Genomic DNA, 57671 nt, shown 5'->3' on the forward strand with positions numbered 1-57671 from the left:
GGGACCGGTGTTCCGTACGACCAGGACCGTGCCGTTGACCTCGATGTCCACCGTCCCCGTCCCGTCCGGCATGTTGTACGTCACCGCGTTCGTCAGCAGATTGCCCACGAGCTGGCCGAGCAGCAGCCGGTTCCCCCGTACCACCCCCGCGTCGATGACCGACACGGACTTGTCCAGGCCGAAGCGGGCCGCCTCCTCCTCCACCGCCTCGCCCAGATCGACCAGCTCCTGGTCCTCCACCTCGCGCTCGCTGCGCGCCAGCACCAGCAGCCCCTCGATGAGCTGCTCGCTGCGCCGGTTGTTGTCGAGCAGGGTCTGTTTCGTACGGGCCAGCTCGTCCGGCGAGCACAGGTCGTCAAGGCCCACCTGGATCGCGGCGCGCTGCGTCGCCAGCGGGGTCCGCAGCTCGTGCGAGGCGTTCGCGATGAACCGGCGCTGGCTGTCGAACGCCTTCTCCAGCCGCGCCAGCAGCGCGTCCAGCGTGTCCCCCAGCTCCTTCAGCTCGTCGTCGGGCCCGCTCGCCCCGATCCGCTCATGGAGATTGTGCTCGGAGAGCCGGCGCGCCTTGGCCGTCATCGCGTGCACCGGCCGCAGCACCCGTCCCGCCGTCCACCAGCCGACCACCACCGCGCAGGCCGCCATCACCAGCAGCGCGGCGACCGACCAGAAGAGCATCTCGTCGGAGGCGGCGTCGGTGACATTGTCGGTGAGCCGGTAGACGGTGACGGGCGCGATCCGCTGCTCGCTGATCAGCCCGCGCACCGGGGAGGCGGGCAGCGCGGGTGCCACCTGCGCGGGCACCACCCGGGCGGCCATCTCCTGGGCCTCGTTCTGCGTACCGGCGGTGGAGAGCAGATTGACCACGGTGAGCAGACAGCCGCCGAGGACGACGAAGACCCCGCCGTAGACAAGCGCTATGCGCGTACGAATCGTCGAGCCGGACCCGATGCCAGAACCGATGCCGGAGCCGGAGCCGGAGCCCTTGCCGGACCCGATACCGGAGCCCGTGCCGGACCCATTGCCAGAACCGGACCCATTGCCGCGGCCTGTGCCGGACCCGATGCCGGAGCCGGAGCCATTGCCGAGGCCCGTGCCGGACCCCGTGTCCGAGCCGGAGCCAGGAGCGTGCCGCGTCGTCTTCACAGCGCGTATCCCACACCCTGCACCGTACGGATCAGCGGCGGTTCGCCCAGTTTGGCGCGGAGCTTGCTGAGACAGACCCGTACCGCCCCGGTGAAGGGGTCCGCGTGCGCGTCCCACGCCCGCTCCAGCAGCTCCTCCGCCGACACCGGCGCCCCGTCCGCCTCCAGCAGGATCTGGAGCACCGAGAACTCCTTCGGCGACAGGTCCAGCACCCGTCCGTCCCGCGACGCGGTCCGCCGTACGGAATCGAGCCGCACGCCGTGCCGTTCCAGCAGCGGCGGTACGGGCCTGGCGCTGCGCCGCCGCAGGGCGCGCACCCGCGAGACCAGCTCGGGGAAGTCGAAGGGCTTGCCCAGATAGTCGTCGGCGCCCAGATCGAGCCCCGCCACCCGGTCCTCCATCGACGCGGACGCGGTCAGCATCAGGATGCGCGTACGGGACGACTCGGCGACCAGCTTGCGCGCGACGTCGTCGCCGTGGACCCGGGGGAGATCGCGGTCGAGCACGACGACGTCGTAGTCGTGCAGTCCGAGATAGGCGAGGGCGGCGTCCCCGCTGTACACCGTGTCGACGGCGAATCCCGCGCGCCGCAGTCCGGTCGCGACCAGCTCGGCGAGAACCTCCTCGTCCTCGGCGACCAGTACCCGCATGCTGTCGTCCCTCGCCTCGTGCCCAGCCGCCTCGTGCCCAGCCACCTCTTGCATGATGCCCGTCTCCTCCCAGGATGGGCCTGTCTACAACACGGGGTGTTTCGCAAAGCTCTCCCTCCCCGGGCGCGACCGGCCCGCCCCCCAAACCCGGGCGACTCGCATGTGGGGGGTCGGATACGATATTGACATTCCGTAGACCAATCGGTCACTCCATGTAGCGACTTGGGAGCAGCCTGCAATGGCTCGACACCTCATCACCAGCGCCCTTCCGTACATCAACGGGATCAAGCACCTGGGCAACATGGTGGGGTCCATGCTCCCGGCGGACGTCTACGCGCGGTATCTGCGCCAGCGCGGCCATGACGTCCTGTACATCTGCGCCACCGACGAGCACGGCACCCCCGCGGAACTCGCCGCGAAGGAGGCGGGCGTGCCCGTCGACACCTTCTGTGCCGAGCAGCACGACGCGCAGAAGGCGATCTACGACGGCTTCCAGCTCCGGTTCGACTACTTCGGCCGGAGTTCCTCGGCGCAGAACCGGGACATCACCCAGGAGATCGCCCGGGAGCTGAAGGCCAACGGCTTCATCGAGGAGCGGTCCATCCGCCAGGTGTACTCGAACACCGACGGCCGTTTCCTCCCCGACCGCTATATCGTCGGCACCTGCCCGCACTGCGGTTACGACAAGGCCCGCGGCGACCAGTGCGAGAACTGCACCCGGGTGCTGGACCCGACGGATCTGATCGAGCCGCGCTCGGCGATCAGCGGCAGCAGCGATCTCGAAGTCCGCGAGACCAAGCACCTCTTCCTCCTCCAGTCCAAGCTGGCCGCCGAGGTGGAGACCTGGCTCGACGAGCGCGCCGACAACTGGCCGGTGCTGGCCTCCTCCATCGCCCGCAAGTGGCTGACGGAGGGGCTGCACGACCGGGCCATCACCCGTGACCTGGACTGGGGCGTCCCGGTCCCGGCCGACGCGTGGCCGGAGCTGGCCGCCGAGGGCAAGGTCTTCTACGTCTGGTTCGACGCCCCGATCGAGTACATCGGCTCGACAAAGGAGTGGGCGGACCAGAACCCGGAGAACCGGGACTGGCGTTCGTGGTGGTGGGAGTCCGAGGGGGACGTCCGCTACACGCAGTTCATGGGCAAGGACAATGTCCCGTTCCACAGCATCATGTTCCCGGCGACGCTGCTGGGGACCCGCTCGCCGTGGAAGCGGGTGGACGTCATCAAGGCGTTCAACTGGCTGAACTACTACGGCGGGAAGTTCTCCACCTCCCAGCGGCGCGGGGTCTTCACCCATGACGCCCTGGAGATCCTGCCCGCCGACTACTGGCGCTACTTCATGATGGCGAACGCGCCGGAGTCCGACGACGCGTCGTTCACCTGGGAGCACTTCACCGCCACCGTCAACAAGGATCTGGCGGACACCCTCGGCAACTTCGTCAACCGCGTGCTGTCCTTCTCGCGCAAGCGCTTCGGCGACACCGTTCCGGCGGGCCGGGCGGCCGGGGACGCGGAGGCGAAGCTCGGCGCGGAGATCGCGCGGCTGCTCGGCGAGTACGAGGGGCACATGGAGTCGCTCCAGTTCCGCAAGGCGGCGGCGGCGCTGCGCGCGCTGTGGTCGGCGGGCAACTCGTATCTGGAGGAGAAGGCCCCCTGGCTGGAGATCAAGACGGACGAGGAGGGCGCGGCGCTGACCCTCCGTACGGCGATGAACCTGATCCATCTGTACGCGGTGGTCTCCGAGCCGTTCATCCCGGCGTCGGCCAGGGCGATGCGCGAGGCGTTCGCGCTGGACGGCGACACGGCGGCCTGGGTCACGGCAGAGGAGGCGAAGGCCCTGGCGTCGGTCCCGGCGGGGACGGCGTTCACCGTTCCGCCGGTGCTGTTCGCGAAGCTCACGGACGATGATCTGGCGGCGTACAAGGAGCGCTTCGGCGGCGACCCGGCGGGCACGGCGGCATAGCGTACGAGCGGAGGGCCCGGGAGCACGACCGGCTCCCGGGCCCTCCGGCGTCCGCCCGTACGGTACGGCCGCACGCCGCACGTACGGTACGAGCAGCACGTACCGTACGAGCAGCAGCTCAAGCGGTGCGTCTTTCCGCGCCGTCACAGGCTCAGCGAGGCCCCGTCGCCCATCACCACCACCGGGCGCTTCGCCGGATCCAGTGTGCGCAGCAGTTCCTTCATCCGCCAGCGCGGCACCGCGACACAGCCCTGGGTGGGCCCGCCGTGGTCGACATGGAGCCAGATGCCGCCGCCCTTCTCCTGGCCCAGCGGCCGGGTCCAGTCCAGCGGGGTGGTACCGGCCACCCGGTTGTAGTTGATCGCGATCACATAGTCGAAGGCCCCGTCGAGCGACTCGCCCTCGAAGCCGGTGCCCTCCGCCTCGAAGGCGGGCCCCCGGTCGTACGGGAGCTTCGAGCCCGGGTCGGGCAGTTTGCCGCCCGCGTCGGTGAGGCCGAACACGCCGATGGGGGAGCGCAGATCGCCCTGGTGGTGATCGTCGGTCCAGCCCTCCCGGGCGTTGTGCGCGGGCCATTCGTCGGAGACACGGCGCCAGCCGGTCACCGGATCGCGCTCGTAGAGCGTGACGACGGACCGGTCGGAGTCCACGTCGGCGCCCGTCACCACCACCGCCTGGTTGCTGGTCTCGGGGATCTCGGAGCGGGTCTCGGGGCCGAGACCGGGGATCACCGCGGGCTCGACGGGCGGCGGCTCGGGCGCGGAGCGGCCGGTGTGCCCGCCGGGGGAGGCGGCCCCGGGGGAGGCGAGGCCCGTACCCTTGCCGCCCGCGGCCGTTCCGCCGAGCGCGTTCCCCGCGTTGTCGGCGGTGTCCGCGGTGCCCGCGCAGCCGGTGAGCAGCAGACCGGCCGTCAGCAGACCGGTGACCAGCGGCAGGGCGGCCGGCCGTGGTCCTCTGCGAGCGGGACGGCGGGGGCGGACGGACATGGGCGGCCTTCTTTCATTGCTCGTTCGGGGGATGCCCGGCGGTCGTCGGCGTGTGCGTCGGGGCTGTCACGGTTCCCTTGCCGAAGTCTGCGCCGGAGACCATCGCGCTCACGTCCTCGACGGTCCCCGGCGCGTCGCCGTGGACACAGAGCGTGAGCGAGACGGCGGTGTAGGGGGCGGGAGTGCCGCCGAGGAGGCCGCTGTACTCGCGGGTGCCCTGGATGGCGCGGCAGCCCGGGGACGGATTGTCCGAGGCGTACAGCACGGGCGGCTGCTCGATCTTCTTCTCCAGGCCGTCCAGGGCCAGCGGTACGAGCGTGAGCAGGGCGTCGTCGGGCCCGAGCGCCGCCACCGGGAGGCAGCTCTTCGGCGACTTCACCGGGCAGGGCAGGCCGTACGGGGTGAGCCGCTGGGACGAGACGAAGCCGCGGGCCGCCACCTTGAGCCGCCCGTCGTCCGGCACCTCCAGCGCCTGCCAGCGCTCGGGCAGCCGCAGGGTCACCCCGGCCACACGCTCGAACCGCACCCCGGAGCCGGCGTGCGGGGCCTGCCAGGCGGTCCCGGCCGGCGCGGGCACCGGCTCGGACGGCCCGGGGACGGCGGAGGCGGAGGCGGAGGGGGGCACCGGTGCGGGGACCTCGCGCAGCAGGCCGGGCAGAACCGTTCCGGCCACCGCGAGCCCGGTCACGGCGGCCGCCGTGGCCGCTGCCGTACGGCGCCGCCGACGGGTCCGCCGGGCCCTCTCCCGTACCCGGCCGAGCAGCCCTTCGGGCGGGGGCAGCCGGGGCACGGCCCGTTCCAGCAGGATCCGCAGCTCCCGCTCGTCCTCCGCGCTCGGCTCACCCATGCCGCTCACCGCCCGCCACCGAGGCGGGCAGCGCGGCCCGCAGGGCGCTCAGCGCCCGCGCCGACTGGCTCTTGACCGTGCCCGGGGAACAGCCCAGGGTCGCCGCGGTGTCCTCGACGCTCAGATCCTCGAAGTACCGCAGCACGACCACCGCGCGCTGCCGCACCGGCAGCGCGCGCACGGCCGCCGCCAGCGACTGCTCCAGATCGACATGGGCGTACGGATCCGCCGTCCCGGCCGCGTCCGGCACCTCCCCGTACGGCAGCTCCCCGCGCCAGCGGCGCCGCCACCAGGACGCGTGCAGATGCACCAGGACGGTCCGTACATACGCCTCCGGCCGGTCCCCGGCGATCCGCGGCCACTTCGGCCACACCTTCGCGAGGGCGCTCTGCAGCAGGTCCTCGGCGAGATGGGCGTCCCCGGTCAGCAGCCAGGCGACCCGCAGCAGCCGCGGCCCCCGGGCGGCGACGAATGCCTCGAAGTCGCCCTCGCCCGGATCCATCGCCCCGCCCCTGCCATCGCGTTCGTTCTCCCACGCACCTCAAACGCCCCGGGAGACCGATCCGGTTGCCATGGAACGGAAAGTCGTGGGCGCGTTGTGGGGAACCGCACAGGACGCACAGACGCGAAAAGGCCCGGAACCTGGCGGTCCCGGGCCTCCGAAGCAGGTGCCGTCACACCCCGGTCGTCACTCCGCGGACTTGGTGACCGGCTTGCGCAGCGCGATGTGGAGTTCGCGCAGCCGCGCCTCGTCCAGCGTGGTCGGCGCGCCCATCATCAGGTCCTGCGCGTTGCCGTTGAGCGGGAAGGCGATCGTCTCGCGGATGTTCGGCTCGTCGGCCAGGAGCATGACGATACGGTCGATGCCCGGGGCGATCCCGCCGTGCGGCGGGGCGCCGAGACGGAAGGCGCGGAGCATGCCCGCGAACTCGTGCTCGACGGTCTCCCGGTCGTAGCCCGCGATCTCGAAGGCCCTGAGCATGACCTCGGGCTCGTGGTTCCTGATCGCGCCGGAGGACAGCTCGATGCCGTTGCAGACGATGTCGTACTGCCAGGCCAGAATGTCCAGCGGGTCCTTGGTCTCCAGGTCGGAAAGGCCGCCCTGGGGCATCGAGAACGGGTTGTGCGAGAAGTCGATCTTCCCGGTCTCCTCGTCCTTCTCGTACATCGGGAAGTCGACGATCCAGCAGAACCGGAAGACGCCCTCCTCGAAGTGGCCGGCGCGCTTCGCGGCCTCGACCCGGACCGCGCCCATGATCTTGGAGACCTCGTCGAACTCGCCCGCGCCGAAGAAGACGGCGTGGCCGGGCGCGAGCGAGAGGCGCTCGGTGAGGACCTTGACGTTCTCCTCGGTGAGGAACTTGGCGATCGGGCCGCTCAGCGCGCCGTCCTCGCCGACCCGTACCCACGCCAGGCCCTTCGCGCCGTGCTCGACGGCGAACTCACCGAGGCCGTCGAAGAACTTGCGCGGCCGGTCGGCGGTGTCCGGGACCGGCAGCGCGCGGACGTGCTTGCCCGCGAACGCCTTGAACTCGGAGCCCTCGAAGACATCCGAGATGTCGACCAGTTCCAGGGTGGCCCGCAGGTCCGGCTTGTCGTTGCCGTACTTCAGCATCGACTCGCGGAACGGGATGCGCGGGAACGGCGAGGTGACATGGCGGCCGCCGCCGAACTCCTCGAACAGCTCGGTCATCAGCTTCTCGACCGGCTGGAAGACATCCTCCTGCTCGACGAAGCTCATCTCGACATCGAGCTGGTAGAACTCGCCGGGCGAACGGTCGGCGCGGGCGTCCTCGTCGCGGAAGCAGGGCGCGATCTGGAAGTAGCGGTCGAAGCCCGAGATCATCAGGAGCTGCTTGAACTGCTGCGGGGCCTGCGGCAGCGCGTAGAACTTGCCGGGGTTGAGCCGGGACGGCACGACGAAGTCACGGGCGCCCTCGGGGGAGGTCGCGGTGAGGATCGGGGTGGCCATCTCGTTGAAGCCGAGCGCGGTCATCTTGTGCCGGACAGCAGAGATGACGGCCGTACGCAGCATGATGTTGCGGTGCATGCGCTCACGGCGCAGGTCGAGGAAGCGGTATTCGAGGCGCCGCTCCTCGTTGACACCGTCCTCGGTGTTGATCGTGAACGGCAGCGGTCCCGCCGCGCCCAGCACCTCGACCTCGGAGACCTCGATCTCGATCTCACCGGTCGGCAGGTCCGGGTTGACGTTCTCCTCGCCGCGCGCGGAGACGGTGCCGTCGATCCGGACGACGGTCTCCTTGGTGAGCTTGGACAGCTCCTCGTTGGCGGCGGTGCCGGGGCGGGCGACGAGCTGGACCAGGCCGTAGTGGTCGCGGAGATCGATGAAGAGGATGCCGCCCAGGTCTCGGCGATTGTGCAGCCAGCCGCTCAGCCGGACGCCGGTGCCGACGTCAGAGGCGCGGAGCTCGCCGCAGGTGTGGGACCTGTACCGATGCATCGTCGTTTCATCCAGTCTTAGCAAGTCGGGGTTGGCCGGGTGCCGACCGCGTCGCGGGGTCCGGCCGCGGTTGTTCCGTAAAACAGGCCGTACAGCAGAACAGGTTACCGCCCGGGCACCGGGCCCCTCACTGGCCTTTGCCCCCTCACTGGCTTTTGCTCCACACATATTCATAAAGTGGGGCAATGCGCACCGAGGATGTCCTGGCCGCGATCGCGACCGGCCTGTGGAGCTGGGACAACGCGTCCGGTCGGGTCACCCTCGACGCCGAGGCGGCCCGGCTGCTCGGGCTCGAACCGGAGGCCGTGGTCCTGACCGCCGCGGCGGTCCGGGCCCGCTTCCACCCCGTCGACTGGAACGAGATCGACGGCATCGTGAATCTCGCCATCGCCGAGGGCACGCTCGCCGAGGCCCGGCTGCGGATCATGGACGAGAACGGCCGGGTGGTCCGTACGGTGCGGGCCCGGGCCAAGACGGATACGCGGCCGGAGCCCGGGGGCCGGCCGTACGTCGAGCTGTACGGCACGCTCCAGGAGGTCGCGGAGGTACGGCCGGGCACCACTGTCGAGGGCACCTCGATCACCGGCGACTGGCGCCGCTCCCGTGAGGCCTTCCTGCTGGACGCGGGGCGCGCGCTGGCCGAGGCGCGCTCGACGGCCGAGGTGCTGCGGGTCGCCGCGTCGCTGTCGATGCCGGGGTTCTCGCCGGACGGGCTCGCGGTGTACGGGGTCTCGGGCGAGAGGCTGACGATCGTGGGCCACCACGGGCAGACCGCGGTGGACATGGACCCGTTCCAGGGCATGACGGTGGACACGGACTATCCGGCGGCCGAGGTGGTACGGACCGGCCGGGCCATCTATCTGGCGAGCCCCGAGGCGTACGAGACCCGCTACCCGGCCACCTGGCATCACGTGAAGCACTTCCAGCGGCACTCCTGGGCGTTTCTGCCGCTGGTGGTGGCGGGCCGGACGATGGGCACCTGGATGGCCGCGTTCAAGCACCGCGTCGCGTTCTCGCCCGACGAGCGGTCGGTGCTGACGACCGTGGCGCGGATGCTGGCGCAGGCGCTGGCGCGCGCGGGCATCGCCGAGACGGAGCGGGAGCTGTCGCTCGGGCTCCAGCGCACGATGATGCCGACGCTGGGGCCGGAGATCCCGGGGATGAGGGTGGCGGCGCGGTATGTGCCGACCGGCGGCGGGCTGCAGATCGGCGGCGACTGGTACGACATGATCCCGCTGCCGGGCGGTGGCGGGACACCGGGGGCGGACGGGCACGGCGGCGGTCGGGGCGCGGGCCGGAGCGGGGCGCGGGGTGCGGGTACGGGCGCGGGCCGGGCCGCCGGGGAGTGGAGCGGCGAGGAGTGGACCGGCGGGCGGTTCGCGCTGGTCATCGGGGATGTCCAGGGGCATGACGTGCGGGCGGCCGGGCTGATGGGACAGCTCCGGATCGCGCTGCGCGCGTACGCCTCGGAGGGACACAGGCCCGACGCGGTGCTGTCGCGGGCCTCGCGCTTCCTGGCCGGGCTCCAGCACTACCAGGGGCCGGCGGCGGGCAGCGCGCAGGGGCCGGGGGCGGGCGGCGCGGCCACGGGTTCCGACGAGTACTCCGCCGGCGGTCCGCGCTTCGCGACCTGCCTCTATCTGGAGGTCGACCCGGAGGCCGGCACCCTCGACATCGCCCGCGCCGGCCATCCCGATCCGGTGATCCGCGCGGCCGACGGGACGGCGGTGGTCCGGCCGACCGCGGGCGGGCTGCCGCTCGGGATCGAGGCCGACTCCGACTATCCGACGACCCGGCTGGGCCTGGAGCCCGGCGAGACGCTGATGCTGTGCACGGACGGGCTGATCGAGACCGGCGGGCACGACATGGTGACCGGCTGGGCACGGCTGCGGCCGGTGCTGGAGGAGTACAGCGGCGAATCCCTGGAGAAGCTCGCCGACGCGCTCGTCCAGGCCGTGCACGGGCCCACCTCGCACTACACGACCGGGCCGCTCGCGGACCGGCGCGAGGACGACATAGCGCTGCTGCTGCTCTCCCGGGACCGTACGCCCGTACTCACCGCGGGCGGCACCGCACGGCGCACGGCGCTGACCATCGCGCAGGCGGAGCCGGAGCGCATCGCCGGGGTGCGGCGGCAGGTGCGCGATCTGCTGCACGACTGGGTGGACGGCGAGCAGGTCGACTCGGCGGAGCTGATGGTCTCCGAGATGCTCACCAACGTACTCGTCCACACCGACAACGACGCGCTGCTGCTGGCCGAGGCGAGCGGCGAGCCCGGCCGGCGGCGGCTCCGGGTCGAGGTCGCGGACACCAGCGACGAACTGCCGCACCGCAGGCGCCCGGGGGAGCTGGCGTCCAGCGGGCGCGGGCTGCTGCTGATGGAGATGCTGGCGGACGCGTGGGGGGTGGACCCGCGGGGCGACGGAAAGTCGATCTGGTTCGAGCTGTACGAGCGGGGGGCGGAGGCCACGGGGGACGGCTGAGGGTGCGCGCGGGTCCCGGGCGGGTCCGGGGCGGGCCGCAGGTCCGGCGTACGCGGCGGGGCTGAGCTGTTCGGGCGCCGGGCGTGGTCCGGGCCAGGCGCGGCCGGAGCCGGGCATGGTCGGGACCGGGCGGGCCGGGCGGTCCGGGCGAGGCGCGGTCGGGGCCGGGCGCGGTCGAGGCCGGGCGTGCCCCTGGGGCCTACGCGGCCGGGCCGTACCGGGTGCGCAGCTCGGAGACCACGCCGAACACGGCGGCCGTCAGCGGTACGGCGAGCAGCATGCCCAGGATCCCGGCGACGCTGGCGCCCGCGGTGATGGCCAGTATCACCACGGCCGGGTGCATCTGGACCGTACGGCTCTGGATCATCGGCTGGAGCACATGCCCCTCCAGCACCTGCACGGCGAGCACCACCCCGAGCGCCCAGAGCCCGGTCACCCAGCCACGGTCCGCGAGCGCGACCAGCACGGCGACGGCGCCGGAGAGAAAGGCGCCGAGGTACGGGATGTACGCGCCGACGAAGACCAGCGCGCCCAGCCCGACCGCGCCGGGCACCTGGAGGAACAGCAGGCCCACGGTGATGCAGACGGCGTCGATCAGGGCGATGACGGTGGTGCCGCGCATAAAGCCCTCGACGGCCTCGAACGCGCGGCGCGCCATGGCCTCGACGGTCTCCCCGGTCTCGCTCGGGGCGAACGACCGGAGCGAGTCGGCGACCTTGTGCGAGTCCCGCAGGAAGAAGAACATCAGCAGCAGCGCCAGCACGGCGGTGGCGATCAGCTCGCCGACGACACTGATCCCGGTGAGCACGCCGGTGGCGGCGGTGGCGGCGAACTTGCCGAGCAGGGACTTGGCGTTGGCCGCGACATCGTCGAGCGAGGTGCCCGCGGCGCCGAAGTGCTTGCTGAGGTCCTTGGCGGCCTGCTTGAGCGACGAGACGATCTGGTCGCCGCTGTCGACGAGCGCGCTGACCACGATGTACCCGGCACCGCCGACGACGGCCACGACGGCGACGCAGGTGAGCCCGGCGGCGACCGACCGGTTGAACCGCATGGCGAGGAGCCGCCGGAAGAGCGGGCCGAGCAGGGCGGTGCCGAGGATGGCGAGCAGTACGGGTGTGACGGCGGTCTTGAAGGTGATGGCCAGCCAGATGCCCACGGCTCCGACCCCGGAGACGGCCAGCGCCACCGCACACCACGCGGCCAGCCGCCGGACCCCCTCGGGCAGCAAGGACGTCACAGAACCCCCAGTCACCCTCCCACCCGACCACGCCCGGCCCCGGCTGTCCTCCCCGACTACGCCGGCCGGGGTGGGCAGGGGGCCTGGGGTCAGCCGACGCGCAACTGACGGTCACCGAAATCGGCGACCAGCCGGAGCGTGCCGCCGAGGGCTTCGACGTACGCGGCGATGGTCGCCAGTTCCGAGCGTCCAAGCTCGCCCCGCTCGAAGCGGGATACGTTGGACTGGGTCGTGCCCATGGCCTTGGCGACGTCGGTCTGCGTCAGCGCTTGCTCCTCACGGATCTCGGCGAGACGGTAGGCACGGATCCGGCTCTCCATCCCCTCCCGGATCGCGGCCTTCCGCTCATCGCTGATCTGGGTACCGTTCGTCTCGTGGATGGCAGCGGCTTCGGCCTTGGTGTCCTTCCAGTTGTGCATGATCAGTCCTCTCCAGCTGACGCACGCGTATGCGGTCGTTCTCCGATGGTGCGGGCTCAGGTGCCAGAGCCGCCCGTATTGTTCAGATCGTCGAGGTGCTGGTCGAACCGTTCGTCCGCGATCGGGATGTTGCGGTCGTACCAGCCGTTCCACGTGCCGTTCTTGTCCCCGGCAACCATGATCAGTGCCTGCCGCTTGGGGTCAAAGGCGAACAGCATACGAATCTCCGAACTGCCGACGGAGCCGGGCCGCAATTCCTTCATGTTGTGATGCCGGGACCGGCCGACCCGGTCGACCATGGGCCGACCGAGCGTCGGCCCGCTCTCGGCGAGCAGATCGATCGCCTGTTCCACCAGATGCGCGGACTCGGGATCCTTCTCAGCGAGGTCCAGATACCAGTCGTGGACTTCTTTACACAGGATGATTTCCCAGCTCACGCGGAAATTATTCCTTGCATGAGCTATATCCCGCAAGTTATATCGGCACGTCCCCGACGCGCGGCGGGGAGGTCGGCATGGCGGTGAGTGTGGGGGGGGACGCCGTCCCCCCACACCTGGAAGAGGCTTGGCCCGACTCCTGGGAGAGGCTCGGACGGCGGGGGTGTTACGCGTGCGGGACCGGGATCGTGCCCAGGCGGCCGGCCTGGAAGTCGTCGAAGGCCTGCTTCAGCTCCGCCTGGCTGTTCATCACGAACGGCCCGTAGTGCGCCATCGGCTCACGGATCGGCCGCCCGCCCAGCAGCACGACCTCCAGGTCCGGCGTGTGCGAGTCCTGGGACTCGTCCGCCCGTATCGTCAGCGTGCCGCCCGCGCCGAACACCGCCGTCTGCCCGGTGCGGACAGGACGCCGCTCGGCTCCCGTCGTACCGCGCCCGGCCAGCACGTACGCCAGCGCGTTGAAGTCCTCGCGCCACGGCAGCGTCACCTCCGCCCCCGGCCGCAGCGTCGCGTGGATCATCGTGATCGGGGTGTGCGTGATGCCCGGCCCCTCGTGCCCGTCCAGCTCGCCCGCGATCACCCGCAGCAGCGCGCCGCCGTCCGGCGAGGTCAGCAACTGCACCTGGCCGCCGCGGATGTCCTGGTACCGCGGGTCCATCATCTTGTCGGACGCCGGCAGGTTCACCCAGAGCTGGAGCCCGTGGAACAGCCCGCCCGACATCACCAGCGACTCCGGCGGCGCCTCGATGTGCAGCAGGCCCGAGCCCGCCGTCATCCACTGGGTGTCACCGTTCTGGATCGTGCCGCCGCCACCGTTGCTGTCCTGGTGGATGAAGGTGCCGTCGATCAGATACGTGACGGTCTCGAAGCCGCGGTGCGGGTGCCAGGGCGTCCCCTTGGGCTCCCCCGGCGCGTACTCCACCTCGCCCATCTGGTCCATCATGATGAAGGGGTCGAGGTACTTGTAGTCGATCCCCGCGAACGCGCGCCGCACCGGAAAGCCCTCGCCCTCGAATCCACTGGGCGCGGTCGTGACGGCGAGCACGGGACGGGCCACGGCGTCGGCCGGGGCCGCCACCCTGGGCAGGGTCAGCGGGTTTTCGACGGTCACTGCGGGCATGAGAGCCTCCTCGGTTTGTCACGCCTCAATTTAGTTGAACAGTGAACATCCAGCAAGGCCCCCTTCATTCCCGCCCGCGCCCGGACCCGTACGCCCTCGCCCGGATCCGCACACGACTGAGGCCCGTACCGGATCGGTACGGGCCTCGGGCCGCGAAAACTCACATGCTCAACTACCCGGCATCTCTCAGCCGCGCATACGGCTCAGCCGTACATACGCCTCATCGCGAAGTCCACCATCTGCTCGACCGCCTTCGCGTCGAACACCATCCGGTGGTCCCCCTCCATGTCGAGCACGAACCCGTACCCCGTCGGCAGCAGATCGATCACCTCCGCGCCCGTGATCACGAAGTACTTCGACTCCTTGCCCGCGTACCTCCGCAGCTCCTTCAGCGTGCTGAACATCGGGATCACCGGCTGCTGCGTGTTGTGCAGCGCCAGGAACCCCGGGTTGTCCCCCCGCGGGCAGTACACCTTCGACGTCGCGAAGATCTGCTGGAAGTCCTCGGCCGACAGCGACCCCGTCGTGAACGCCCGTACCGCGTCACCGAGCGACGGAGGCGACGGTTCCGGATACAGCGGCTGTTCGCCGTACCCAGGAACACCCGCGCCGACGCCGCCCATCTGCTGATGGTGGTGCTGCTGCGGCGGCTGCTGCGGCGGGTGCGCGTACTGCTGCTGAGCGCCCGGAGTCTGGTCGTAGCCGTACATGACCGCAAGAGTACTGAGGAATACCGCCCCGGGAAGCCCCGTCGCCCTCGTCACACCGGCCGGATCGGGGTTGCATCTTATTACCCATGGGTAGCATCATCGGAGCTACTTACTGGTACCCGCGCCTACTGGTCTTTTCCTCACCTACGGAACCTACGGAGTCGTCGCCATGGGGCACTACAAGTCGAATCTCCGCGACATCGAGTTCAACCTCTTCGAGGTGCTCGGGCGCGACAAGCTGTACGGCACGGGACCGTTCGAGGACATGGACGTCGAGACCGCGAAGAGCATCCTCGAAGAGGTCGTACGCCTCGCGGAGAACGATCTGGCGGAGTCGTTCGCGGAAGCCGACCGCACCCCGCCGGTCTTCGACCCCGAGACCGGCACCGCACCGGTGCCCGCCGCCTTCAAGAAGAGCTACCAGGCGTACATGGACTCCGAGTACTGGCGCCTCGGCCTGCCCGAGGAGATCGGCGGCACCACCTCCCCCCGCTCCCTGATCTGGGCGTACGCGGAGCTGATCCTCGGCGCCAACCCCGCCGTCTGGATGTACGCCTCGGGCCCGGCCTTCGCCGGCATCCTCTTCGAGGAGGGCAACGAGGCGCAGAAGAAGGCCGCCGCGATCGCCGTCGAGAAGCAGTGGGGCTCGACCATGGTCCTCACCGAGCCCGACGCCGGCTCCGATGTGGGCGCGGGCCGCACCAGGGCCGTCGAGCAGGAGGACGGCACCTGGCACATCGAGGGCGTGAAGCGCTTCATCACCTCCGGCGAGCACGACATGTCGGAGAACATCCTCCATTACGTCCTCGCCCGCCCCGAGGGCGCCGGCCCCGGCACCAAGGGCCTGTCGCTCTTCCTCGTACCGAAGTACGAGTTCGACTGGGAGACCGGCGAGCTGGGCGAGCGCAACGGCGTGTACGCCACGAACGTCGAGCACAAGATGGGCCTCAAGGCCTCCAACACCTGCGAGCTGACCTTCGGCGACCGCCACCCCGCCAAGGGCTGGCTGATCGGCGACAAGCACGAGGGCATCCGGCAGATGTTCCGGATCATCGAGTTCGCCCGGATGATGGTCGGCACGAAGGCCATCGCCACCCTGTCCACCGGCTATCTGAACGCGCTGGAGTACGCCAAGGAGCGCGTCCAGGGCCCGGATCTGGCCCAGTTCATGGACAAGGCCGCGCCCAAGGTCACCATCACGCACCACCCCGATGTGCGCCGGGCGCTGATGACGCAGAAGGCGTACGCCGAGGGCATGCGCGCCCTGGTCATGTACACCGCCTCGGTGCAGGACGAGATCGCCGTCAAGGAGGCGGAGGGCGAGAACGCCAAGGAACTGCACGGGCTGAACGACCTGCTGCTGCCGATCGTGAAGGGCTATGGCTCGGAGCGCTCGTACGAACAGCTCGCGCAGGCCCTCCAGACCTTCGGCGGCTCCGGCTACCTCCAGGAGTACCCGGTCGAGCAGTACATCCGGGACGCCAAGATCGACACCCTCTACGAGGGCACCACCGCGATCCAGGGCCAGGACTTCTTCTTCCGGAAGATCGTCCGCGACCAGGGCCAGGCGCTGAACTCGCTGGCCGAGGAGATCAAGAAGTTCCTGGCGGTCGCCACGGGCGGTACGGAGCTGGCGCCGGCCCGGGACGCGCTCGCCAAGGCCGCCGCCGACCTGGAGGCCATCGTCGGCCGGATGCTGGCCGACCTCACCGCCACCGGCGAGGACGTCAGGAACATCTACAAGGTCGGACTCAACACGACACGGCTGCTGATGGCTTCGGGCGATGTGGTCGTGGGCTATCTGCTGCTGCGCGGGGCCGCGGTGGCCGCCGAGAAGCTGGAGACGGCCGCCGCGCGGGACGTGGCGTTCTATCAGGGCAAGATCGCGGCGGCGAAGTTCTTCGCGGCGAACGTCCTGCCGGAGGTCTCGACGCAGCGCGCGCTCGCGGAGTCGGTCGACGGCTCACTGATGGAACTGGACGAAGCCGCGTTCTGAGCCGCGGTGCGGGCCGCGTCGGCGGGCCGCGTTCGGGCCGCGTTGTTGGCGGGCCGTGTTCTGAGCCGCGTCGGCGGGCCGCGTTCCGGGCCGGGCTCCGGGCCGCGTCGGCGGGCCGGGCTCGGCACCGCGACGGCCGCCGCGCGGGCGAGGTACGGCGGCCACCGCCGCCCGGCACTCGGCACGCACGGCACGACGACCCCCGCTGCCGCCACAGCGGGCCGCCGATGGGGCACTTCTCCACGAGAGGTGCCCCATCGGCGCACCGGACCCGCGCGGCGGCGGCGGACCCGCCCGACAGTGGACCCTCCCGGCGGGTGACCCGGCTGGCGGCGGACCCTCGCGGCGGCGAACCCGGCCAGCGGGGCACCCGCCCGTACCCGGACCGGACCGGCGGGGAACCCGCGTGGCGGCGGGCGGACCCAGCCGACGGCGGACCCTCGCGGCGGCGGCCCCCAGCCCGACGGGGGACCATCCGACAAGGGACCCGCGCGTCGGCGGACCCGCCCGGCGGGGGACCCTCGGGGCAGCGGACCCGCCCGGCGGGGAACCCGGCCCGATAAGGGACCCGCCCGTACCCGGACCGGGCCGGCGGGGGATCCTCGCGACGGTCGTCCGGCGGGGACGCATCGGGCGTCCCGCGCCGCCCTGTTCGGCTCTCCCCGCGTGCCCTTGTTCGACTGTCCCTCGACTCCGTTTCAACCGCACCTCGACCCTCGTCCGGCCCTTCACCCGTGCCTGTTCTCCCCATGTGCGGAGCTTGTCCCGCCCCGGTACGAGCCGTAGCAGCCGGTGACGGGCCCGGTGTCCTGGGCCGTCGTTATGGTGAACCCCATGAGCACTCCCGCCCGCTTCGACCGCGGCCACACCGACGACCTCATGTCCTTCCTCGCGGCCAGCCCGTCGCCGTATCACGCGGTGGCCAACGCCGCGGAGCGCCTGGAGAAGGCAGGCTTCCGGCAGGTGCTGGAGACGGACGCCTGGGACGGGTCGGCGGGCGGGCGGTTCGTGCTGCGGGGCGGGGCGATCATCGCCTGGTTCGTGCCGGAGGGCGCCCCGCCGCACACCCCCTTCCGTATCGTCGGCGCGCACACCGACTCCCCCAATCTGCGGGTCAAGCCGCTGCCGGACACCGGTGCGTACGGCTGGCGCCAGATCGCCGTGGAGATCTACGGCGGGACGCTGCTCAACACCTGGCTCGACCGCGATCTCGGGATCGCGGGCCGGATCACCCTGCGGGACGGCTCGCACCGGCTGGTCAATGTCGACCGCGCGCTCCTGCGCGTACCACAGCTCGCCGTCCATCTCGACCGGTCCGTCAACACCGACGGCCTCAAGCTCGACCGGCAGCGGCACATGCAGCCCGTCTGGGGCCTCGGTGAGCCCGAGGAGGGCGATCTGATCCGCTTCGTGGCCGCCGAGACCGGGATCGGCGCCGAGGAGATCACCGGCTGGGACCTGATGGCGCACGCCGTCGAACCGCCCGCCTACCTCGGCCGCGACCGCGAGCTGGTGGCCGGGCCCCGGATGGACAATCTGCTGTCGGTGCACGCCGCCACCGCCGCGCTGGCCGCGGTCGCCACCGGCCCCGGCGGCACGGGCGGCGGCTCCGGCGGCGGTTCGGGGGGATCGAGCAGCTCCGCGGGCCCAGGCGGCTCCGCGGAACCCCACGGCCCCCACGGGCCCCTCCCGTACATCCCCGTCCTCGCCGCCTTCGACCACGAGGAGAACGGCTCGCAGTCGGATACCGGCGCCGACGGCCCGCTGCTCGGCACGGTGCTGGAGCGCTCGGTACTCGCCCGCGGCGGTACGTACGAGGACCGGGCACGGGCCTTCGCCGGCTCGATCTGTCTGTCCTCGGACACCGGCCACGCCGTGCACCCCAACTACAGCGAGCGCCACGACCCGACGCACCAGCCGCGTGCGAACGGCGGCCCGATCCTCAAGGTCAACGTCAATATGCGGTACGCGACGGACGGCAGCGGGCGTGCCATCTTCGCCGCGGCGTGCGAGAAGGCGGGTGTGCCCTGGCAGTCGTTCGTCTCCAACAACTCGATGCCGTGCGGTACGACGATCGGCCCGATCACCGCGGCCCGGCACGGCATCCAGACCCTCGACATCGGGGTCGCCATCCTGTCGATGCACAGCGCACGGGAGCTGTGCGGCGCGGACGACCCGTACCACCTGGCGAACACGCTGGTGGCGTTCCTGGAGGGCTGACGGGACGTCACCGCCCGCCCCACCGTGGCCGAGGACGCCCACGGTACGGGGCAGCGGTCCCGTCGAGCGAATTGTTTACGCTTCGAGCCCGGCGAGCACGAGGGCGAGCCGGGCCGTTCCTGTGTCCGTGACCCGGACCGGCACGCCCCAGTCCTGCTGGTGGACATGGCAGGCCGGGTACTCGTTCGAAGGGTCGTCGTCACACGAGGCCGCCATCGCGGAGACATGGAGCACGCCTTCCGTGACGCCGTCGGCCAGTACCAGTTCCCGGCTGAGATCCGTCCCCGTACCGCTTCCGTCCGCGAGCAGTTCGGGCGGCGTGGCGGAGACGAGCAGCCGGGTCGAGGGACCGTAGCGGGTGTCGAGCTTCTGCCCGCTCGGCGCCGTGAAGACCACCTCCAGCCGGAGCGCCCCCGGGGCGACATCGGTGGTGGCGCGCTGTGTGCGATGGGCGACGGCCTCGACCCGTACGGCCTCGTCGGGCAGCCGCAGCCGGGTCAGCCGGTGCCGCGCGGACTCGACGACGACGATGTCCTCGCCGGCCAGGACCGCGCCGCTGGGCTCGCGCAGATCCGTCGCCAGTGTGGTCACCTCGCCGGTCGCGGGGTCGTAGCGGCGCAGGGCGTGGTTGTACGTGTCGGAGACGGCGACGGAGCCGTCGGGCAGCGCGGTGACGCCCAAGGGATGCTGGAGCAGGGCCTGTCCGGCGGGGCCGTCACGGTGCCCGAAGTCGAAGAGCCCGGTGCCGACGGCGGTACGGACCACAAAACCGTCCCCGCCATTCCCGTCCCCGCCGTCCTCGTCCCCGCCGTTTTCGTCCCCGGCGCGCTCGACGTACCGCAGCGCGCTGGTCTCGGAGTCGGCGACCCACAGCCGGTCCCCGGCCGCCGCGAGCCCCGAGGGCTGGGCGAACCAGGCCTCGCTGGCGGCCCCGTCCACCAGCCCCTCGTTGGTGGTCCCGGCCGCGGCGCCGACGGTCCCGGTGGCCGGGTCGTACGTCCAGAGCTGGTGCACCCCGGCCATCGCGATCCACACCCGCCCGGCCCACCAGGCGACGTCCCACGGCGAGGACAGGTCGACCTCCAGGGCGGGCCCGGAGTCCGGCGAACCCTGCCACCACTGCCTGCCGGTGCCCGCGACGGTCTCGACCGCGCCGGTGACCGGGTCGTAGGCGCGCAGCGCGTGGTTGACGGTGTCGGCGACGATCACCCGGCCGTCGGGGAGCAGGGCGAGCCCCTGCGGTTCGCTGAACGAGTCGGGCCCGAAGCCGCGCACACCGCTGCCGATCCGCCGTACGACCGTCTCGCCGTCCGGCTCCAGCTCCACGAGCTGATGGCGGGTGGAGTCGGAGACCAGGATGTTCCCGCCGGGCAGCACCAGCGCCTTCCCGGGGAAGCGCAGATCGGTCGGGACCGGCTCCGGCGGAACGTACGGCCCGTTGCCGCGCCGCAGCGTCCCCTTCGCGGCATGCTCGGCCTCCAGCTCCGCGACCAGCCGCTCAATGGCGTGCGCATGCCCCTCGCCCGCGTGCTGGGCGACGACATACCCCTCGGGGTCGATGACAACGAGCGTCGGCCAGGCCCGTACGGCGTACTGCTTCCAGGTCGCCAGCTCCGGGTCGTCCAGCACGGGGTGATGGACCTCGTACCGCTCGACGGCGTCGACGACGGCCTGGTGCTCGGCCTCGTGCACGAACTTCGGCGAGTGGACACCGATGATCACCACGGTGTCGCGATGCTTCTCCTCCAGCTCCCGCAGCTCGTCCAGAACATGCAGGCAGTTGATGCAGCAGAAGGTCCAGAAGTCGAGAATGACGATGCGTCCCCGCAGGTCGGCGAGGGTGTAGGAGGTGTCGCCGGTATTGAGCCAGCCGCCTTTGCCGGTCAGTTCGGGGGCACGCACGCGGGCGCGGCGGGCCGGGGCGGGGGGCTGAGCGGGGGCGGGTGTCGCGTCGGTCATGGGGACAAGGGTGCCATCCCCGTATGAAGGCCTCATCACGGCCGTACGAAGCGCGCTGTACGTAAGGGGCTGCACGAAGGGGGCCGTGCAAGGGGGCCGCACGCAGCGGGCTGCACCAGCGGGCCTACGAGTGGACGCCCCGGTAGGTCGGGGTCGGTGGCTTGTCGGTGGTCCGTTGTGTGGCGGTCCGCTTGGTTCAGCGGTGGGGTGGGGGTTCCAGGCCCAGGCGGCGGTCCTTCAGGGCCGGGAACTGCTCGCGGGTTCGCTCGACCCGGGACAGGTCCAGGTCCACCGTGAGGATCTCCTCGTCCGCCCCCGCCTCCGCCAGCACCTCGCCCCACGGGTCCACCACGATGCTGTGCCCCGACTGTTCGACCCCGGCGTGCGTACCGGCGGTCGCGCAGGCCAGCACGTACGACTGGTTCTCCACCGCGCGCGCCTGCGCCAGCAGCGTCCAGTGCGCGCGCCGCCGCTCGGGCCAGCCGGCCGGTACGACGAGGAGCCGGGCGCCCGCGTCGACCAGTCCGCGGAACAGCTCGGGGAAGCGGAGGTCGTAACAGGTGGCGAGGCCCAGTACGGTCTCGCGTCCCTCGCCCGAGAGCGGCACGGTGACCAGTTCCTCGCCCGCGCTCATCAGCGTCGCCTCGCCCCTGTCGAAGCCGAAGCGGTGGATCTTGCGGTACGTACGGACCAGCTCACCGGCGGGGGAGAAGACCAGCGAGGTGTTGTAGAACGCGCCGTCCGCGTCCCGTTCCACGATGGACCCGGCGTGCAGCCAGACCTCCGCGTCGCCCGCCGCCTTCGCCATCGCCTCGAAAGTCGGCCCGTCCACCGCCTCCGCCTCCTCGGCGAAGGCCTCGAACGCGAACGCCCCGACCGGCCACAGCTCCGGCAGCACCACCAGATCGGCGCCCGCCTGCTCCCGCACCAGGGCGGCTGCGCGGCGCCTCCGTGAGTCGACCGATTCGTGCGGGTCTACTGCGATCTGGATGAGCGAAGCGCGCACAGTACCACCGTCCTGGCATTCGACCCGTCAACACGGGCCTACGATCGTCACACGAAAGCACTGCCGGGGTGCCATCGAGCAGCGTAACTTAGCTGCCGAACCTCCCACGCAGCCCGCAGCCAGCCCAGCAAGCCAGCCCGCGTACCGCAGAACCGCCGAGGGGTCCCGTGACCGTCCATCCCAGCCTTCAAAACTACGCCGATGCCTGGACCCATTCCATCGAGGCCATAGCCGAGCTGGTGCAGCCGCTCGTCGAGGGCGAATGGAGTTGGCGCACGCCGTGTCCAGGCTGGTCCGTACGGGACATCGTCTCGCATGTCATCGGCATGGAGTGCGAGATGCTCGGGGACCCGCGGCCCATCCACTCCCTGCCGCGCGATCTCTACCATGTGCAGAGTGAGTTCGCCCGCTACATGGAGATGCAGGTCGATGTGCGGCGGCACCACACCGCTCCGGAGATGACCGCGGAGCTGGAGTACACGATCATCCGCCGCAACCGGCAGCTCAGGAACGAGAACCGGTCGCCCGACACCATGGTCCGGGCGCCCCTGGGCAAGGAACAGACGCTCGAAACGGCCATGCGGGCGCGGGCGTTCGATGTCTGGGTGCATGAACAGGATCTGCGGACGACGCTGAACAAGCCGGGCAATCTCGACTCCCCCGGCGCGCTGGTCACCCGTGACGCGCTGCTGGCCGCGCTGCCGAAGGTGGTCGCCAAGGACGCGGGCGCGCCGCCGAACTCGGCGGTGGTGATCGATGTGAGCGGCCCGGTGGAGTTCCTGCGGACGGTCCGGGTGAGCGCGGACGGCCGCGGTTCGATCGACGGCTCGCCCTCGCTCGGCCCGCTGGTGACGCTGGCGATGGAGTGGGAGACGTACTTCCGGCTGGCGTGCGGCCGGGTGCGGCCCGCGGCGGTCGCGGACCGGATCAAGATCGACGGCGATGACGAGCTGGCGTCGGCGATCCTGCGCGAGTTCGCGGTGACGCGGTAGGCCGGAGGCCGGCAGGCGCACGCCCGGCCGCCGTGTGAGGCGGGGGAGGCGGCACGGCCGTCCGCGACCGTCCGTACGTACGGGCCCGCACGCCGTACGTCCTGGCGCGCCGCACGATCCGGACCCGCCCCCTGCCGCGTCGTACCGTACGGCGCACCGGTGTACCGGCCTCAAGGCCCTCAAGCGCCCTCAAGTGCCCTCAGACGCCCTCAGTGCCCTGAGGCGCCCTTACGCGGGTACGTGCACGGCCTCCACCCGGCTCGCCACCAGGCGTTCCCGCTCCCGGCGTGCCGTGCGCGCCCGCAGCCGCAGGATCTGCGCGATCCCGAGCGCTTCGAGGACGAAGACGGACGAGAACGCGATCCGGTAGTTCCCGTCGGTCAGGTCCAGCAGGACGCCGACCGCGAAGAGCGTCGTCATCGAGGCGGTGAAACCACCCATGTTGACGATTCCGGAGGCCGTGCCCTGACGTTCCGGCGGGTTCGCGGGTCTGGCGAAGTCGAAGCCGATCATCGAGGCGGGTCCGCAGGCTCCGAGGACCACGCAGAGCGTGATCAGCAGGCCCATGGGCGCGTGGTCGCCGGGGTACGCGATCGCCGCGGCCCAGACCAGCGCCGTCGCTCCGACCGTGGCCAGGGCAAGCGGGGCCCTGGCCCGGTGGTGGCGGGCGATGACCTGCCCGTACACCAGCCCGACGCCCATGTTGGAGAGGACGACGAGGGTGAGCAGTTCACCCGCGACGGCCCGGGACAGCCCCTGCGCCTCGACCAGGAAGGGCATGCCCCACAGCAGCAGGAAGATCATCGCCGGGAACTGGGTGGTGAAGTGCACCCACAGCCCCAGCCGGGTGCCCGGCTCGCGCCAGGACTCGGCGATCTGCCGCCGGACATAGGCACCGCCCGCGTGCTCGGCGGGCGGTGGCTCATGGCCTTCCGGGTGGTCCTTGAGGAAGAGCAGCAGCAGTACGAGGACGAGGACACCGGCGAGCGCGCTGCCCGCGAAGGTGGTGGTCCAGCCGAGGCCGTGCAGGGCGCGGGAGATGACGATGGTGGAGACGAGATTGCCCGCCACTCCGAACAGCGCGGCGACCTGGGCGATCAACGGGCCGCGGCGGACCGGGAACCAGCGGCTGCCGAGCCGCAGCACGCTGATGAAGGTCATCGCGTCACCGCAGCCGAGCAGGGCGCGGGCGGCGAGGGCCATGCTGTACGAGGGGGCGAGCGCGAAGCCGAGCTGTCCGGCGGTGAACAGCGCCACGCCGATGGTCAGCACCTTCTTGGTGCCGAGCCGGTCGACCATCAGGCCGACGGGTATCTGCATGCCCGCGTACACCAGCAACTGGAGTATGGAGAAGGTCGACAGCTCGGAGGCGTTGACGCCGAAGCGGTCGGCGGCGTCGAGTCCGGCCACGCCCAGGCTGGTACGGAAGGTGACGGCGACGAAGTAGACCGAGACGCCGATGCCCCAGACCCAGGCGGCGCGCCGGCCGCCGGGCGGGTCACCGGGCAGGGTGGCGGCGGGCGTGCTCACCGGGCCTCACCCCTGACCAGCACCTTGACCCGGCTGATGTGGCGGCGCAGACAGGCGGCGGCGCCGTCGGCGTCCCCGGTCCTGATGGCTTCGAGCAGCTCGGCGTGTTCGGTGATGTTCTTGGCGATACGGTCCGGATGCGCCTCCATGACGGCGACGCCCATACGCAACTGACGGTCCCTGAGCTGGTCGTACAGGCGCGAGAGAATCTGGTTGCCGGCGTGGCGCACGATCTCGGCGTGGAAGGAGCGGTCGGTCGCGGCGACCGCGGCGAGATCGCCGTCCACGGCGCGCCGCCGCTGCTCGTCGACCAGTTCCTCCAGCCGTGCGATCAGCCGCGCGGACGCGGGCACGGCCTTCCGTACGGCGAACTCCTCGACCAGCAGCCGGGTCTCGACGACATCCGCGATCTCCTGCGCCGAGACGGCGAGCACGAGGGCGCCCTTCTTGGGGTAGAGCTTGATCAGCCCCTCGACCTCCAGCTTGAGGAGCGCCTCGCGCACGGGCGTCCGGGACACCCCGACGGCCTCGGCCAACTCCCCTTCTGTGAGCAGCGTGCCGCCTTCGTAGCGGCGGTCGAGCACGGCTTCCTTGATATGGCTGTAGACACGGTCTGCGGCGGGCGGGCGCTTCTCGGGAGCGGCAGCGGCGGATGGCATGCGCACAGCATAGATACAAGAGGGATGCACGGAAACGCACGTCCGGGATACGGACGGCGGCCGTTCCGGGACCACTTGGGGGCGCACTCGCTCACATTTCCGCCACACAATCGCGCGCCCGCGTGCATCCATTCGGGGGGCTCGGACGTCTCACCTGAGGACCCCTTTCACAAGATGGTCCCCTTCTGACGCACTTCAACGCATTTCAACGCATTCGCGGAATCGGAGCGTTTCCTTTGATTTCCAGTCTCCCGGGCGCACGCCGGGGCGCCGTGGTCGCCCTGGTCGCCGGCGCGCTGCTGTCCGTCTCGTCCTTGGGCGCGACTGCGCAGGCCGCCGCCGCGCCGGCCGTCAGCGGCAAGGGCGGGTTCGTGCTCAACAACGCCACAGGCGCGACGGTGTACGGCAAGGCCGCCGACACCCGGCGCCAGATGGCCAGTACGACGAAGATCATGACGGCCGCGGTGGTGCTCAGCGTCAAGGGCGTCGACCTCAACCGCAAGGTGACCGTCAAGCAGGGCTACCGCGACTATGTCGCCAAGCAGGGCGCGAGCACCGCGGATCTGCGGACCGGTGACAAGCTCACCGTCCGCCAGTTGCTGTACGGGACGATGCTGCCCTCCGGCTGCGACGCCGCGTACGCCCTCGCCGACACCTTCGGCAGCGGCTCGACGGCCGCCGCGCGCACCAAGTCGTTCATCGCGAAGATGAACGCGAAGGCCACCGAACTCAAGCTCAAGAACACCAAGTTCGATTCCTTCGACGGCATCTCGCCGAGCGGGAACAACTACACCACCCCGCGCGACCTGGCGAAGATCGCCCAGTACGCGATGAAGAACCCGAACTTCCGGGCGGTCGTCAAGGCCACCTCGTACAAGACCACCGCGCCCACCAGCAACGGCGGCAAGCGCACGTACACCTGGTACAACACCAACAAGCTGCTGGGCTCGTACAAGGGCGCCATCGGCATCAAGACCGGTACGGGCACCGCCGCGGGGCCCTGCCTGGTCTTCGCCGCCACGCGCGGCACCAAGACGCTCGTCGGAGTCGTCCTGAACGGCGCGGACCGCTACAAGGACGCGGCCAAGCTGCTCGACTACGGCTTCGGCTCGTCGACGGCCAAGACCATGAAGCTGCGGACGCTTCCGGCGGACGCGCAGCGCGACTGATCGCACGGCACGATTCACACGGCGCGATTCACACGCCGCGGCTGATCACACCGGTCACACCCGGTCCGGGTTGTCCACAGGCGGCAAAGGGCCTGTCCGAGGGATGACCTAGTCTGCGAACACCTGTCCGGACCAACGGGCGGGTCTCATCTGGGGGGTACGAACCATCGTGCGTACGCGCACTCTTCCGGCCGCGACAGCGCTCGCGGTCCTCTTCAGCTCGGCCGCGCTGGTCGCGGGCACGGCCGGGCCGGCCGCCGCCGACTCCAGCAAGGTCCTGCCGGTGCAGTCGACCGGCGACATCGTCGTGGACGGCGTCCACAAGAAGGTCTTCATCAGCGACCCGACCAGCGGCAAGATCGTCGCCACGGACTACACGGGCACGGTCCTGGGCACCGTCACGGGCCTGCCCGGCGTGGACGGGCTGGCCCTGTCGCCGGACTCGGGACAGCTCTACGCGGCGGTCACGGGCGACGACCGGATCGTGTCGGTGGACACCGGTACGTACAAGGCGGCGAGTTACGCCCTGGACGGCGCCGACGCCCCGGCCGACCTTGAGGTCGTGGACGGGCGTATCTGGTTCGGCTACGGAGCGAACCTCGGATCTCTCGACATCTCCGGCACCGAGCCGGTCGTCAAGCTCCACCAGCGGTCCGACGTCGACAGCGACGGCACGCTGCTCCTCGGCGCCGACCCGGCCGCGCCGGGCGTCCTCGTGGCCGGAGACGGCAGTCAGCTCGCCGTGTTCGACGTGTCGGCCGAGGGCGCCACGCTCCGCACCAAGGGCCGCATGGACAGCTCCGTGAAGCAGCTCGACCTCACGCCGGACGGGACCAAGGTCCTCACGTCCTGGGACAGCAGCGGGAACGGCTACGCGCTGGGCGCGTACTCCGCCACCGACCTCACACAGGCCGCAACCCGGCTCCCGATCGGCGCGTACCCGAACGCCGTGGCCATCGCGGCCGACGGCACCATCGCGGGCGGCAGCGACTCGTCGTACGACCCCGACGTCCACATCTTCAAGCCGGGCTCGACCAAGCCGGTGCGGCAGTACGACTTCCCCAACACCGGTAACACCAGCGGCGCCGACCTCCTCGCCCCTGGCGCGCTGGCCTGGGCGCCGGACGGCAGCCGGGTGTTCGCGGTGTCCAGCAACAGCCTGGGCACCTACTCGCTGCGTGTGCTGACCGACCCGGCCAAGTCGCTCCCCACGCTCACCGTCACCGCGCCCGCCTCGGCGACCCGCGCCAAGGCGCTCACCGTCAAGGGCAAGCTCACGGCGTCCGTACCGCTCCCGGCGGGGACCCCGCTGACCGTCACCCGTACCGACCTGGATTCGCCGAGCGGCAAGTCCCTCGGTACGAAGACGCTCGGCACGGGCGGCGCGTTCTCCTTCACGGACACCCCGCCGGCCGGCGGCAAGGTCACCTACAAGGTGTCGTACGCGGGCAGCGCCACGCATGCCGCCGCCTCCGGGTCGGCCTCGGTCAATGTCTCCCGGGCCACGCCCGCGCTCACGCTGACCCGGAATCTCAACGTCTTCCTGTACGGCCAGGACCCCAAATTCCTGGCGCACCTCGGCACCACGTACAAGAACCGGACCGTCGAGATCTGGGCCGACCCGTACGGCGCCGACAAGCCGAAGAAGCTGCTCAAGCGGGGCACGGTGAACTCGAACGGCGATATCTCGGCGATCTTGGACATGACCCGCGACACCGTGGTCACCGCGGTGTTCACGGGCGACGCCCGGTACGCGCCGAGGACGGTCAAGTCGACCGTCTACACCAAGGTGAACGTCTCCACGACGATCTCCCGCCACTACAAGACGGGCAAGATCGGCTCCACGACGTACTACTACTTCCACAAGAAGACGAACCCGCTCTTCAACTCGGCCATGACGTACTACCCCGGCCGGTCGCAGCGGTTCGCGATGGAGGTCTACTACGCAGGGAAGTGGCACAGGATCGGCGAGGAGTACTTCAGGCTGGGTACGGACGGCCGCTCCCTGGTGGAGCTGGTCGGCGGACGGGAGACCGGGGTCCGTGCCCGGATGGTCTCGTCGTACATCGACACGACGTCCGGCGACAACGTGAACTACACGACGCACGGCGCGTGGAAGTACTTCATCTTCACCGCGTGAGCCCGAGCCCGTGCTTGTAGGGCTTTGAGTGAGCGCTGTCGACTTTGCGGACACGCCCTGGGGCCGTGCCGGAGACCATCTCTCCGGTACGGCCCCTTGTGCGAGGCGCACTTCACGCACCCTGAGGACCAGGGCGGTGCGGCGCTCGGTTAGATTGCTCGCGGCCAAGGCACTGCGGCGGCGGCCGCAGCGAGCGGTCCGTGTACGGGCCGGTCCTGGTGGCTCTCGGGATTGCGCGTGCCATGCGAGAAGAGACGCTCGTCGAAGTGACGGACGGGGTTCACCTGGTCCACGGCAGCAACACCAACTGGGTGGTGCTCAGCGAAGGGGACGCGGTCACGCTGATCGACTGCGGCTACCCGGGCGACCGCGAACTCCTCCTGGAATCGCTGGCGCAGCTCGGTCACGCTCCCGAGGCGATCACCGCCGTTCTCATCACGCACGCGCACAACGACCACATCGGCTCGGCCGAACATCTCAGCAGCGCGTTCGGCACGCCCGTCTATCTGCACGAGGCCGAAGTCCCGCACGCCCGCCGCGAGTTCCTGCACCAGGTCAGCGTCGGCACGGTGCTGCTCAACGGCTGGCGCCCCGGTGTCCTGCCGTGGGCCGTGCACGCGATCCGCTCCGGCGGCACGGCGGACTCGCGCATCACGGACCCGCGGCCGTTCCCGGCCCCGGCGGGCGGTCCGCTCGACCTCCCCGGGCGCCCGGTGCCCGTCCACACGCCCGGCCACACCGCGGGGCACTGCGCGTACGCCCTGCCGCGGGCCGGGATCCTCATCTCCGGGGACGCCCTCGTCAGCGGCCATCCGACCTCGCGCGCGAAGGGTCCGCAACTGCTCCCCGCCATGTTCGACACGGAACGCCGGCGGGCGCTCGCCACGCTCGACATCCTGGAGAAGACCGGCGGCGACACGCTTCTCCCGGGCCACGGCCCGCTCCACCGCGGCTCCGTGGAGGCGGCGGCCCGCCGGGCCCGCGACCTGGCGTCCTGAGCCCCGGGCAGCGCCTGTAGGGGTGTCTTGCCGGGCTCACGGGGCGATCGACAAGACACCGCCTAGGCGCTGCCCGAGCCCGGCCCGGAGGGCAGCGCAACGCGCGTCAGCACGCGGCGCGTCGGCACGGCCCCCTCAGCGGGCGGCCCGTGTCAGCAGGCCCGTGAGCAGGACCTCGAACATCTCGCGCAGCGTCGTGGTGAAGTCGAGCCGCATGGCCGCCAGCGACGGGTCGGCCTCGTACGCGGCCAGCATCGCGGCCGAGGGCTGCGCGTGGATCCAGACCGCGCCGGTCGTCAGCAGGACGGCGCCGCCGAACCGTACCGCGTCGTGCTCGCTCAGCTCGGGCAGACGGGCGCGCGACAGCTTGGCCAGAACGCCGACTTGGGCGATGGCGGCGCGCTTGAACCCCGCGGCGACCTGGGGCGAGACATTGCGTTCGAGCACCGCGGCCTGCGCGCCGACCAGGTCGCACAGGACCGGGCGGTCCGCGAGCGAGGCGGCGAGCGCCGCGGCGAGACGGTCGCCGCGCTCGGGGAGCGGGGCGCCGGCGTCCACCGTGCCGGTGAGCACCTCGTCGAGATCGGCCAGCCACTCGCTCATCGCGGCGTCGAGCAGTTCCAGCAGCACGGCCTCGCGGGACTCGAAGTAGCGCAGCACATTGGACTTGGCGAGGCAGACGCGCCGGCTCAGCTCATTGAGGCTCACCTGCGCCACCGGCATCTCGGTGAGCATCGCGGCGGCCGTGTCGAGGATCGCCTGTCTGCGCGCGGCGCGCTGCTCGTCGCTGCGGGCGCGCTGGAAGGGCATGGTCATGACCCATAGCTTACAGACCCCCGGTCTATTGTTATCGGACCGGCGGTCTGCTAGCTTCTCTCGCAACAGACCGCCGGTCTCCTACCGGTTCCGGCCTCCTGATCCTTCATGTCCTGACCCCCATGTCCAAGGAGCCACCATGTATGTCGTCCCCGACCAGACCGGGAAGTCCGTCGTCGTCACCGGTGCCAACAGCGGCACGGGCAAGGAGGCCGTGCGCCGTCTGGCCGGCGCGGGGGCGCGGGTCGTGATGGCCGTACGTACCGTCGCCAAGGGCGAGCAGGCCCGCGACGAGATCCTGGCCGAGCAGCCGGGCGCGCGGCTTGAGATCCGCCGGATCGATCTGGCCGATCTGGCGTCGGTGAAGGAGTTCGCCGACGGGCTGCTCGCCGAGGGCACCCCGCTCGACCTGCTGGTCAACAACGCCGGGGTGATGGCGCCGCCCACCCGGCTGACCACCGCCGACGGATTCGAACTGCAAATGGGCAGCAACTACCTCGGCCCGTTCGCCCTGACGGTCCGGCTCCTTCCGCTGCTGCTCGCGGCGTCGGCGCCGCGGGTGGCGACCATGAGCAGCGGTACGGCCAACTACGGCCGGATCCACTTCGACGACCTCCAGTGGGAGCGCCGCCGCTACAGCCCCAACCTGTCGTACGCGCAGTCCAAGCTCGCGGATCTGATGCTGACCCGGCAGCTCGCCGCGGTCGCCGCCGAGCGCGGCTGGCCGCTGCTCAGCACGGGCGCGCACCCGGGGTACACCCGGACGAACCTCCAGACCGCGGGCGCGAACCTCGGCAGCGGCAAGCCGCCGTTGAGCGCCAGGATGCTGACGTCGATGGACTTCCTCCCTCGCAGGCGCCCGAGCAGGGAACGGAGCCGCTGCTCCACGCCGCGACCAGCCCGGACGCGGTCGCGGGCGGGTACTACGGACCGGGCGGCCGGTTCGGCCTGGTCGGCCCCACCACCACCGCCCGCATCACCCGCCGGGCCCTGGACCCCGCGGCCAACGCCCGCCTGTGGACCGAGTCGGAACACCTGACGGGCGTGGGCCTGCTGTCAACGGTGGGCTGACGGAACGGCACGCCGGTACGGCCCGGGTGCGCGCCGGCCTCGCAAAAGCCCGGCCCCGGAACCCTGTGAGCGGGTTCCGGGGCCGGGCGGTGGTGCGTACGGAGACCGGGTCGAACAGACCGGGTCGGGACAGACCGGGTCAGGACCAGGTGATCAGGCGTTTGGGGTTTTCCAGGATCGCCGCCGTGTCCGCCAGGACCTTGGAGCCCAGTTCGCCGTCGACCAGACGGTGGTCGAAGGAGAGGGCCAGGGTCGTGACCTGACGGGGCTTCACCTTGTCCTTGTGGACCCAGGGCTGGAGCTTGATCGCGCCGACCGCCAGGATCGCGGACTCGCCCGGGTTGAGGATGGGCGTACCGGTGTCGACGCCGAAGACGCCGACGTTGGTGATGGTGACCGTGCCGCCCTGCATGGCCGCCGGGGTGGTCCTGCCCTCGCGGGCCGTGCTGACCAGGTCGCTGAGGGCGGCGGCCAGTTGGGGCAGGGTCTTGTCGTGGGCGTCCTTGATGTTCGGGACGATCAGACCGCGCGGGGTGGCGGCTGCGATGCCCAGGTTGACGTAGTGCTTGACCACGATCTCCTGGTTCGCCTCGTCCCAGGCCGCGTTGACCCCCGGGTTGCGCTTGATGGCGACCAAGAGGGCCTTGGCGATGAGGAGCAGCGGGTTGACGCGCAGGCCCGCCATGTCCTTGTCGGACTTCAGCTCCTCGACCAGCTTCATCGTGCGCGTCACGTCGACGGTGATGAACTCCGTGACATGCGGCGCGGTGAACGCGCTGCCCACCATGGCCGCCGCCGTGGCCTTCCGTACCCCCTTGATCGGGATACGGGTCTCCCGGCCGGAACCGGCCTGGGCCGCCGCCGGTGCCGCAGCCACAGGGGCCACAGGGGCCACCGACGGCGCGGACACCGGCTCGGGCGAAGCCGCCGGCGCCGAGGTCACCGCCGAGGTGGCTGCCACGGCCGCCGCCGCTGCCGGGGCCGCCGCCGCGTAGACGTCCTCGCGGGTGATGACCCCGCCCGGGCCCGTGGGGGCGATCGCCGCCAGGTCGACGCCGAGGTCCTTGGCGAGCTTGCGCACCGGCGGCTTGGCGAGCGGACGCGCGGGGGAAGGTGCCCCAGGGGCAGGTGCTGCGGCAGGTGGCGCGACAGGAGCCACGGCAGGCGCCGCCACCCCGTTCACCTCCGCCTGGATCGCGGCGGCCGCTCTCCGGGCCACTTCCGCCGCCTCCGCCGCCGTGGCCTGCCCGGGTACGGACGTACCCCGGCGCGGGCGGCGCTTCGTGGACGCCTCGGCCACTCCGTACCCGACGAGCACCGGCTGACGGCCCGTGGGCTCGTCGCCCGCCGTCGGTTCCGGAGTCGGTACGGGAGCGGACGGCGCGGGTTCGCCGACGGACGGCTCAGGCGCCGCCCCGCTCCCCGGCGCCACATCCACGGTGATGATGGACACGCCGACATCGACCGTCGTGCCCTCCCCGAACCGCAGCTCGTGCACCACCCCGTCGTACGGAATCGGCAGCTCGACAGCCGCCTTCGCCGTCTCGACCTCGCACACCACCTGGCCGTCGGTCACCGTGTCGCCCGGCTGTACGTACCACTTGAGGATCTCGGCCTCGGTCAGGCCCTCGCCCACATCGGGCATCCTGAACTCGCGGTAGCGGTCCGGGGAGCCGGCGGCCGATGGGCCGGTGGAAGTGTCAGCAGTCATGGTCACGGCACTCCTCAGTACGCGAGCGAGCGGTCGACGGCGTCGAGCACCCGGTCCAGGCCCGGGAGGTACTCGTCCTCCAGCCGCGCCGGCGGATACGGCGAGTGGTAGCCGCCGACCCGGATCACCGGTGCCTCAAGATGGTAGAAGCACCGCTCCGTGACCCGAGCGGCGATCTCCGCGCCCGAGCCGAAGAAGACCGGTGCCTCGTGCACCACGACCAGCCGGCGCGTCTTCTCCGCCGACGCCTGGATCGTCTCGAAGTCGATCGGGGACATCGAGCGGAGATCGAGGACCTCCAGCGACCTGCCCTCCTCCTCGGCCGCCGCGGCGGCTTCGAGGCAGACCTTCACCATCGGGCCGTACGCCGCGAGCGTGAGGTCCGAGCCCTCCCGCGCCACCCGCGCCCGGTGCAGCGGGCCCGGGATGGCCTCGGTGTTGACCTCGCCCTTGTCCCAGTAGCGCCGCTTCGGCTCGAAGAAGATCACCGGATCGTCGCTCTGGATGGCCTGCTGCATCATCCAGTACGCGTCCGACGCCGTCGACGGCGAGACGATCTTCAGCCCCGCCACATGCGCGAACAGCGCCTCGGGCGACTCGCTGTGGTGCTCGACCGCGCCGATGCCGCCGCCGTACGGAATCCGGATCACGACCGGCATCTTGATCTTGCCCAGCGCGCGGGCGTGCATCTTGGCGAGCTGGGTGACGATCTGGTCGTACGCCGGGAAGACGAAACCGTCGAACTGGATCTCCGCCACCGGCCGGTACCCGCGCAGCGCGAGACCGATGGCCGTGCCGATGATGCCCGACTCGGCGAGCGGGGTGTCGATGACCCGGCCCTCGCCGAAGTCCTTCTGGAGCCCGTCCGTGACGCGGAAGACACCGCCGAGCTTGCCGACGTCCTCGCCCATGATCAGGACCTTGGGGTCGGTGTCGAGAGCCTTGCGGAGCGACTCGTTGATGGCCTTGGCGATCGGCAGCTTCTGTACGGTCATGATCACTTGCTCCCCTCGGCGGCGGAGGCGGTCCCGGTGGTGTCGGCGTCCGCGAAGGACGCCTGGTACGCGGCGAACTGCGCGCGCTCCTCGTCCACAAGCGTGTGCCCGTCCGCGTAGACATGGTCGAAAATCGCCATCGGATCCGGGTCGGGCATCGCTCGCACCACCTCTCTCACCCGCTTGCCCAGCGCCTCGCTCTCCTCGTCCAGCGCCGCGAAGAACGCCTCGTCGGCGTGGCCCTCGCGCTCCAGACAGCGGCGCAGCCGCAGGATCGGGTCCTTGGCCTCCCAGGCCTCGCGCTCCTCGTCCGCGCGGTACTTGGTCGGGTCGTCGGAGGTGGTGTGCGCGCCCATCCGGTACGTGAAGGCCTCCACCAGTGTGGGCCCCTCGCCCCGGCGGGCCCGCTCCAGCGCGGAGCGGGTCACGGCCAGGCAGGCGAGTACGTCGTTGCCGTCGACCCGGATGCCCGGGAAGCCGTACCCCTGCGCGCGCTGGTAGAGCGGCACCCGGGTCTGCTTCTCGGTGGGCTCGGAGATGGCCCACTGGTTGTTCTGGCAGAAGAACACGACCGGCGCGTTGTAGACCGCGGAGAAGGTGAACGACTCGGCGACATCGCCCTGGCTGGAGGCGCCGTCCCCGAAGTACGCGATGACGGCGGAGTCCGCGCCGTCCTTGGCGACGCCCATGGCATAGCCGGTGGCGTGCAGCGTCTGCGAGCCGATCACGATCGTGTAGAGGTGGAAATTGTTGCTGTTGGGGTCCCAGCCGCCGTGGTTCACACCACGGAACATGCCGAGCAGATTGGTCGGGTCGACGCCCCGGCACCAGGCCACGCCGTGCTCGCGGTAGGTCGGGAAGACGTAGTCGTCGTCGCGCAGCGCGCGCCCCGAGCCGATCTGCGCGGCCTCCTGGCCCAGCAGTGATGCCCACAGTCCCAGCTCGCCCTGGCGCTGGAGCGCCGTGGCCTCGGCGTCGAAGCGCCGGGTCAGGACCATGTCCCGGTACAGCCCGCGCAGCTCGTCCGGGCTCGGGTCGATCTCGTACTCCGGGTGCTCGACCCGCTCGCCCTCCGGGCTCAGCAACTGTACGAGCTGGGGGTCGGAACTCTGTGGCTGCGGCGTCCTCTTCGCGCTGGCGCGCTTGGTGCCGCTGCTGCGTCGCGGTTTGCGCGCGGCAGTGCTCTCCACGGTCACGTGCGTGCTCCTCCGTCTGTCCGGCCCCCGGGATCCGCCGGGAACCAGTGCGGCTCGCCTGTTCTCGCCGTGGGCACGGGGTGGGTGCCGCTCGGTCGGAACAGGCGTGACAGGTGCCCCGGCGAGCGCTCTGTCACAGGCACGTTACCCAGTGGGCAGCATTACTGCGAAACCCCATCTGACCTGCAATTTTGCTTGGATTTCCAAGTAAATCGGCAAAGTCTGGAATACCACTGGTCACAGCCTCGCAGGCCGCCGGAACAACGGCACGTTATCCCGCTGATCCGCACCAGGGAAGGGCAGGGATGAGGCGAGTGTGTGAGACTGAATTCTGTGCAGCAAGAAGGAAAAATTACGGTATTTCTGGTCGATGACCATGAAGTCGTACGGCGAGGTGTCTACGAGCTTCTGTCCGTCGAGGACGACATCGAGGTCGTAGGGGAAGCGGGCACGGCCGCCGACGCGATGGCCAGGATTCCGGCGACGCACCCCGATGTGGCCGTGCTGGACGTACGGCTGCCCGACGGCAGCGGCGTGGAGGTCTGCCGCGAGATACGTTCGCAGGACGAGAACGTCAAGTGCCTGATGCTCACCTCCTTCGCCGACGACGAGGCGCTCTTCGACGCGATCATGGCCGGGGCCTCGGGTTATGTGCTGAAGGCGATCCGCGGGAACGAACTGCTCACGGCGGTACGGGATGTCGCCGCCGGCCGTTCGCTGCTCGACCCGGTGGCCACGGCCCGGGTGCTGGAGCGGCTGCGCAGCGGTACGGGACCCAAGGGCGACGACAAGCTGGCCGCGCTGACGGACCAGGAGCGCAAGATCCTGGATCTGATCGGCGAGGGCATGACCAACCGGGCCATCGGTGAGCGGCTGCATCTCGCGGAGAAGACGATCAAGAACTATGTCTCCAGCCTGCTCTCCAAGCTGGGCATGGAGCGGCGGTCGCAGGCGGCGGCGTACGTGGCCCGGCTGAAGGCCGAGAAGGGCTGAGCCGGTCCGGCGCGTTGGGCCGGACGACGCGGGGGGCTGTGCCGCGTGGAGCCGCGCACCGGTCGGGCCGAGCGTGTTCGGCCGTACGGCCCGGGCGCGTCGCGGGACCCTCGTACCGCGGCGGGACCTGTCCCAACCGGGACCAACGTCCCTCGGTTGAAGGGCCGCGTCCTCTGTTGACGGGGCGGGTTCGTGACGGAGAGTGGACAACATGTCCACCGAGGAACTCCGCGCCATAGAGCTGCTCAACCGCGTCTCGTACGGACGGGTCGCGACGAGCATGCGGGCCCTGCCCTTCGTGGCCCCGGCCCGCCATGTGGTGACCGGCGGCTCGGTCCTGCTGCGGATGCACGCCGGCCATGGCTACCACCGGGCGTGCGGCGGCGGAGTGGTGGCGTACGGCGCGGACAACTTCGCCAGCGAAGAGGGCGAAGAGACCGACCGGTGGTCGGTGCAGTTCACCGGTACGGCCGAGATCATCCAGCCGACCGCTCCGGAGCTTGCGCTGTTCGGTAATGGCCCGCGCCGGGTGGACGGAGAACCGTTCGATCCGGTCTATATGCGGCTTGTGCCACAGTTTGTCACCGTACACACGCTCGACTACTCCCGAGAGCGACCAAGCAGATACGCTGCGTGATCTAACATCTGACAAGTGCCGCGCTCATATGAAATCGTTACGCCTGCCGCGCCTGCCGTGATCCCTCAGCCCGTCGTCGCCCGTGCCAGCAAGGCGAAACCTGTTCCGATCCGTACCGATCTCTCCGGGCGCTCCGGCGCCCCCACGAGTCCCGCGATCCCCGCGGCCCGCACCGGCCAGGCCGCTCGGACCCGCCCTGCCGCCGAGACCGGTCATGCCGCTCAGGCCGGTCACGCGGCGCCTCCCGTCCGCGCACTGCTGCGCCGCTACCGGAACGCGGGCGAGCCGCTGTCCTGCGAGCCCGTCGCCCAGGGGCTCCTCAACCGCGGGTACCGGCTCTTCACCACACGCGGCACCTACTTCCTGAAACACCATCTCGACGGCGACCACCAGCTCATCACCCGTCAGCACCGCGCCACCCAGCGCCTCCAGGCGCTCGGCGTGCCCGTCGCGCCGCCCGTGGAGAGCGCCGACGGCGACACCGTCGCGGTGATCGAGGGCCGCTGCTACGCGCTGCACCCCTGGGTCGAGGGGCGCCACCGCGACGGCTCGCAGCTCACGGCCGCCGAGTCCCGGCGCCTCGGCGGACTCCTCGGGCGGGTGCACACCTGTCTGGAGCGGGTGATGCGGCGGGATTCCGTGCCGCCGCTCCACGAGGGCCCGTACAGCCGGTACGACGCGAGCCTCGGCCAGGGCGTTCTCGACCGGGGCATCTACGACAGCCCGGACCCGGCCGACACCTTCGAGCTGATCGACGAACTGCTGGCCCTGGCCCGTGGCCGTACCCCCGGCGACACCTTCGACGCCCTCGCCGAGCACCGGCTCGTGGAGCGCCGCGCCCTGCTGGAACGCCATGCCCACCGCAGACCGGCCCCGGGCGCCGAGCCGGCCACGGGCTGGGTGCACGGCGACTTCCACCCGCTGAACCTGCTCTACCGGGGCGGCGAGCCGGCCGCGATCGTCGACTGGGACCGGCTCGGCGTCCAGCCACGGGCCGAGGAGGCCGTACGGGCCGCGGCGATCTTCTTCGTACGCCCGACGGGCGAGCTGGAGCTGCCGAAGGTACGGGCGTACGCGCGCGCCTACCGCCGCGCGGCCGGGGCCGCCGCCTCCGAACTGGCCGCGGCCGTGCACCGGGTGTGGTGGGAGCGGCTCAACGACTTCTGGGTGCTGCGCTGGCGCTACCAGCTCGACGACCGGCGGGCCGACCCGCTGTTCGCGGCGGTGTCGGCCCTCGCGGTGTGGTGGACGCGGGAGTACGAGGCGGTCTGCGAGGCCTTCTCGGACTGAGCGGGGGGCGGGGTCTCGGGGCGACGGCGTGAGAAGCGCGGGCCCGGCCCGGGACGGCTGGCTCCGCGCAACGGCACGGGACGGCCGCCTCCGGACCCACGGAACGGGATGGCTGCCTTCCGATCCACGGAACGGACCGATTGCCTCCGCACAGCAGCCTCCGCCCAGCAAAAAACCCGGCCGGAGCGCCGCGAAGCGCTCCGGCCGGGTCCGTCCGTCCGCCGGTCAGCCGCCGGTCACCAAGCCGCCGTCGCTGCCGCTCGCCGTACCACCCTGGCCGCTGCTGGTGCCCGGTGGCGTCTCCCCGGTGCCTCCCTCGTCGCCGGTGTCCGGCTCCGACGCGGTCGGATCGCTCGACGGTTCGCCGGTGGTCCCGCCGTCGCTCGTACCACCGCCGCCGTCCGACGTGCCCGTGTCGTCGCTGGTGGTCGGTGACGGCGACGACTTCTCGGTCTCGCTGGGCGTCTCGGACGGCTTCTCGTCGGCCGGCGGCCAGTTGGAGTTGTCACCGCCTCCCGACGAGTCGTCCGTCTGCTCGGTCTCGCTCGGCTCGTCGGACGGCGTCGACTCGTCGCTGCTCGGCGTCTCCTGGCTCGTCGTGGCCGTCGGCTTGTCCGACGTGCCCTTCTGGTCCGTACCGTTCATGCTGTTCACCGCGTACGCGACGCCCGCCACGACGGCGATCACCGCGAGCGCGACGAAGAGCCACATCTTGCTGCCGCCACCGCCGCCACCGCCGCCGTGGTACGCGCCGTCGTGCGGATTTCCCGGCGGCAGGATCGGGCTCTGCGAGGTGTCGCCGTGCGGCGCGTGGCCCATCGCGGTCGTCGCGGCCATGCCCATCGCCGGGGTGCCGCCGCCGTAATGGGCGTCGAACGCGCCGGTGTTCCAGGTGCCCGTGTGGCTGCCCTGCTGCTGGAGCATCTGCAGGCCGTACTGGACCAGTCCGCGCATCTCCTCGGCGCTCTGGAACCGGTCGTCCGGCTCCTTCGCCAGCGAGCGCATCACCAGCCCGTCCAGCTCCGGCGGCGCCACGTCCGAGACCTCGGAGGGCGGCACCGGAATGTCCTGGACATGCTGATAGACCACGGAGAGCGGGGTCTCACCGGTGAACGGAGGCCGCAGCGCGAGGAGTTCGTAGAGCAGACAGCCCGTGGCGTACAGGTCGCTGCGGTGGTCGACGGCCTTGCCGAGCGCCTGCTCGGGGGAGAGGTACTGGGGCGTGCCCATGACCATGCCGGTCTGGGTCATCGTCGACTGCGCGCCGTGCAGGGCACGCGCGATACCGAAGTCCATCACCTTGACCGCGCCGGCGTCGGTGATGATCACATTGGCGGGCTTGATGTCCCGGTGCACGATGCCGTGCTGGTGCGAGTACGCGAGCGCCTCCAGCACACCGGAGACGATGATCAGCGCCTGCTCGGGCGGCGGCGCCTCGGCGTTGACCAGCAGATCACGGATGGTGCGGCCCTCGACCAGCTCCATCACGATGTACGGCACGGTCTGCCCGTTGACCGTGTCCTCGCCGGAGTCGTACACCGCCACCACCGCGTGGTGGTTGAGCCCGGCGACCGACTGTGCCTCGCGGGTGAACCGGGCCTTGGAGACCGGGTCCTCCGCGAGATCGGCGCGGAGCAGCTTGACCGCCACGGTGCGCCCGAGCCGTACGTCCTCCGCCGCGAACACCTCGGCCATGCCGCCACGGCCGAGACGGTGGGTCATCCGGTAGCGGCCGTCGCCGACCAGCCCTCCGACCAGGCCGCCATCGCCCCAGGAGTCCGCGGCGTCCGACACTCCGCCGCCTGCTTCGGGTTCGGGTGCCATCAGTCCTCGCCGTCGTTTCCGTCCGCTTCACGACCGCGTACGCGGTCCGCGGTATGTACGTGTTTCAGGGGTGGGTTTCTCAGAGGTGGCTGTGCCACATCACGCTACAGCCTCCGTATGACACACCGGTCCACGGTGGACCGGCCATGAAACCCGGCGACCCGATACCTACGCAAATTCCCCGCTCGCCCCACGTCCTCCGGGCCTTCGTTCCATGCTTTTCCTGTAACGCTTCCGAGACGCTTGTTGTGCGTACGGTCACGGAACGGGCACCCGGCTTGACGTGTCACTGCCCTCGGGCAGACTTGGCGCGTAATAACGGGATCACCGCGAGCACCATCGCGTCCAGGACCGCAGGAACCGCAGGACCGGACCGCGCCGGCGCGCCGAGGGGGGAAGCACAGTCATGAGCCAGCACGGCGCACGGGGCCGCTACGCGGGCGGTTCGGTCGCGGGCGGCCGGTACCAGCTTCGCGACCTGCTCGGCGAGGGCGGCATGGCGTCCGTGTACCTCGCGTACGACTCGGCGCTGGACCGCCAGGTCGCCATCAAGACCCTGCACACGGAGCTGGGGCGCGAGCAGTCCTTCCGCGAGCGCTTCCGGCGCGAGGCGCAGGCCGTCGCCAAGCTGTCGCACACCAATATCGTCTCGGTCTTCGACACGGGCGAGGACACGCTCCAGGAAAGCGGCTCCGCCGCGGGCTCCGGCGCGCTCATGCCGTACATCGTCATGGAGTACGTCGAGGGGCAGCCGCTCGGCTCCGTGCTCCAGCGGGACATCACCGAGTACGGCGCGATGCCCGCGGACAAGGCGCTCAAGGTGACGGCCGATGTGCTGGCCGCGCTGGAGACCAGCCATGAGATGGGCCTGGTCCACCGGGACATCAAGCCGGGCAATGTGATGATGACCAAGCGCGGCGTCGTCAAGGTGATGGACTTCGGCATCGCGCGGGCCATGCAGTCGGGGGTCACCTCGATGACCCAGACCGGCATGGTCGTCGGCACCCCGCAGTACCTCTCGCCCGAGCAGGCCCTCGGGCGCGCGGTGGACGCCCGCTCAGACCTCTACTCGGTCGGCATCATGCTCTTCCAGCTCCTGACGGGCCGGCTGCCGTTCGACGCGGACTCCCCGCTGGCGATCGCGTACGCGCACGTACAGGAGGAGCCGGTCGCTCCGTCCAGCATCAACCGCTCGGTCACCCCGGCGATGGACGCGCTGGTCGCGCGGGCGCTGAAGAAGAACCCGAACGAGCGTTTCCCGAGTGCGGCGGCGATGCGCGACGAGTGCGCCCGGGTGCTGACTGCGGGTCAGACGGGCACTCCGGTGATCGTGCCGGGCGCTCCGCAGAACAGCGGTTCCGGTGTGGGCTCGGCGGTCTTCCCGCCGGTGGGCCAGTCGGGGCAGGTGCCGTCGGGGCAGGGGGTGCAGACGCCGTACAACCCGGGGTCGTACGGCCCGCCGACCCCGGCGCCGACGCCTCCCGGGGCCGGGTACGGCTATCCGCAGCATCCGCATCCGCAGCAGGCCCCGGCGGCGTACCAGGCACCCCAGCAGCCGATGCCGCCGACGCCGCAGCCGTACGTGATGTCGCCGCAGCCCGCGACGGCGCCCGGTGGCGGGCGTGGGAGCCATGGCGCTCACGGTGGAGGGCATGGCGGTCACGGTGGTGGGCACGGTGGTGGCGGCAGACGGAACATGCCGGTCATCGTGGGGTCGATCGCGGTCGCGATTCTGGCCATCGGCGGTCTGATAGCGGCGCTCTCGTTCAACCAGGACGACCCGGGCGGCGGTGGCACGGCCGACCCGACGAACAGCGACTCCTCGTACTCGTCGGACACGTCGGACTCGTCGGGTGGCCACCGCGACCCGGAGCGCAACCGGACGATCGACGCGACGGAGTGCTCGGACGCCACGGAGGACGGGCTGGATCCGTCCAAGGTGACGGCCCCCGACCTGCGCTACAAGGACATCCTGTCGGTGAAGGACTGTCTGCGTGAGGCGGGCTGGACCTGGGCGGCGGTGAAGTCGGAGGACGACGGCTCGCAGGCGCAGGACATCGTGATCGACCAGTACCCGCGGCCGGGCGCGGCCATCCTGCCCAGGGACCAGGAGTTCGAGCTGACGGTCTCTACGGGGAACGCGGGGTAGTCCGGGGCGCACCCGGCACCGAAGTCTGGCGGTACCGAAGCGTCGCGGCGCCGATGCCTGGTGGTACCGAAGCGTGGCGGTACCCGGATGAACCTCCCGAGATGCCGGTTTTGTCATTACATGTGACGCTGAGTCGGTGACTCCTACGCTCCGCACCCCCTGCGCGCTCGCGGTCGCGTCGCTGCTGATGACCGCACCTGTCGCATACGCCGAGGAGTCAGTCCCACCACCCCCCGCCCGTCCGACGGTGTCCCCCGAGTTCGATCTCACCCTGGCGGGCCGCCCGGCAGGCGAGGGACGCCCGCGACCCGGCAGACCGCAGGAGCCCGACGCCGGAAATCCGCACGCGGACGCCGATACGGACACGGGCGGGGACCCGGAGACGGACCGCGAGCCGGACTGGGGGGACTGGGGCACGGCCGAGGAGCCGGGTCAGGACGCCGGGGCCAATCCGGAGACGGACGCCGGCATCGGTCCTGAGGAGGAAGCGGATCCGGGCCCTTCCGAGCACCCGGCGCACCCCACCCACCGTCCCCCGAAGGCGTCCACCGCACCCTCCACCACCCGCCCCCGCATCTCGCCCGCCGATCCCGAGCCGCCCGCCCATGACAGCGAGGACACGAGCGAAGACACGGCGGAGGAAACGGACAAGGCGGGAGGGATCAGGGGGACGGAGGAGACGGACGAGACGGGCGAGGGTACGGACGGCCAGGCCACGGAGGAGTCCCCACAGGACCTCATGGAGTCGCCCGAGGACTCCGAGGCCCCTCGCCGCCCGCCCGCCGCCGCCCGCGAACCCGGCTCACGGACGCTCACCGGCACCGCCTCGCAGCCCATCCCGGTGCTGACCCTGGGCACCGGAATCACGCTGATCGGCCTGGGGCTCGGGTTCCTCGGGCTGCGGCTCCGGCGCCGCTGACCGGCCCTCCCGGCCCTCCTGGCCTGCCCTCGGCCTCGTACCGGACCCGCCCCCGGCCCCGCCCTCGGACCCGCCGTCATCCTTACGGCGGACTTATGACGTCCGCCTCAGGTCGCTTGCGGGCCACTGCATACTCGGTATACATACTCAGTATGTCGATTCGCCATGGGCTGCTGGCCCTCCTGGAACGTGGCCCGCGCTACGGCTCTCAGCTCCGTACGGAGTTCGAGTCCCGCACCGGCGCCACCTGGCCGCTCAATGTCGGCCAGGTCTATACGACCCTCGGCCGTCTGGAGCGCGACGGCATGGTCGCGCAGGACGGAGAGGACCCCGCGGGCCATGCGCTCTACGTGATCACGGACGCCGGGCGCTCCGAGCTGAAGGCCTGGTTCCGCAGGCCCGTCGACCGCACCAGCCCGCCCCGCGACGAGCTGGCGATCAAGCTCGCCATGGCGGTGGGCGCGCCCGGCGTCGACATCCGGGAGGTCATCCAGTCGCAGCGCCGCCACACCATCAAGGCGATGCAGGACTACACGCGGCTGAAGGCCCAGGCCCTGGAAGCGGTCCCGGCGGACCGGCACGAGGTGGCCTGGCTGCTCGTACTGGAACAGCTCATCTTCCAGACCGAGGCCGAGGCCCGCTGGCTGGACCATTGCGAGGCCCGGCTGATCCGGCTCTCCCTGCTGCCGGAACCGACCGGCCGACCGGCGGCGGACGGTCCCGTACAGAACCCCTCGGAGAGCCCCGCCGAAAGCGACCGGCCAGGCCTCGCCGACGCGCGTTCATCCGACGCGTCTCAGGCCGGCAAGTAGCAGACCGGCATGCGGCAGGCCGACGCATCTCAGGTCGGCCCGCCGGCCCGCCCTCGCTCGCCCTTTCTGATTCAGCACGTACCTCACACCCACCCGTACGTGCCCGCACGCCCACAAGGGATCCCTTATGCCTGAAAACGCACGATCGTCCCAGCAGCCCGTGCTGCAACTCCAAGAGCTGACCCGTGTCCACGGCAGTGGCGCCACCGAGGTCCATGCCCTGCGCGGTATCAACCTCGATGTCTTCCCCGGCGAGCTGGTCGCCGTCATGGGTCCCTCGGGCTCCGGCAAGTCCACGCTGCTGACCATCGCGGGCGGTCTCGACAGCCCCAGCTCGGGCCGGGTGATCGTCGAGGGCACCGACATCACCACCGTCGACCGCAAGCAGCTCGCGGCCCTGCGCCGCCGCAGCATCGGCTATGTGTTCCAGGACTACAACCTCATCCCCGCCCTCACCGCCGCCGAGAACATCGCGCTGCCCCGGGAACTCGACGGCACTTCCGCGCGCAAGGCGCGCACCGAGGCCGTGGCCGCGCTGACCGAGATGGGGCTGGAGCAGCTCGCCGACCGGTTCCCCGACGAGATGTCCGGCGGCCAGCAGCAGCGGGTGGCGATAGCCCGCGCGCTCGTGGGCGACCGGCGGCTCGTACTCGCGGACGAGCCGACCGGGGCACTGGACTCCGAGACGGGCGAGTCCGTGCTCGCCCTGCTGCGCACCCGCTGCGACGCGGGCGCCGCCGGCGTTCTGGTCACCCATGAGCCGCGCTTCGCGGCCTGGGCGGACCGGGTGGTCTTCCTGCGGGACGGCGCGGTCGTCGACCAGACCATCCGCAGCCAGGCGGACTCGCTGCTCACGGGCCAGGCGGCCGAACTGTGAAGACCTGGTACCACTCCTGGCGTGCCGCGCTGCGCATAGCCCGCCGCGACGCCTGGCGCTACAAGGGCCGCAGCTTTCTGGTCCTCGCCATGATCGCGCTGCCCATCCTCGGGGTGAGCGCCTTCGATCTGACCGTGCGCAGCGCGGAACTGTCCACCGAGGAGCAGCTCGACCGTACGCTCGGCCGGGCCGACGCGGAGATCAGAGACCCCGAGCTGGGCGGACACGCCATCTACCAGAGCCCCACCGGCGACACCTACTCGCCGGTGGGCGACTTCGACGACGAGCCCTGGCCCAACGGACCCGGTGATGTCACCAAGGCCATTCCGGCGGGTGCCACCACCCTTCAGGACACCGTGGCCGTCGCGAAGCTCCGTACCACGCACGGGCTCCTCCAGACCGAGATACGCGAGCTGAAGGCCGGGGATCCCATCGTCCGCGGCCTGCTGCGCCTCAATGAGGGCCGTTTCCCCGAGAAGGGCGGCGAGGTCGCGGCGACCAGCCACTTCCTGGAGGTCAGCGGGCTGCGCGTGGGCTCCGAGCTCTCCGCCCGCGGACTGGACGCCACGTACCGGATCGTCGGTGCGTACGAACTGCCCGACGCGCTGGACACCAACCAGGTCAACGCGCTTCCCGGGGCGCTGCTGGCCCCGCTCGACAAGGCGCTCCTGGCCGACGGGCTGCCGGGGACCGAGCCGCGCACCACCCATCTCGTGCGCGTCCCGGGTGGTTTCACGTGGAACATGGTGCAGCAGGCCAACGCCCATGGCATCAAGGTGATCTCGCGCGCCGTGACCCTGCACCCGCCCGCCGACGCGGATGTGCCCCTGTACAAGCAGGGGAGCCGGCGCGACTACCAGGAGGGCGGCAGCAACGCCACCGAGCTGGCCGCGGTGGGCACCATCGTCGGCCTCGCCATGCTGGAGATCTGTCTGCTGGCAGGTCCGGCCTTCGCGGTCGGCGCCCGCCGCTCGCGCCGCCAGCTCGGCCTGGTCGGTGCCAATGGCGGTGACCGGCGCCATATCCGGGCGATCGTCCTCGGTGGCGGCCTGGTGATCGGTGTCGCCTCGGCCGTGGTCGGCACGCTGCTGGGCCTGGGCCTCACCTATGCCCTGCGTCCCGTCCTTGAGGACTACATCGGCCAGCGCTTCGGTGTCTTCGACATCCGGCCGCTGGAACTCCTCGGGATCGCGCTGCTCGCCGTGCTCACCGGTCTGCTGGCGGCGATCGTCCCGGCCGTCACCGCCTCCCGGCAGACCGTTCTGGCCTCGCTCACCGGCCGCCGCGGTGTGCGCGGAAGCAGCAGGGTCCTGCCGGTGCTGGGTCTGATCGCGGTTGTCCTGGGCGCGGTGATCGCGCTGTACGGCTCGACCATGACCGATCAGTTCGCGGTCGTCGCGGGCGGCAGTGCCATCGCCGAACTGGGTGTGGTCGCGCTGACCCCGGCGCTGGTCGGGCTGTTCGGCAGGACCGGCCGCTGGCTGCCCCTCTCGCCGCGCCTGGCACTGCGGGACGCCGTACGGAACCGGGGCCGTACGGCTCCTGCCGTCGCGGCGGTGCTGGCAGCGGTCGCCGGCACGGTGGCGGTGTCCACGTACTCCGCGAGCCAGGAGGCCCAGGGCCGGGCCTCGTACACACCGCAGCTCCCCCATGGCGCGGTCTCCGTCATGCTCGACGAAGAGGGCGGCCGGGCTGTTCCGGCCGTGCGCACGGCCGTCGAGAAGACCCTTCCGACCGATGTACGGGCCGATGTGGACCGGATCTCCGTCGGCAAGCCGGGCTGCCCGATGTACGGCCGGGAGGACGGCTGCGGAGAGTACGAGGTGGTCGTACCGGAGGCCCAGAAGTGCCCGCTCTGGTCAACGGGCACGGAGGACCCCGCGGAGAAGTTCAGCAAGGCCGAGCGGCGCAAGCTCATCAAGGACTGGCGCTGCAAGCAGGACTCCGTCTACACCTTTGCCAACGGCGGCGTGCTGGTGGGTGAGGCCGCGGTCATGAAGGTCCTCGGCATCGACGATCCGGCTGCGGTGAAGGCGCTGGCGGACGGCAAAGCCGTCTCGTTCGACAAGCGCAACGTCGATACCGACGGAAAGATCGGTATCCGTCTGATCACGGACGCCAGGAAGGCCGACGAGGCCAGGGCGAAGGACCTGCCCGCGCCCGGCGTCGTCAAGTCGATCCCGGCCTACCAGGTCCCCGGGGACCCGAACGCGTACGGCGTCACGACGCTGCTGACCCCGGCCACGGCAAAGGCCGCGGGCCTGAGCACCGTTCCGCTCGGCGCGTACTTCACCACCAGCGCCCTGCCCAGCGACACCCAGAAGCAGAAGCTGGACGGCGAGCTGGACAGGACCGGCAACTCGGTGCAGCTCGATATCGAGGCCGGATACACCAGCGAGACCAGCATCGTGCTGCTGGCGCTGACGGTCTTCGCCGGACTGGTGACCATCGGCGCGGCCGGGATCGCGACCGGGCTCGCCCAGGCCGACGCCGAGGCCGACCTCAAGACGCTCGCCGCGGTCGGCGCCCCGTCGCGGGTCCGCAGGACGCTCAGCGGATTCCAGTGCGGGGTGGTGGCGGGGATGGGTGTGCTGCTGGGTTCGGCCGCCGGGGTGCTCCCCGCGATCGGGCTCCGGCTCACGGAGCGGCGCAGCGAGCTGAACGCGTACCGCGAGGCGCTCGACGAGGGGCTCAGCTCCGTCTCGCTGCCGTACGTGCCCGTTGTCATCCCGTGGGGGACGCTGGCCGCGCTGCTGATCGCCGTCCCGCTGGGCGCGGCGGTCCTGGCGGCGCTGGTCACGCGCTCGCACCGGACACTGGGGCGCCGCGCGGCCACATGACGGGGCCTGCCCGGCGGGACCGGTCCGGCCGGGCAGCGGCGGGACCGGTCCGGCCGCTGCCCGGCAGAACCGGGTCCCGCCGGCCCTGTCGGACCGGTTTCCGAGGCGGGCAGCGCCCGTGCGTCGTGCCCCCGTACGAGGTGGATCATCTCCGTACGGGGGCACACACTGTGGTGACGCACACGTGCGAGACAATGGGCCGTATGGAGATGCCGAGTAACGAACGGTCGCAGGAGAGCCCCCATGTCCTTGTGGTGGGACAGGACGGGATGGCGCTCGGCGGCGGTGGGGCCGACGAGGCGCGCGAGGTTCCCGTGACAGAGATGGTCGAACAGCCCGCCAAGGTCATGCGCATCGGCAGCATGATCAAGCAGCTTCTGGAGGAGGTGCGGGCGGCTCCTCTGGACGAGGCGAGCCGGGTCAGGCTCAAGGAGATCCACGCCGGTTCGGTGAAGGAGCTGGAGGACGGGCTCGCCCCCGAGCTGGTGGAGGAGCTGGAGCGGCTCTCGCTCCCCTTCACGGACGAGGCGATTCCCTCCGAGGCGGAACTGCGTATCGCACAGGCCCAGTTGGTGGGCTGGCTGGAGGGCCTCTTCCACGGCATCCAGACCGCGCTGTTCGCCCAGCAGATGGCGGCCAGGGCCCAGCTCGAACAGATGCGCCGCGCGCTGCCGCCGGGCTCGGTCCAGGACGAAGAGGGCGACCCGGGCCACGGCGCGATCCGCTCGGGACCGTATCTGTAGCACGGGCTCGACGCAGCACGGGCTCGACCGCTCGATCTGTCGAACGGGCTCGGTCTGCGGAGGGGGCTCGTAGCTCGGGCCGGGGCGCGGCGCGAGCGGACGTGGCGCGAGCTGGGGCGCGGGGATGCCGCGAGCCGGGGCGCGAGGCGACTGCGGGCCGGGCGTGAGGCCGCTGCGGGCCGGGCGTGAGGCCGCTGCGGGCCGGGCGTGAGGCGACTGCGGGCCGGGCGTGAGGCCGCTGCGGGGCGGGGCGTGAGGCGACTGCGGGCCAGGGTGGCCGGGGCGTGAGGCGCTACCGGCCAGGGCGGGCGTTCTCGGGCTGACGGCGGGCGTTCGAATGACGCCGAGAGGTCCGGTCGGCCGGCTTACGGGTCCGGCCGCGGCCCGATTCGTACGAGATGCGCAGTCCGGACGGGCGCCGGTCCATCCGGCCGCTTCGTGGCCCGTTGCGACGGGCCAGGGGCGGACCCCGGCCCGTCGCGGTCCGTCAGCCCGCCGCCGACGTGAGCAGCAGCACCTTGCCGATATGCGTGCCGGCCTCCAGCGCGCGATGCCCCTCCACCGCCTCCGACAGCGGCAGCGACTGATCCACCACTGGCCGGATGTCGCCGTTCTCGATCAGCGGCCAGACATGTTCCCGTACCGCCGCCACGATCGCCGCCTTCTCCGACTGCGGGCGCGCGCGCAGCGAGGTCGCCGTGATGGCACCGCGCTTGTGGAGCAGAGCACCCAGATTGAGTTCGCCCTTCACCCCGCCCTGAAGGCCGATCACCGCGAGCCGGCCGTTCACGGCCAGCGCCTTCACATTCCGTTCCAGATACTTGGCGCCGACGATGTCGAGGATGACATCCGCCCCCGCGCCGCCCGTGGCACCGCGGATCTCCGCCACGAAGTCCTGCTCGCGGTAGTCGATCAGAATGTCCGCGCCCAGTTCGGCGCAGCGCTCCAGCTTCGCGGGACTGCCCGCCGTGACCGCGACCTTCGCGCCCACCGCCTTGGCGAGCTGGATGGCCATGGTGCCGATACCGCTCGCACCGCCGTGCACGAGCAGGGTCTCGCCGGGGCGCAGGTGGGCGATCATGAAGACGTTGGACCAGATCGTGCAGATGACCTCGGGGAGCGCCGCGGCCGTCGCCAGATCCAGCCCCTTCGGTACGGGAAGAAGCTGACCGGCGGGTACGGCGACCTTCTCGGCGTACCCCCCGCCCGCCAGCAGTGCGCACACCTCGTCGCCGACGGCCCAGCCCGCGACCCCCGCGCCCAGCGCGATGATCCGCCCGGAGCACTCCAGGCCGGGGTACGGGGAGGAGCCGGGCGGGGGATCGTAGAAGCCCTGCCGTTGCAGAAGATCGGCGCGGTTGACCGCGCTCGCCACGACCTCAACGAGGACCTCGCCCTCGCCGGGTACGGGATCGGGCACCTCGGCCCATACAAGCGCCTCGGGGCCACCGGGTTCCGGAATCGTGATCGCATGCATGGCGCGAGGCTACCCCCCGGCACCGGCACGGCGGCCTGCCCCGCCGATGTACCGGCTTGCCACTATGCCGAGTTGGAGCCGTCCTGCGCGGCGGGGCTCTGGGCGCGGACGATGGTGATCAGACGGTCGGTCAACTGGAGCGGGCTCGCGGCCGGATCGTCGTACCCCAGCAGCCGATGACCACGCAGCACGCTCACCACCAGATCGTCCGTCTCCCGTACGCTGCGGCCCACTTCGGCCTTTATGACGGGGCGTTCGATCAGGTCGAGGCCGCTGCCCTGCTGGATCAGGTCCTCCATCACCGTACCGGCGCTGGGGCTGAGCACGGAGAGCCCGAGCAGCCGGCCGGCGGCGCTGGCGCTGGTGATGACCGCGTCGGCGCCCGACTGGCGCAGCAGCGGCGCGTTCTCCTCCTCGCGCACGGCGGCGACGATCTTCGCCGCCCGGTTGAGCTGGCGTGCCGTCAGCGCGACCAGGACCGCTGTGTCATCACGCTGAGTGGCGATGACTATCTGGCGGGCGCGCTGGAGCTCCGCGCGCAGCAGCACATCGCTGCGGGTCGCGTCGCCGACGATCCCGACGAACCCTTCCGCGTTGGCCGCCTCGATCACCTTGTTCGACGGGTCGACAATGACTATCTGGTCCTTCTTGAGACCGGTGGCGCAGAGGGTCTGGACCGCCGACCGCCCCTTGGTGCCATAGCCGACGATGATGGTGTGGTCGCGCACGTTGGACCTCCAACGGTTCTGCCGCCACTCCTCCCGGGTGCGCTCCGTGAGGACCTCAAGAGTGGTGCCGACCAGGATGATGAGAAAGACCACCCGCAGCGGGGTCACCAGCAGCACATTCACAAGCCGTGCGCTGTCGCTGTACGGGACGATGTCGCCGTAACCCGTGGTGGAGAGGGTCACGGTGGCGTAGTAGACGGCATCGAGAAAGTCGACGGAGTCGTCGGCGTTGTCGTGGTAGCCCTCGTTGTCGATGTAGACGAGAAACACCGTCAGGGCCAGTACGAACAGGGCCATCAGCAGGCGTCGGCTGACCTGGCGCAGCGGGCGTACAGCCCTGCGGCGCGGAAGCTTCACCCGGGAGGTCACCAGATATTCGTCGGCGTGCCGCGCCATAGCGTCATGGCCGGGAAGTTTCACGTGAAACACCCTGTTTCACGTGAAACACCCTCCAGCGGCCCATCGGCCGAGGCGGTCCATGGGAGGTCAAGCACTTCCAGTTCCTCACCGGCCCGCGCCCCGCTCGGCGGTACGACGGCCAGTCCATCGGCGGCGGCGATACCACGGAGCATGGCCGGACCATTGAAATGAAGCGGTACGAGCCCCTCGTCGCGGTGGACAACGGGCACCAGACGCGTGTCGTACGGATGGCCATGCACCGCCTCGCGAAGCGGCACCCGGTAGGCGACGCGGGGTGAGCGTCCCGCCAGCGCGCGCAGCAAGGGTTCGGCGAGAGTCAGTAGCCCGGAGACCGCGGCAAGTGGATTGCCGGGCAGCCCCACCAGATGCTGTCCCGGTGCGAGCCGGGCCAGCAACATGGGGTGGCCAGGCCGTACGGCAACGCCGTCCACCAGCAGTTCCGCACCGGCCTTCCGGAGCACCGGGTGGACATGGTCGACCGGGCCCGCGGCCGTACCGCCGGTGGTGATCACAAGGTCGGCCTCGGAACCGGTGATCGCGCGGTGCAGCGCGTCGGCATCGTCGCCGATCCGGCGGGTGGCGAGGACCTCCGCGCCGAGCCCGCGGAGCCAGGGCCCGAGCATGGGGCCCAGGGCGTCACGGATCAACCCGTCATGGGGCAGGCCTTCGGTGAGCAGCTCATCGCCGAGAACCAGTACCTCCACGCGAGGCTGCGGGACGGTGAGAAGTTCGTCGTATCCGGCCGCCGCCGCGAGACCGAGGACTGCGGGGGTCACCAGAGAACCGGCGGGCAGCAGCCGGTCGCCGGAGCGGCACTCCTGACCGCGTGGCCTGATGTCCTGACCGGGCGCGACCTCGCGCTCGGCATGGAGACGGCCGCCGCTGTCGGTCCGGGCGTGTTCGCTGCGGATCACGGCGGTCACATCGGGCGGGATCCGGGCGCCGGTGGCGATCCGTACCGCCGAACCGTCGGGGAGCGGCGCGGCCACCGCCTGCCCGGCGAGGATGCCACTGTCCCCGGCGGTGCCCCTGGCGCTGTCCGCAGCGCCGTCCCCGGCGTCGGAGGAGTCGCCGGGCGCGCTCCGTATGGTCCAGGGGCCGGGCCCCGAGACCGCCCAGCCGTCCATCGCGGAGGTGTCGAAGGACGGCAGATCGGTCAGCGCGGTCAACGCTTCGGCGAGCGCCCGCCCCAACGCCCGGTCGAGCGGCACTGATTCGGCCCGCGGAGCCGGGTCGCTTCCCGCGCCCCGTCCCGCCCGCTCGGCAATGGCGCGGGCTTCTCCCCACGCCCGAGCATGATGCCGCCCGCCCGCGGCATGCGCGCCGGTAGCGGCGCCGCGGCCCGCGACACCCGTAGCAGGCATCCCGGCTCCGACGGTGTGACGTGAGCCGTGCCCCTCCGCCTCCCGGCCCGGTTCCGGGCTGCCGCCCCGGCCCGCGCCGGGCGCCGAGGTGCCAGGGCCGGCACCGTGCTGTTGGTCCACCGCCCGGCCCAAGTCCAGGGCGTCACCACCGTCCGCACCCCCGGTCCGGCCCGTCCCCCGACCCGAGTCCGAGCCGTCGCCGTCGTCCTGGCCGGTGCCCGGGTCCGGGCTGCCGGCCCGGTCAGGGCCCGACACCGAAGCACCGGGGCCGACACCGTGCTTGCCTCCGCCCCGGCCGTGGCCCCGGTCCGGGCTGTCGGCACCCGGCGGGGCGTTCGACGGAGGCGGCCTCCTGCCGACCAAGGCCAGCGCTTCCTCGATCTCCTCGGACTCCCGGTCCCGGGGCGTCATCCCGCGTCGTCGCCCTTCGTCTCGTCCGCCCAGCGGGCGGCGAGCGCCACGGCCTTGCGGGACGCCTCGGCGACGGCCTCGGGGCCGTCCCCGCCGGCCCGGCCCGCCGCGTAGCCGACCAGGAAGGTCGTCAGCGGCGCGGCGGGCCGGGCGACACCGTGCGCCGCGTCCCGGGCGAGGTCGAGCAGGACACGGATGTCGACATCCAGCTCGATGCCGAGTTCGTCCTTGACAGCGGTGATCCATTCATCCAGCACAGTTCCATGCTCCCTGATCCGGGCCCGGGCCGTGGAGATGTCTTCCCAGGTGTCGCAGTCGAAGGAGGCGAAGGGGTCGTCATCGATCCGGGCCAGTTCGAGTTCGGCCGGCAACAGGCGCAGCGGAAGCCCGCGCAGATTGCCGTACTCCGTTGCCAGAAGGGCGAGTTCACGGCGCAGCGGCTCCGCGCGGTACGCGGCGACCAGCGGCTGGTCGCGCCCGTCCGCGTCCGTCAGGAGCACCGCCTCCTGCCCGCCGGCGTCCAGCGCCCTGACCAGCCTCCGCACCGTCGGCTTCCCCAGGAACGGCAGATCCGCGGAGAGTACGAGCACGGTGTCGGCCTCCACGCACCGCACCCCCGCGTCCAGCGCGGCCAGGGGCCCGCCGCCGGGCGGCTCCTCGCGCGCCCAGCGCACCGGCCGTACCGTCGGCCGTCGATCGCCCACGACGACGGTCCTGCCGGCCTCGTCACAGGCGGCCAGCACCCGGTCGAGCAGCGCTCTGCCCCCGACCCGTACCCCTGGCTTGTCGGCGCCGCCGAGCCGCTTGGCGGCACCTCCGGCGAGCACGATGGCGTCATAGGCGGTCATGGCTGAAGTATGAGCCGCGATCACCCGTTCGAAGCGCCCGGTGTTGTGCCCGGGCCGAACTTCCCGGGAATGTCGGCGCTTTCTGTGCCCTTCGTTCGGAATATCCCGCTACAGCGTGCGGAGCAGCATCGCCGGCTGTTCGACGCAGTCCGCCACATGGCGCAGGAAGCCGCCTGCCGTACCGCCGTCGCAGACCCGGTGGTCGAAGGTGAGCGAGAGCTGCACCACCTGACGTACGGCCAGCTCGCCCTGGTGGACCCAGGGCTTGGGTACGATCCGGCCGACCCCGAGCATCGCGGCCTCCGGGTGGTTGATGATCGGCGTGGAACCGTCGACGCCGAACACCCCGTAGTTGTTGAGCGTGAAGGTCCCGCCGGTCAGCTCGCCCGGTGTGAGCGTGCCGGAGCGGCCCGCCTCCGTCAGCCGCGCGAACTCCGCGCTCAGTGACTCGGCGGAGCGGGTGTGCGCGTCCCGTACGACCGGGACGACCAGCCCGCGGTCGGTCTGGGCGGCGAAACCGAGATGCACGGCGGGCAGGCGCACGATCTCCCGGGCCGTCATGTCCACGGTGGAGTTCAGCTCCGGATAACGGGCCAGGGCCGCCGTGCAGATCCGGGCCAGCAGGGCGAGCAGGGAGATCTTCTGGCCCCCGGCCGCGTTCATCGCCGTACGGGCGGCCATCAGCTCCGTGGCGTCCGCGTCGACCCAGCAGGTCGCGTCCGGGATCTCGTGCCGGCTGCGGCTGAGCTTGTCGGCGACCGCGCCCCGCACACCGCGGAGCGGCACCCGCACGGCCCCTTCCTGGTGGGCCGCCGCCGGAGAGGGCGCGGCCACCGCGGCGGGCGTCGCGGCCGTCACGGGCTCCGACCGCGCGGCACCGTGCCGGACCGCCTGCTCGACATCGGACCGCAGGATCAGCCCGTCCCGCCCCGAGCCGGTCAGCGCACGCAGATCGACGCCGTGCTCACGCGCCAGCCGGCGCACCAGCGGCGAGACCACCGGGACCGGCCCCTGCGCACCATTGAGCGGACCCGCGCCGGGCGCGGCAGGAACACGGGGAGCCGGGGAAGGGACGGTCCGCGCGGGACGGACCCTGCGCCGTCGCGCCACCGGCGCACCGGTCCCGTACCCGACCAGCACATTGCCGGATGTCTCACCGGCGGACGGGCCCGCCGAGCCGGAACCGGGCTGAGCGGCGGCCCACGCGGCCGAATCGGCGACGGGCGTGGCAGGCGCACCGGCGGCGGGCTCGGCAGCGGTCGCCGAAGGCCGCTCACCTGCCGGGGCCGGCACCTCCCCCGGCTCCGACGCCCCCACCGCCACCGTCAGCAGCGGAGCCCCGACCGGCAGCTCCGTGCCCTCGTCGCCATAGCGCGCCGTGACCACGCCCCCGTAGGGGCACGGCACCTCCACCATCGCCTTGGCCGTCTCCACCTCGACCACCGGCTGGTCGATGGCGACCACATCGCCCACCGACACCAGCCAGCGGACGATCTCCGCCTCGGTCAGCCCTTCACCGAGGTCCGGCAGTCTGAATTCCAGCACCTGGGCCATCAGCTCTCCGCCTCCCACTGGAGCCGCGCGACCGCGTCCAGCACCCGGTCCACTCCCGGAAGATGGTGCCTCTCCAGCATCGGCGGTGGATACGGAATATCGAATCCCGCCACCCGCAGAACCGGCGCCTCCAGATGGTGGAAGCAGCGCTCGGTGACCCGGGCGGCGATCTCCCCGCCGGGGCCGCCGAAACCGGTGGACTCATGGACGACCACAGCGCGCCCGGTCCGCCGTACGGAATCGGCCACCGTGGCATCGTCGAACGGCACCAGGGAGCGCAGATCGACCACTTCCAGGTCCCAGCCCTCGGCGCGGGCCGCCTCGGCCGCCTCCAGGCAGACGGGCACGGACGGCCCGTAGGTGATGAGCGTGGCGCTGGTGCCCCGGCGCCTGACGACGGCCCGGCCGATCGGCTCGACGGGCGCCGGATCGTCGGGCGACCAGGACGCCTTGGACCAGTAGAGCCGCTTCGGCTCCAGGAAGACGACCGGATCGTCGGAGGCGATCGCGGCCCTCAGCAGCCCGTACGCGTCGTCGACCGTGGCGGGCGTGACGACATGGAGGCCGGGCGTCGCCATGTAATACGCCTCGGACGAGTCGCTGTGGTGCTCGACCCCGCCGATCCCGCCGCCGTACGGCACCCGCACGGTGATGGGCAGCGGCATCGCGCCGCGCGTACGGTTCCGCATCTTCGCCACATGGCTGATGAGCTGCTCGAACGACGGATAGGCGAAGGCGTCGAACTGCATCTCGACGACCGGCCGCAGTCCGTACATCGCCATTCCGACCGCCGTCCCCAGGATGCCCGCCTCGGCGAGCGGGGTGTCCGTACAGCGGTCGTCCCCGAACTCCGCGGCGAGCCCGTCGGTGATCCGGAAGACCCCGCCGAGGGTGCCGACGTCCTCTCCGAGGACATGGACGGACGGGTCCTCGGCCATGGCGTCGCGCAGCGCGCGCTGGAGCGCCTGCGCCATGATGGCGGGCTTCACCGCGACCGTGGTCATCGCGTCTCACCCGGTCCTTCCCCGGCCGCGGCCAGTTCGGCGCGGAGTTGCTCCGCCTGCTCGCGGAGCTGGGAGGTCTGGTCCGCGTAGACATGGGTGAAGAGATCCATGGGGTCGAGCACCGGCTCCGCGTTCATCCGGTCCCGCAGCCGCGCGGCCATGGCCTCGGCGGCCTCCGCGGCCTCCCGGATACCGTCCTTGTCGAGGATCCCCAGCTCCGTCAGCTCATGCTCCAGCAGCCGGATCGGGTCGTGCGCGCGCCAGATCTCGACCTCGCCGCCGGAGCGGTAGCGCGTCGCGTCGTCCGCGTTCGTATGAGCCTCGATGCGGTACGTCACGGCCTCGATCAGCGTCGGACCCTCACCCCGCGACGCGCGGGCGAGAGCGTCGCGCAGCACCGTGTACACCGCCGGCGCGTCATTGCCGTCCACCAGCCGGCCCGGCATGCCGTACCCGACGGCCTTGTGGGCGAGGGAGGGCGCGGCGGTCTGCTTGGCGAGCGGCACGGAGATCGCGAAGCCGTTGTTCTGTACGAGGAAGACGACCGGGGCCCGCCATACGGCGGCGAAGTTCAGCGCCTCGTGGAAGTCGCCCTCGCTGGTGCCGCCGTCGCCGACCATGGCCAGCGCCACCACGTCGTCCCCCTTCAGCCGCGCGGCGTGGGCCAGGCCGACGGCGTGCGGAAGCTGGGTGGCGAGCGGGGTGGACAGCGGCGCGATCCGGTGTTCGTACGGGTCGTAACCGGTGTGCCAGTCGCCGCGCAGCAGCGTCAGCGCCTGGACGGGATCGAGGCCGCGCGCCACGGCCGCGAGGGTGTCGCGGTAGCTGGGGAAGAGCCAGTCCTGCTCGCGCAGGGCCAGGGCGGCGGCGACCTCGCAGGCCTCCTGACCGGTGCTCGACGGATAGACCGCGAGCCTGCCCTGCTTGGTGAGGGCCGTCGCCTGCGCGTTGTATCTGCGGCCGCGGACCAGCTCGCCGTACAGCCGCAGCAGCAGCCCGGGGTCGGCGGCGGCCATGGCGTCCGTGCCCAGCGCGCGGTACGGCGCGGGGTCGGGGAGCAGCGGTGCGGGGTCGGTACGCGGCTGCCACGCCGGGGGCGGGACGGGCCGGTTGGCCGCGGCACCGGGCAGCTCCTGGACCGACGTACTGCTCTTCTTCACGCGTGCACCTCCTCGTGGGAGCGGACGGACGGCGGGGTGCCGGGTGTGGCACGCCTCACCTACCGATTGTTCGGTCGTTCAGGCATTTTGGCTACAGGCGGCTCCAGCCTGTGGACAAACGGTTCTCCACAGCTTGGGATGACCACAGGCCGTCCATCGCGGAGAGGCGGGGGGACATGGGAGCTGAACAAATGGCCGAGGACACGGACCGGAGCGACGAGACGCCCGAGCGCGGCGTACCGGGGGGCGGCCGGACCGGCGGCACCGCGGAGCGGACCCCCGTACCCGACCGGACCCTCGTACCCGAACGCGCTTCCGTACCCGACCGGGCCTCAGCACCGGAGCGGACCCCTCCGCCGGACCGGACCCCGCCGCCGCGCCCGCTCGACGCCATCGACCAGGACATCCTCCGGATCCTGCAGACGGAAGGCCGGGCCTCCATACGCTCCGTCGCCGAGCGTGTCCATGTCTCGCGCGCCAACGCGTACGCCCGGATCAACCGGCTCATCGACGACGGCGTGATCCGCGGTTTCAGCGCCAGGATCGACCATGAACGCGCGGGTCAGGGCGCGTCCGCGTACATCACCCTGAAGATCGTGCAGAACTCCTGGCGCACTGTGCGCGAGCAGCTCGAAGAGCTGCCGGGGGCGGCCCACATCGCGCTGGTCAGCGGCGACTTCGACGTGCTGCTGCTGGTGCACGCG

General features: G+C 71.3%; 46 protein-coding genes (2 of these 46 running past the window's edge). 19 read left to right on the forward strand and 27 right to left on the reverse strand.

The window, feature by feature from the left end:
- Nucleotides 1-960: the 5' portion of a cell wall metabolism sensor histidine kinase WalK gene (locus KQY30_RS17080; RefSeq protein WP_217311119.1), read on the reverse strand. 207 nt of this gene lie to the left of the window's left edge; 960 of the gene's 1167 nt are visible here — the first part of the coding sequence; the start codon lies at nucleotides 958-960; the stop codon falls past the left edge of the window.
- A gap of 179 nt (nucleotides 961-1139) precedes the next feature.
- Complete coding sequence (locus tag KQY30_RS17085; protein ID WP_217311120.1) at nucleotides 1140-1793, reverse strand: response regulator transcription factor; 654 nt, start codon at nucleotides 1791-1793, stop codon at nucleotides 1140-1142.
- A 238-nt stretch (nucleotides 1794-2031) separates the two neighbouring features.
- Between KQY30_RS17085 and metG the strand changes: the two genes are divergently transcribed.
- Nucleotides 2032-3759 (forward strand): methionine--tRNA ligase, encoded by a 1728-nt coding sequence (gene metG / locus KQY30_RS17090; protein ID WP_217307570.1) that lies wholly within the window; start codon nucleotides 2032-2034, stop codon nucleotides 3757-3759.
- Nucleotides 3760-3902: 143 nt separating this feature from the next.
- On the opposite strand, the gene KQY30_RS17095 is transcribed toward metG, so the two are convergent.
- From KQY30_RS17095 to aspS, 4 genes are all read right to left on the reverse strand, one after another.
- Nucleotides 3903-4745 carry a L,D-transpeptidase family protein gene (locus tag KQY30_RS17095; protein ID WP_217307571.1) on the reverse strand — a complete coding sequence of 281 codons (843 nt, stop codon included), beginning with the start codon at nucleotides 4743-4745 and terminating at the stop codon, nucleotides 3903-3905.
- Nucleotides 4746-4758: 13 nt separating this feature from the next.
- The gene (locus tag KQY30_RS17100; protein WP_217307572.1) at nucleotides 4759-5592 is read right to left on the reverse strand and encodes a hypothetical protein; all 834 of its coding nucleotides are present in this window, start codon (nucleotides 5590-5592) and stop codon (nucleotides 4759-4761) included.
- The gene (locus tag KQY30_RS17105) at nucleotides 5585-6094 is read right to left on the reverse strand and encodes a SigE family RNA polymerase sigma factor (RefSeq protein ID WP_046507257.1); all 510 of its coding nucleotides are present in this window, start codon (nucleotides 6092-6094) and stop codon (nucleotides 5585-5587) included. The genes KQY30_RS17100 and KQY30_RS17105 overlap by 8 nt, the downstream gene beginning before the upstream one ends.
- A gap of 186 nt (nucleotides 6095-6280) precedes the next feature.
- The gene (gene aspS / locus KQY30_RS17110) at nucleotides 6281-8053 is read right to left on the reverse strand and encodes an aspartate--tRNA ligase (RefSeq protein ID WP_217307573.1); all 1773 of its coding nucleotides are present in this window, start codon (nucleotides 8051-8053) and stop codon (nucleotides 6281-6283) included.
- Between the two features lie 185 nt (nucleotides 8054-8238).
- Here aspS and KQY30_RS17115 point away from each other — a divergent pair, with 185 nt between their 5' ends.
- Nucleotides 8239-10536 carry a SpoIIE family protein phosphatase gene (locus KQY30_RS17115; protein ID WP_217307574.1) on the forward strand — a complete coding sequence of 766 codons (2298 nt, stop codon included), beginning with the start codon at nucleotides 8239-8241 and terminating at the stop codon, nucleotides 10534-10536.
- A gap of 199 nt (nucleotides 10537-10735) precedes the next feature.
- On the opposite strand, the gene KQY30_RS17120 is transcribed toward KQY30_RS17115, so the two are convergent.
- The 5 genes from KQY30_RS17120 to KQY30_RS17140 form a co-directional block, all read right to left on the reverse strand.
- Complete coding sequence (locus KQY30_RS17120) at nucleotides 10736-11773, reverse strand: AI-2E family transporter (protein WP_217307575.1); 1038 nt, start codon at nucleotides 11771-11773, stop codon at nucleotides 10736-10738.
- 89 nt (nucleotides 11774-11862) lie between these two features.
- Nucleotides 11863-12192 (reverse strand): helix-turn-helix domain-containing protein, encoded by a 330-nt coding sequence (locus KQY30_RS17125; protein WP_217307576.1) that lies wholly within the window; start codon nucleotides 12190-12192, stop codon nucleotides 11863-11865.
- Nucleotides 12193-12248: 56 nt separating this feature from the next.
- Nucleotides 12249-12629 carry a type II toxin-antitoxin system RelE/ParE family toxin gene (locus KQY30_RS17130; RefSeq protein ID WP_254407181.1) on the reverse strand — a complete coding sequence of 127 codons (381 nt, stop codon included), beginning with the start codon at nucleotides 12627-12629 and terminating at the stop codon, nucleotides 12249-12251.
- A 166-nt stretch (nucleotides 12630-12795) separates the two neighbouring features.
- On the reverse strand, nucleotides 12796-13749 hold the full coding sequence (locus tag KQY30_RS17135) for a pirin family protein (protein WP_217307577.1): 954 nt from the start codon (nucleotides 13747-13749) through the stop codon (nucleotides 12796-12798).
- 203 nt (nucleotides 13750-13952) lie between these two features.
- Nucleotides 13953-14459: an SseB family protein gene (locus KQY30_RS17140; RefSeq protein ID WP_217307578.1), complete on the reverse strand. Its 507-nt coding sequence runs from the start codon at nucleotides 14457-14459 to the stop codon at nucleotides 13953-13955.
- Nucleotides 14460-14628: 169 nt separating this feature from the next.
- On the opposite strand from KQY30_RS17140, the gene KQY30_RS17145 reads away from it, so the two are divergent.
- Nucleotides 14629-16455 (forward strand): acyl-CoA dehydrogenase, encoded by a 1827-nt coding sequence (locus KQY30_RS17145; RefSeq protein ID WP_217307579.1) that lies wholly within the window; start codon nucleotides 14629-14631, stop codon nucleotides 16453-16455.
- Between the two features lie 834 nt (nucleotides 16456-17289).
- Nucleotides 17290-18675, forward strand: a complete 1386-nt coding sequence (locus KQY30_RS17150; RefSeq protein ID WP_217307580.1) for a M18 family aminopeptidase — start codon at nucleotides 17290-17292, stop codon at nucleotides 18673-18675.
- Between the two features lie 75 nt (nucleotides 18676-18750).
- Here KQY30_RS17150 and KQY30_RS17155 read toward each other — a convergent pair whose 3' ends face one another.
- Nucleotides 18751-20634: an NHL domain-containing thioredoxin family protein gene (locus tag KQY30_RS17155; protein WP_217307581.1), complete on the reverse strand. Its 1884-nt coding sequence runs from the start codon at nucleotides 20632-20634 to the stop codon at nucleotides 18751-18753.
- A gap of 196 nt (nucleotides 20635-20830) precedes the next feature.
- Entirely contained in the window at nucleotides 20831-21640 is an 810-nt protein-coding gene (locus KQY30_RS17160; protein ID WP_217307582.1) for a carbon-nitrogen family hydrolase, read from the reverse strand.
- Between the two features lie 167 nt (nucleotides 21641-21807).
- Here KQY30_RS17160 and KQY30_RS17165 point away from each other — a divergent pair, with 167 nt between their 5' ends.
- Nucleotides 21808-22632: a maleylpyruvate isomerase family mycothiol-dependent enzyme gene (locus KQY30_RS17165; protein ID WP_217307583.1), complete on the forward strand. Its 825-nt coding sequence runs from the start codon at nucleotides 21808-21810 to the stop codon at nucleotides 22630-22632.
- A 228-nt stretch (nucleotides 22633-22860) separates the two neighbouring features.
- On the opposite strand, the gene KQY30_RS17170 is transcribed toward KQY30_RS17165, so the two are convergent.
- A complete protein-coding gene (locus KQY30_RS17170) occupies nucleotides 22861-24162 on the reverse strand; it encodes a nitrate/nitrite transporter (RefSeq protein ID WP_217307584.1) in 1302 nt (433 codons plus the stop codon).
- The gene (locus KQY30_RS17175; protein ID WP_217307585.1) at nucleotides 24159-24821 is read right to left on the reverse strand and encodes a GntR family transcriptional regulator; all 663 of its coding nucleotides are present in this window, start codon (nucleotides 24819-24821) and stop codon (nucleotides 24159-24161) included. The genes KQY30_RS17170 and KQY30_RS17175 overlap by 4 nt, the downstream gene beginning before the upstream one ends.
- Before the next feature lie 236 nt (nucleotides 24822-25057).
- Between KQY30_RS17175 and KQY30_RS17180 the strand changes: the two genes are divergently transcribed.
- The 3 genes from KQY30_RS17180 (at nucleotide 25058) to KQY30_RS17190 (ending at nucleotide 29128) form a co-directional block, all read left to right on the forward strand.
- Nucleotides 25058-25990 carry a D-alanyl-D-alanine carboxypeptidase family protein gene (locus KQY30_RS17180; RefSeq protein WP_217307586.1) on the forward strand — a complete coding sequence of 311 codons (933 nt, stop codon included), beginning with the start codon at nucleotides 25058-25060 and terminating at the stop codon, nucleotides 25988-25990.
- A gap of 169 nt (nucleotides 25991-26159) precedes the next feature.
- Nucleotides 26160-28130: a lactonase family protein gene (locus KQY30_RS17185; protein ID WP_217307587.1), complete on the forward strand. Its 1971-nt coding sequence runs from the start codon at nucleotides 26160-26162 to the stop codon at nucleotides 28128-28130.
- A 242-nt stretch (nucleotides 28131-28372) separates the two neighbouring features.
- On the forward strand, nucleotides 28373-29128 hold the full coding sequence (locus KQY30_RS17190) for an MBL fold metallo-hydrolase (RefSeq protein WP_217307588.1): 756 nt from the start codon (nucleotides 28373-28375) through the stop codon (nucleotides 29126-29128).
- A 135-nt stretch (nucleotides 29129-29263) separates the two neighbouring features.
- On the opposite strand, the gene KQY30_RS17195 is transcribed toward KQY30_RS17190, so the two are convergent.
- Nucleotides 29264-29944 carry a TetR/AcrR family transcriptional regulator gene (locus KQY30_RS17195; RefSeq protein ID WP_217307589.1) on the reverse strand — a complete coding sequence of 227 codons (681 nt, stop codon included), beginning with the start codon at nucleotides 29942-29944 and terminating at the stop codon, nucleotides 29264-29266.
- A gap of 139 nt (nucleotides 29945-30083) precedes the next feature.
- On the opposite strand from KQY30_RS17195, the gene KQY30_RS17200 reads away from it, so the two are divergent.
- On the forward strand, nucleotides 30084-30983 hold the full coding sequence (locus tag KQY30_RS17200; RefSeq protein WP_254407182.1) for an SDR family NAD(P)-dependent oxidoreductase: 900 nt from the start codon (nucleotides 30084-30086) through the stop codon (nucleotides 30981-30983).
- Nucleotides 30984-31154: 171 nt separating this feature from the next.
- On the opposite strand, the gene KQY30_RS17205 is transcribed toward KQY30_RS17200, so the two are convergent.
- From KQY30_RS17205 to pdhA (KQY30_RS17215), 3 genes are read right to left on the reverse strand one after another with little or no spacing between them, the layout of a single operon-like run.
- Nucleotides 31155-32726 carry a dihydrolipoamide acetyltransferase family protein gene (locus KQY30_RS17205; protein ID WP_217307590.1) on the reverse strand — a complete coding sequence of 524 codons (1572 nt, stop codon included), beginning with the start codon at nucleotides 32724-32726 and terminating at the stop codon, nucleotides 31155-31157.
- Nucleotides 32727-32740: 14 nt separating this feature from the next.
- The gene (locus tag KQY30_RS17210; protein ID WP_217307591.1) at nucleotides 32741-33721 is read right to left on the reverse strand and encodes an alpha-ketoacid dehydrogenase subunit beta; all 981 of its coding nucleotides are present in this window, start codon (nucleotides 33719-33721) and stop codon (nucleotides 32741-32743) included.
- A gap of 2 nt (nucleotides 33722-33723) precedes the next feature.
- The gene (gene pdhA / locus KQY30_RS17215) at nucleotides 33724-34917 is read right to left on the reverse strand and encodes a pyruvate dehydrogenase (acetyl-transferring) E1 component subunit alpha (RefSeq protein ID WP_217307592.1); all 1194 of its coding nucleotides are present in this window, start codon (nucleotides 34915-34917) and stop codon (nucleotides 33724-33726) included.
- A 333-nt stretch (nucleotides 34918-35250) separates the two neighbouring features.
- Here pdhA (KQY30_RS17215) and KQY30_RS17220 point away from each other — a divergent pair, with 333 nt between their 5' ends.
- The 3 genes from KQY30_RS17220 to KQY30_RS17230 all read left to right on the forward strand — a co-directional run bounded on the left by KQY30_RS17220 (nucleotide 35251) and on the right by KQY30_RS17230 (nucleotide 37837).
- A complete protein-coding gene (locus KQY30_RS17220; protein ID WP_217307593.1) occupies nucleotides 35251-35910 on the forward strand; it encodes a response regulator transcription factor in 660 nt (219 codons plus the stop codon).
- A 211-nt stretch (nucleotides 35911-36121) separates the two neighbouring features.
- Nucleotides 36122-36547, forward strand: a complete 426-nt coding sequence (locus KQY30_RS17225; protein ID WP_217307594.1) for a pyridoxamine 5'-phosphate oxidase family protein — start codon at nucleotides 36122-36124, stop codon at nucleotides 36545-36547.
- Nucleotides 36548-36802: 255 nt separating this feature from the next.
- Nucleotides 36803-37837, forward strand: a complete 1035-nt coding sequence (locus KQY30_RS17230) for a phosphotransferase (protein ID WP_254407610.1) — start codon at nucleotides 36803-36805, stop codon at nucleotides 37835-37837.
- A 225-nt stretch (nucleotides 37838-38062) separates the two neighbouring features.
- Here the strand turns inward: KQY30_RS17230 and KQY30_RS17235 are convergent, their stop codons facing one another.
- Nucleotides 38063-39661: a protein kinase gene (locus KQY30_RS17235; protein ID WP_217307595.1), complete on the reverse strand. Its 1599-nt coding sequence runs from the start codon at nucleotides 39659-39661 to the stop codon at nucleotides 38063-38065.
- A 406-nt stretch (nucleotides 39662-40067) separates the two neighbouring features.
- Here KQY30_RS17235 and KQY30_RS17240 point away from each other — a divergent pair, with 406 nt between their 5' ends.
- The 6 genes from KQY30_RS17240 (at nucleotide 40068) to KQY30_RS17265 (ending at nucleotide 48001) form a co-directional block, all read left to right on the forward strand.
- On the forward strand, nucleotides 40068-41810 hold the full coding sequence (locus tag KQY30_RS17240) for a Stk1 family PASTA domain-containing Ser/Thr kinase (protein WP_217307596.1): 1743 nt from the start codon (nucleotides 40068-40070) through the stop codon (nucleotides 41808-41810).
- Nucleotides 41811-41946: 136 nt separating this feature from the next.
- Entirely contained in the window at nucleotides 41947-42729 is a 783-nt protein-coding gene (locus KQY30_RS17245; RefSeq protein WP_217307597.1) for a hypothetical protein, read from the forward strand.
- A gap of 152 nt (nucleotides 42730-42881) precedes the next feature.
- Nucleotides 42882-43541, forward strand: coding sequence for a PadR family transcriptional regulator (locus KQY30_RS17250; RefSeq protein WP_217307598.1), 660 nt, complete (start codon nucleotides 42882-42884; stop codon nucleotides 43539-43541).
- A gap of 127 nt (nucleotides 43542-43668) precedes the next feature.
- Nucleotides 43669-44418, forward strand: a complete 750-nt coding sequence (locus tag KQY30_RS17255; protein ID WP_046497860.1) for an ABC transporter ATP-binding protein — start codon at nucleotides 43669-43671, stop codon at nucleotides 44416-44418.
- The gene (locus KQY30_RS17260) at nucleotides 44415-47258 is read left to right on the forward strand and encodes an FtsX-like permease family protein (protein ID WP_217307599.1); all 2844 of its coding nucleotides are present in this window, start codon (nucleotides 44415-44417) and stop codon (nucleotides 47256-47258) included. Before KQY30_RS17255 ends, KQY30_RS17260 begins: the two co-directional genes overlap by 4 nt.
- A 203-nt stretch (nucleotides 47259-47461) precedes the next feature.
- Nucleotides 47462-48001, forward strand: coding sequence for a bacterial proteasome activator family protein (locus KQY30_RS17265; protein ID WP_217307600.1), 540 nt, complete (start codon nucleotides 47462-47464; stop codon nucleotides 47999-48001).
- A gap of 487 nt (nucleotides 48002-48488) precedes the next feature.
- On the opposite strand, the gene KQY30_RS17270 is transcribed toward KQY30_RS17265, so the two are convergent.
- From KQY30_RS17270 to pdhA (KQY30_RS17300), 7 genes are all read right to left on the reverse strand, one after another.
- The gene (locus KQY30_RS17270; protein WP_217307601.1) at nucleotides 48489-49478 is read right to left on the reverse strand and encodes an NAD(P)H-quinone oxidoreductase; all 990 of its coding nucleotides are present in this window, start codon (nucleotides 49476-49478) and stop codon (nucleotides 48489-48491) included.
- 62 nt (nucleotides 49479-49540) lie between these two features.
- Nucleotides 49541-50602, reverse strand: a complete 1062-nt coding sequence (locus KQY30_RS17275; protein WP_217311123.1) for a TrkA family potassium uptake protein — start codon at nucleotides 50600-50602, stop codon at nucleotides 49541-49543.
- A gap of 20 nt (nucleotides 50603-50622) precedes the next feature.
- Complete coding sequence (locus KQY30_RS17280) at nucleotides 50623-52401, reverse strand: molybdopterin molybdotransferase MoeA (RefSeq protein ID WP_217307602.1); 1779 nt, start codon at nucleotides 52399-52401, stop codon at nucleotides 50623-50625.
- Complete coding sequence (locus tag KQY30_RS17285; protein WP_217307603.1) at nucleotides 52398-53249, reverse strand: NTP transferase domain-containing protein; 852 nt, start codon at nucleotides 53247-53249, stop codon at nucleotides 52398-52400. The genes KQY30_RS17280 and KQY30_RS17285 overlap by 4 nt, the downstream gene beginning before the upstream one ends.
- Nucleotides 53250-53357: 108 nt before the next feature.
- Nucleotides 53358-54803 (reverse strand): dihydrolipoamide acetyltransferase family protein, encoded by a 1446-nt coding sequence (locus KQY30_RS17290; RefSeq protein WP_217307604.1) that lies wholly within the window; start codon nucleotides 54801-54803, stop codon nucleotides 53358-53360.
- Nucleotides 54803-55807 (reverse strand): alpha-ketoacid dehydrogenase subunit beta, encoded by a 1005-nt coding sequence (locus KQY30_RS17295; RefSeq protein WP_217307605.1) that lies wholly within the window; start codon nucleotides 55805-55807, stop codon nucleotides 54803-54805. Before KQY30_RS17295 ends, KQY30_RS17290 begins: the two co-directional genes overlap by 1 nt.
- The gene (gene pdhA, locus KQY30_RS17300) at nucleotides 55804-56967 is read right to left on the reverse strand and encodes a pyruvate dehydrogenase (acetyl-transferring) E1 component subunit alpha (RefSeq protein ID WP_217307606.1); all 1164 of its coding nucleotides are present in this window, start codon (nucleotides 56965-56967) and stop codon (nucleotides 55804-55806) included. The genes KQY30_RS17295 and pdhA (KQY30_RS17300) overlap by 4 nt, the downstream gene beginning before the upstream one ends.
- 191 nt (nucleotides 56968-57158) lie before the next feature.
- Here pdhA (KQY30_RS17300) and KQY30_RS17305 point away from each other — a divergent pair, with 191 nt between their 5' ends.
- Nucleotides 57159-57671, forward strand: partial view of an Lrp/AsnC family transcriptional regulator gene (locus KQY30_RS17305; protein ID WP_254407183.1) — the 5' portion only. Its footprint extends 135 nt past the window's final position; 513 of the gene's 648 nt are visible here — the first part of the coding sequence; the start codon lies at nucleotides 57159-57161; its stop codon lies off the right edge, out of view.

The sequence above is a fragment of the Streptomyces sp. GMY02 genome, assembly GCF_019056675.1.
Lineage (GTDB): Bacteria > Actinomycetota > Actinomycetes > Streptomycetales > Streptomycetaceae > Streptomyces > Streptomyces odonnellii.

What these genes read in the sequence shown, in the direction of transcription:
- KQY30_RS17085 (WP_217311120.1), bottom strand. Translation starts at nt 1,793, where the DNA reads ATGCGGGTACTGGTCGCCGAGGACGAGGAGGTTCTCGCCGAGCTGGTC.
- metG (WP_217307570.1), top strand. Translation starts at nt 2,032, where the DNA reads ATGGCTCGACACCTCATCACCAGCGCCCTTCCGTACATCAACGGGATC.
- KQY30_RS17095 (WP_217307571.1), bottom strand. Translation starts at nt 4,745, where the DNA reads ATGTCCGTCCGCCCCCGCCGTCCCGCTCGCAGAGGACCACGGCCGGCC.
- KQY30_RS17100 (WP_217307572.1), bottom strand. Translation starts at nt 5,592, where the DNA reads ATGGGTGAGCCGAGCGCGGAGGACGAGCGGGAGCTGCGGATCCTGCTG.
- KQY30_RS17105 (WP_046507257.1), bottom strand. Translation starts at nt 6,094, where the DNA reads ATGGATCCGGGCGAGGGCGACTTCGAGGCATTCGTCGCCGCCCGGGGG.
- aspS (WP_217307573.1), bottom strand. Translation starts at nt 8,053, where the DNA reads ATGCATCGGTACAGGTCCCACACCTGCGGCGAGCTCCGCGCCTCTGAC.
- KQY30_RS17115 (WP_217307574.1), top strand. Translation starts at nt 8,239, where the DNA reads ATGCGCACCGAGGATGTCCTGGCCGCGATCGCGACCGGCCTGTGGAGC.
- KQY30_RS17125 (WP_217307576.1), bottom strand. Translation starts at nt 12,192, where the DNA reads ATGCACAACTGGAAGGACACCAAGGCCGAAGCCGCTGCCATCCACGAG.
- KQY30_RS17135 (WP_217307577.1), bottom strand. Translation starts at nt 13,749, where the DNA reads ATGCCCGCAGTGACCGTCGAAAACCCGCTGACCCTGCCCAGGGTGGCG.
- KQY30_RS17140 (WP_217307578.1), bottom strand. Translation starts at nt 14,459, where the DNA reads ATGTACGGCTACGACCAGACTCCGGGCGCTCAGCAGCAGTACGCGCAC.
- KQY30_RS17145 (WP_217307579.1), top strand. Translation starts at nt 14,629, where the DNA reads ATGGGGCACTACAAGTCGAATCTCCGCGACATCGAGTTCAACCTCTTC.
- KQY30_RS17150 (WP_217307580.1), top strand. Translation starts at nt 17,290, where the DNA reads ATGAGCACTCCCGCCCGCTTCGACCGCGGCCACACCGACGACCTCATG.
- KQY30_RS17155 (WP_217307581.1), bottom strand. Translation starts at nt 20,634, where the DNA reads ATGACCGACGCGACACCCGCCCCCGCTCAGCCCCCCGCCCCGGCCCGC.
- KQY30_RS17175 (WP_217307585.1), bottom strand. Translation starts at nt 24,821, where the DNA reads ATGCCATCCGCCGCTGCCGCTCCCGAGAAGCGCCCGCCCGCCGCAGAC.
- KQY30_RS17190 (WP_217307588.1), top strand. Translation starts at nt 28,373, where the DNA reads ATGCGAGAAGAGACGCTCGTCGAAGTGACGGACGGGGTTCACCTGGTC.
- KQY30_RS17195 (WP_217307589.1), bottom strand. Translation starts at nt 29,944, where the DNA reads ATGACCATGCCCTTCCAGCGCGCCCGCAGCGACGAGCAGCGCGCCGCG.
- KQY30_RS17200 (WP_254407182.1), top strand. Translation starts at nt 30,084, where the DNA reads ATGTATGTCGTCCCCGACCAGACCGGGAAGTCCGTCGTCGTCACCGGT.
- KQY30_RS17205 (WP_217307590.1), bottom strand. Translation starts at nt 32,726, where the DNA reads ATGACTGCTGACACTTCCACCGGCCCATCGGCCGCCGGCTCCCCGGAC.
- KQY30_RS17210 (WP_217307591.1), bottom strand. Translation starts at nt 33,721, where the DNA reads ATGACCGTACAGAAGCTGCCGATCGCCAAGGCCATCAACGAGTCGCTC.
- KQY30_RS17225 (WP_217307594.1), top strand. Translation starts at nt 36,122, where the DNA reads ATGTCCACCGAGGAACTCCGCGCCATAGAGCTGCTCAACCGCGTCTCG.
- KQY30_RS17235 (WP_217307595.1), bottom strand. Translation starts at nt 39,661, where the DNA reads ATGGCACCCGAACCCGAAGCAGGCGGCGGAGTGTCGGACGCCGCGGAC.
- KQY30_RS17240 (WP_217307596.1), top strand. Translation starts at nt 40,068, where the DNA reads ATGAGCCAGCACGGCGCACGGGGCCGCTACGCGGGCGGTTCGGTCGCG.
- KQY30_RS17250 (WP_217307598.1), top strand. Translation starts at nt 42,882, where the DNA reads ATGTCGATTCGCCATGGGCTGCTGGCCCTCCTGGAACGTGGCCCGCGC.
- KQY30_RS17255 (WP_046497860.1), top strand. Translation starts at nt 43,669, where the DNA reads ATGCCTGAAAACGCACGATCGTCCCAGCAGCCCGTGCTGCAACTCCAA.
- KQY30_RS17265 (WP_217307600.1), top strand. Translation starts at nt 47,462, where the DNA reads ATGGAGATGCCGAGTAACGAACGGTCGCAGGAGAGCCCCCATGTCCTT.
- KQY30_RS17270 (WP_217307601.1), bottom strand. Translation starts at nt 49,478, where the DNA reads ATGCATGCGATCACGATTCCGGAACCCGGTGGCCCCGAGGCGCTTGTA.
- KQY30_RS17275 (WP_217311123.1), bottom strand. Translation starts at nt 50,602, where the DNA reads ATGGCGCGGCACGCCGACGAATATCTGGTGACCTCCCGGGTGAAGCTT.
- KQY30_RS17280 (WP_217307602.1), bottom strand. Translation starts at nt 52,401, where the DNA reads ATGACGCCCCGGGACCGGGAGTCCGAGGAGATCGAGGAAGCGCTGGCC.
- KQY30_RS17285 (WP_217307603.1), bottom strand. Translation starts at nt 53,249, where the DNA reads ATGACCGCCTATGACGCCATCGTGCTCGCCGGAGGTGCCGCCAAGCGG.
- KQY30_RS17290 (WP_217307604.1), bottom strand. Translation starts at nt 54,803, where the DNA reads ATGGCCCAGGTGCTGGAATTCAGACTGCCGGACCTCGGTGAAGGGCTG.
- KQY30_RS17295 (WP_217307605.1), bottom strand. Translation starts at nt 55,807, where the DNA reads ATGACCACGGTCGCGGTGAAGCCCGCCATCATGGCGCAGGCGCTCCAG.